We start from the raw sequence: 56,278 nt of genomic DNA, 5'->3' as shown, positions 1-56,278 counted from the left end.
CCGCGTTGAACATGGTCGCGTTCAGCGCGACCGCGTTGGTGACGTCCTCCGTCGGGACGATGTCGGCGGCGAAGGTGTGGCGCACCGGCTTGTCGAAGGCCTCGACGATGCCGATCAGCACAGCGAGCAGCATGATCGCGGGGACGGCGGCCCGGTCGAGCAGCACCAGGACACCCATGGCCGCCGCCGGCACCGCGGCCGCCCAATTGGTACAGAGCAGCATCAGTCGCCGATCGATCCGGTCGGCGATGATCCCGGCCCACGGCGTCAGGAAGAGGGTCGGGGCCTGCTGCAGGCCGACGGTGACCCCGAGCAGGGTGCCCGACCCGGTGAGTTCGAGGACCAGCCAGGCCTGGGCGACCTTCTGCGCCCAGGTCCCGACCGTCGAGACGATCTGACCGGTGAAGTACAGCCGGTAGGCCCGGTGCCGCATGGACCTGAACGTCGCCGACAGGTATCCGCTCACCGCGCAGCACCGAGCTTGGCCAGCGCACCGACGGCGTCGAAGAGCCGGTCGGCCTCGGCCGGGTCTAGCTCGGCCACCCGGTTGCGCAGGTAGTCGTTCGACCGCTCGGCGAGGCGGACCAGCAGACGGCGGCCGGCGTCGGTGATCGCGACGATGCTGCTGCGCGCGTCGAGGTCGTCGACGGTGCGGCTGACCAGGCCCTTGCTCTCCAGCGTCACTACCAGGCGGGTGACGGTCGACTTGCCGATCTGCTCGCGTCGGCCGAGCTCGCCGAGCCGGAAGGGCCCGTGCCGATCCAGCGCGAAGAGCGCCGAGAACTGCGACGGGGTGACCTCGCCAGTCCCGGCGCTCTTGCGCAGCTTGCGCTCGAGCCGGACGACCGCGAGACGGAGAGCGTCGACCTCCTCGGGTCCGTGCGATGCCATGGCGCGATAGTACGCACTGCGTACTAACTACGTTCATCGGTCTCAGGGTTTAATGGTCTGACCATCACGAGGAGCGCACATGACGGATCCCGGAGTCCTGATCGTCGGAGCCAGCCAGGCTGGCGCCCAGCTCGCCGCGTCGCTGCGCGAGTTAGGAGCGACGTGTCCCATCACGCTGGTGGGCGCGGAGGAGCACCTCCCCTACCAGCGCCCGCCACTGTCGAAGTCCTACCTGTCGGGCAAGGCCGAGGCGGAGTCGCTCCTGCTCCGTTCGGCGGACTACTACGCCGACCACGGCATCGGCGTCGTCACAGGCGAGTGGATCGACCGCGTCGATCTCGGCGCGTCCGGGGGTCGTGCGGTCAGTGCGACGGGCCGGACCTTCGACTTCGACCAGCTCGCCCTCACGGTCGGAGGCACGCCGCGCCGGCTCGACGTTCCGGGCGCCGACCTCGGCAACGTGTTCTACCTGCGCGACCTCTCCGACGCCGCGGCGCTGCGCGCCAGCCTCGACGACGCGCGACGAGTCGTCGTCGTCGGCGGCGGCTTCGTCGGACTGGAGGTCGCGGCCGTCGCCAACAGCCTCGGCAAGGAGGTGGTCGTCGTCGAGGCCCTCGAGCGGCTGATGGCGCGCGCGGTCGCCCCGGTGGTCTCGCAGTTCTACCTCGACGCGCACGAGCAGCGCGGCGTACGGGTCCTCCTCGACACCGGCGTCGTCGGGTTCCCCGGCTCCGGCACCGTCTCCTCCGTCGAGCTCTCCGACGGGACCAGCCTCCCCGCCGACGTCGTGCTGGTCGGTATCGGCCTCGTCGCGCACACCGCGCTGGCCGAGCAGCTGGGCCTCGAGGTGTCATCGGGCGGCATCGTCATCGACGCCCATGCCCGCACGAGCCTGCCCGGGGTCGTGGCCGCCGGTGACTGCACCGCGCTGCGAGCAGAGAACGGGCTGCTGCGCATCGAGTCCGTCGCCAACGCGATCGCCCAGGGCCGTGCCGCCGCGGCGACCCTCGTCGGCGTCCATGACCCGCTGTCCGTCGTCCCGTGGTTCTGGTCGGACCAGGGCGACATCAAGCTCCAAATCGCCGGCCTGAGCTCCGGTTACGACGACGTGGTGCTGCGCGGCGAGCCGGAAAGCCAGCAGTTCTCCGCCCTGTACTACCGCGGCGACCGGCTCATCGCCATCGACTCGATAAACGCGCCCCGCGACTACATGGCCGTCCGCAAGATCCTCGAGGGCGGCGCCTCCGTGCCGCGCACGGTCGCCGCAGACCTCGACGTTCAGCTCAAGACGCTGATTCCCGCCCGGCGCTGAACCTCCTGAGACATCCGCCGTGACCAGCCACTCGGGTCGACCGCTCTGATGGGAGATGAGCTGCGCGCCGCTGCGACCACGAAAGAAGGAAGAGGATGAGTGTCGGAATATCGGGCTCGGCGCCATGGGGCTGCCGATGTCGAGGAACATGGTCCTGCGCGGGCAGGACGTCGTCGGCTTCGACCTGGCGCCGGAACGAGTGCTCACCGCCGCCGAGGTCGGCGTCACGTCCGCCGGATCGCTCGAGGCGCTGATGGCCGCGTGCGACGTCGTGCTGGCGTGCCTTCCCACCGATGAGTCGGTGGTCGCGTTGGTGCACGACCTGTGCCCGTACGCTCGGGCCGGTCAGCTCTTGGTGGTCACCGGCACTCACAGCCTGGCGGTGATGTCGACCGTGGATCGGCTGTTCCACGCCGCCGGGGCGAGTGTGGTCGACGCCCCGGTCGTCTTCGGCGGAACCAACGCCGACAACGGGACGGCTTGTGTCGTTGCTCGGCGGCACTGAGGCCGACGTCGAGCGGGCCCGGCCGGTCGTCATGGGCTACAGCAAGGACGCCGAGCACGTCGGAGCGCTGGGCGCTGGTCAGATCGCGAAGGCGTGCAACAACTACCTCCACCGGGTTCACTCGGCCTCCAACGTCGAGGCCCTGGCGCTGGCCAAGCGCTACGGGGTGGACGCCGAGAAGACCGCGCGAGGTGCTGCTGAAGTCACCCGGCGACAACGGCACCCTGCGCAACTTCGACCGCTACCGGTTCACCTGGCACGAGAACGACATGGACCTCGTCCTGGATCTCGCCCAGGACGGCGACCTGATTCTGCCGATGGCCGCCCTGACCGACCAACTGGTCAAGTCGATCACCCAGGGCGAGGTCGTTCGATTGCTCGGCGAGGAGTCGTGCGTCTACCTCGGCCAGACGGTCGCGGCACGCGAGGCGGGACTGGATGACTGAACCAGACCCGACGGAGGCCTCGCTGCGCCGCGGCATCGCCGCCTGCAGCCGGCTGCTCGCTCGACCCCGCCCGCCTGCTCGTTCTGGACTACGACGGCAACGTGCTGGAGAGCGACGGCAAGCCGCCCTCGGAGCTCTTCATCCACGCCGAGATCTACCGTGCGCGCCCGGAGGCGCAGTCGGTCGCCCACTTCCATCACGACCCGACCACGATCTTCGCGGCGGTGCCGACCTGTCCGCTGGTCCCGGTCAAGAACCACTTCGCCCGCTGGGTCGGCGGCATCCCGGTGCACCACGACTCCTCGCACATCGACGACCCCGCCAAGGGCGAGCAGGTCGTGGCGACCCTCGACGGCCGGGACGCCCTGCTGCTGCGCGGCCGTGGACAGGTGCTGGTCGCCGAGAGCGTCCGCGCGGTCTTCACCGACGCGGTGCACCTGGCCGAGAACGCCGGAGCGCTCACCCTTGTCACCCAGCTCGGCGCGGTCGAGCCGCTGACCCAGGCCGAGCTGGACCACTTCCTGGAGACGTTCGACCGGCCGAAGCACGTCGAGAAGCTGTGGAAGTACTACGCCCAGGTCGCTGCCGCGCGGGGCGTGATCCCCGCCGAGTGGATCTGAGCGGATCCGCCGCCTTCGAAGGCGGGCGAGGAGTGGGCTCCTCGCTCAGGCGAGGCTCTCTCCTCACCCGCGTCCGGTTGGCTCGTGCACCGCAAGCGAGTGCGACCCGCCGCCGAGCAGGAGCACGGGCGGCGGGTCGCCGTCGCGACAACGCCTGATCAGCCGATCGGGACGAGCGCGAGCTTGTCGGCGGGCAGCTTGACGAACACCTTGGTGCCGGCCTCGATGGAGAGGTTGGGCAGCGACCGCACCCGGATCTCGAGCTTGCCGACGTTGACCAGGTGGTCGACCGCGTCACCGAGGAACGCACGGGTGCCGACCGTGCCCTCGAGGACGTTCTGCAGGTCGGCCGGCCGCTGCGTGGTGAGGTCGACCGTCTCCGGACGGATGGAGACGGAGACCTTCGTGCCCGTGGGAACCTCCGCGCTGGAGGCGAGGTGGAGCTGTCCTTCGGCGGTGTCGACGACGTAGTTGTCACCGGTCCGGTTGACGACGTCACCGTGGATGAAGTTCGAGCTGCCGATGAACTCGGCCACGAACTTGCTGGTCGGGTTCTCGTAGATGTCGCGCGGCCTGCCCAGCTGCACGACCTCGCCGGCACGCATCACGGCGATGTTCGAGGAGAGCGAGAGCGCCTCGATCTGGTCGTGGGTCACGTAGATGGAGGTGATGCCGAGCTCGCGCTGGAGGCGCTTGAGCTCGTAGCGCAGCGACTCGCGCAGCTTGGCGTCGAGGTTGGACAGCGGCTCGTCGAGCAGGAGCAGCTCCGGCTCGATGACGAGGGCGCGGGCCAGCGCGAGACGCTGCTGCTGACCACCGGAGAGCTTGGTGGCCTGGCGGTCGGCGTACTGGCGCAGCTCCATGACCTCGAGCACCCGGTGGACGCGCTGCTCGATGTCGGCCTTGCCCGGACGCTCGCTCCGGGGCTTGACCTGCAGCGGGAAGGCGACGTTGTCGAAGACGCTCATGTGCGGCCAGATCGCGTAGGACTGGAACACCATCCCGAGGCCGCGGCGGTTGGCGGCGACATTCACCGTCCTGGCGCCCTTGCCGGCCTGGAACAGGGTCCGCCCCTTGACCGAGATGTGGCCGGAGTCGGGGTGCTCCAGCCCTGCGATCGAGCGCAGTGTGGTGGTCTTGCCACAACCCGACGGGCCGAGCAGGGTGAACATCTCACCCTGCTGCACCTGCAGGTTGACGTTGTTGATGGCGAAGACCCGGGCACCCTGCGAGCCGCTCTTCTTGGCCTTATCACCAGGGTAGGACTTGATGAGGTTGCTGATCTCCAGCATGGCGATGGTCCTTATCTCTTTCTTCGAAGTCTCGCGGGGTCAGTCCTGCTGGAGGCCGACCTTGGCCCCGAGCTTGTAGGCGATGGAGACGAGCACCATGAGCACGGCGATCATCACCACGCCGAGCGCGGCCAGGACGGTGAAACTGCCGTTCTCGAACTGCTCCCAGATCAGGATCGAGAGGACCTCGTTGCCCGAGCTGTAGAGCAGGATGGAGCTCGACAGCTCGCGGAACGACACCACGAAGATGTAGATCCAGCCGGCGAGCAGGCCCGGCATCAGCAAGGGCAGCAGCACACGACGGAAGACCTGCCACCAGGTCGCCCCGCTCACGGCGGCCGACTCCTCCAGCTCGGCGGAGATCTGCTGCATCGAGGTGACGGCATACCGCATGCCGTAGGGCAGGTAGCGGGTGCAGTAGGCGACCAGCAGGATCCAGATGGTGCCGTAGATGGCGATCGGGCTCCGCAGGTAGACGAACTGGAGGGAGAGACCGAGGACCAGGCCCGGGATGACCAGTGGCGCAAAGGAGAGCAGGTCGAGGAGCTTGCGCCCACGGATGCCGGAGCGGACCACGATCCAGGCGGCGACGGCCATGAGGATCATGACCAGGGTCGCCGCGGCGACCCCGAGGAACAGCGAGTTCTTCAGCGCGGTCGTGGCCTTGGACATGTCCAGCAGCGCGTTGTAGTTGTCCAGGCTCATCGACTTGAACGCCTTGCCCGACGGCTTCTGGTAGTAGGGCAGCAGCGAGGTGTAGACGAGCAGCAGCAGCGGCAGGATGACCGTGAGGACGAAGTAGCCGATGATGGCGGCGCCGGCCAGGGGGCGCCACTTGCCCAGCTCGATCGGGCGCGGGCGGAAGCCCTTGCCGGTCACCGTCTGATAGGCCTTGGCGCCCTTGCTCATCAGATGCTCCACGAGCATGCCCAGCGCGGCGATCGCGAGGAGGCCCAGCGCCAACGCTCCGGCGCCGTTGAAGTCCTGCGGGTAGGTCCGCAGCATGAAGTAGATCTTGCTGGTGAAGACGTAGATGCCGTTCTGCAGGCCGAGCAGCGCCGGGACCTCGAAGCTCTCGAGGGCGCGGACCGTCATGATCAGGACGCTCGCCGCGATGGCCGGGCGCAGCAGCGGCACGGTGATGCGGCGGATCACCGTCCAGCGGGAGGCGCCCGACATCAGCGCCGACTCCTCGAGCGAGGGGTCCTGGGCGCGGAACGCGGCCACCATGAAAAGGAAGGTGATCGGCGAGAGGTGGAGACCTTCGACCCAGATCATGCCCCAGACGCTGTAGATGTCGAGGACGCCCTTGCCGAAGATCGGCTCCAGCACGTAGTTGATCAGGCCGATGTCGGGACTGGCCAGGAAGATCCACGCGACGGTGTAGAGGATGCCGGGGATGATGAGCGGCACGATCGAGCCGGCGAAGAAGAGGCTCTTGAACGGCACGTCGGTGCGGACGTTCAGGAACGCCAACGCGGTGCCGACGACCAACGAGAGCACAGCGGACCCGACGGCGAACCAGATCGAGTTCCGCATCATCTCGATGGCCTTGTCATCGGTGTACGCCCGCGTGAAGCCGTCCAACGTGAACGCGCTCGTGTTCTGGTCGAGGAAGGTGCCCTGGATCAGGAACCACAGCGGCACGATCGCCAGGTAGGCGACCACCAGCGCGACGACACCGAGGATCAGCACCTTAGGGGTGGGGACGAGACGTCGCCAGCCGGCGGGCGCCGCGTCAGTGGTGGCGCGCTGGGCCTGCTCCGGCGTGGTGGTGGCGACGCTCACATCGCCTCACACAGCAGCATGTCCCGGAGGACGAGGGCGGGTGACATTCGAAGCTCCTCAAAGCGGCGGCCCGACTCTCACTGGAATAACGGTCAGACCATTAGCCACAATGTGTAGCACATCACATCAGTCGAGGGGAAGCCCCTCACGCTGGGTTTTCTTCTCGGCCCCGCCGCGTTGCGGACGGTACGACAGCCGTCCCTCCGCGATTCGGGGTGTTGGAAGGGCGTGTCACCGGGAGCACAATGGCCCTGCTTGCTATACGTTTGACCGTTAGTCCAACAGTCAGCCCATCCTACGTCTCGAGGTCTCTCCATGTCCGACGCCACCGACACGGGTGCCGACCTGTTCAAGCGGGTCAGCGTCGAGCGGGTCTCGCAGGTCATCGTCGACCAGATCAAGCTCCTGGTCCGCGAGGGCAAGCTCTCCACCGGGGATCGCCTGCCCAGCGAGCGCGACCTCTGCCAGCGCTTCGGCGTCAGCCGGGTCACCGTGCGCGAGGCGCTGCGAGTCCTGGAGGCCAGCGGCCTCATCGAGATCCGGGTCGGCGCGCGCGGTGGCGCTTTCGTCTCCTCCCCCACCCGCGAGCGCCTCGGCGAGGGGCTGGCCGACCTGATGAGCCTGTCCTCGCTGACACCGGCGCACATCACCGAGGCTCGCACCATCATCGAGGTGGGCATCCTGCCGTTCGTCGTCGAGCGCGCCACCGAGGCAGACATCGCCAGCCTGCGTCGGATGGTCGAGGAGGGCCGGGAGGCGCTCGACCGCAACGCCTACACCATGAACCTGTCGGCGGCGTTCCACGTCGGCGTCTCCGTGTGCACCCACAACCCGGCCATCGAGACGCTCGTGCAGAGCTTCCACGGGCCGATGCTGCTCTCGCTGCGCCAGGCGCAGCTGGTCGCGCCGGCCATGGGACGGCGCGGGACCGACGAGCACGCGGCTCTCGTCGACGCCATCGGGGCGCGCGACACCGAGGCCGCCATCAAGGTCATGACGACGCATCTGGACCGGACGGCGGGCCTGGTCCGCGACATGCCGCCTGCGGGCGCCTGACCGTCCTCGCAGCTCAGCTCGAAGCGGCGCGCGGTCGCACCCACTGCCCGATCGGCGCCGCGATCAGCGCCCCGGTGACGACCATCGCGGCGCCGATCGGCGTCACGGCGACCAGACCGGCGGTGACCAGGGGCGAGACGAAGAGCGATGCCGCCCGCCAGACGCCGGTCGCCGCGATGGCCTCGCCACGTTCCTCCGGATGCACCGAGTCGCTGGCGAGTGCCGGACCGAGCGTCTGGAGCGCTCCGGCGGCGATCCCGGAGGCCGCCAGAGCCAACCCGGCGAGCACGCTCGACCCGGCGGCGAGACCCATCACGGCCATCGCCGCACCGGTGACCGGCGTACCCGCGCGCATGATCCGCCGGGCACGTGCATCGCCGTCGACGTGCCGCACCAGCCACGATCCGAGGATCGCGGTCGCGTTGGCGACCGCGACGAGGATGCCCACGGTCGCCGAGAGATGCCCCGCGCGGACGAGCGCGATGGGGACGTAGGAGCCCAGCAGACCGCGCCAGGCACCGGCGGTGACGCCTGCGTAGCACCCCTCCCAGACGCCGGCCCTGGCCCACAGACGTCCGGGCGGCCGGTTCTGGACCTTCCGGAACGGCGGGAGCCGGTCCAGGCGCGCGGTGGGGATGAGCGAGACGACCGCAGCCGCCGCCGCGACAGGAGCGCCGTATGGGCGTCCTCACCGATGAGGAGACCGGCGATCACGGGACCGGCGAGAAGGCCCAGGTTGCCGATCAGGTTGACCGACGCGAGGGCCTTGACCGACGAGCCCTCGCCGTGCACCACATGGGTCTGCGAACCGGTCCAGAAGTACGCCCGAGCCACGCCCTGCAGAAGCTGGGCGATGACGAAGGGCGCCAGCGCGCTGCTGCTCACCACCATCGTGCTCGAGATCGCGAGCACCACGCACGCGATCGCGATGATGACCCAGTCGGGCATCACGCGCATCAGGCGGCCCAGTGACATGCGGCCGGTCATCTGGGAGATCGCCGAGATGGCGGTGAGCACACCGACCTCGACCGGCCCGTAGCCGGCGGCGACCGCCTGCAGCGGCAACGCGACAGAGGCGGCACCGAGCGCGAACGAGAAGCCGGCGTTGGCCGCGCCGACCCATGCGCCGTCGGCCTGGAACCGGAGTCGGACCTGAGGCCGTGTCACGCGAGGGGCTCCTTCGGGCGGGCACCCGACGGGGGCGCGCATGGGTGCGCCCCGGCTCGTCGGGGACCGAGCCGGGGCGCAGGGGTCATGCTGAGCGGGTCACGCTGAGAGGCCCAGCGGGATCACTTGCCGGAGACCTTGCCGCCCTCGAGGACCTTCGCGTAGAGGTCGTCCCACTTCTTCGCGTTGTGGAGCATCTCGTCCTCGTCGACCTCGATGGTCTTCAGGCCGGCCAGCGGGTCGTCGGCAGTCGGCACGGAGCCGATGCGGTAGGCGTCGGCGATGGCCTTCTGCCCGTCGGTGAGCAGGTAGTCCATGAACAGCAGCGCGGCGGCCGGGTGCTTGGCGGTGCCGAGCAGGCCGGCACCGTTGGGGCGGATGACGATCGGCTGTGCCGGCGGGTTGGCGGCGGTGCGCCATGCGATCGGGCGACCCTTCTCGGTGCCCTTCTGGACGGAGTGCGTGTACATGGAGGCGCCGACCGCGAACTCACCAGCGGAGAGCAGCTCGGCCTGGACCGTGTGGCCCTTGACGATCTTCGCGTTCGAGGCGATCGCCTTGAACAGGTCGGTCACCTCCTGCTCGCTCTTGCCCTGCTGGAGGTAGTAGCCGTACATCGCCGAGAACCAGTCCATGTCGCCGACCTCCATCGAGACCTTGCCCTTCCACTTCGGGTCGGCGAGCTGGTCGAGAGACGTCGGGGCGTCCTTGCCCTTCACCATGTCGGTGTTGTAGGCGATGGTGAAGGCGTTGAAGCGGTCGGCGGTCCAGTCGTCCTTCTGGCCCTCGGGGCGGACCGCGTCGCGGAACTCGCCTTTGTAGGGGTAGAAGAGATCCTCGTCGCCGATGACGTTGAGCTCGCCGGAGTTGGTCTCGATGAGGTCCGCGCCCGCGAAGCCCGCCTTCGACTCCTGCAGGATGCGCTGGAGGACGGACTCCGAGTTGCCGCGGTAGACGGCGACGTCGATGTCGTACTTGTCGGTGAAGCCCTTGACGATGTCGTCCATGTCGGTGTTCGAGGTGTAGAGCGAGAGCTTGCCCTCGTCCTTGGCGGCCTTGACGAGCGCGTCGGTGCGCTCGGCGCCGGTCATTCCGTTGAACTTGTCGAAGACCTGCTTCGCGTGGTTGTCGACCTTCGGCTTGCTGTCGCCGGCCGAGCTCGCGGTCGGGCTGCCGCAGGCGCTGAGGACGGCCGTCAGGAGCGCGACCGGAATGATCAGGGCCTTCTTCTTCATGGTTTCTCCCAGAGCTGATCCGCAAGGCCGGGACGACCTCGTAGGACTGATGGTTAGTCCAGTACGAGATGGATATCACAGATACGGACGAATGGTTAGACCTTAACAGTCTTCTTTTCACCTTGGATCGTGCCAATCAGCGGCTGACCTTCCCAGCACCGGCTAACTCCGCCGCCAGACCGACGGCCACCGCGGTCGGAAGGGAGGGGTCCGCGAGAGCGGCGAGGGCATGCTCGACGCGTCCCTGGCCCGCCGGTGCCGACCGGAAGGCCCGCCTGGAAAGCACCACGGCGGTGGCGGGATCCACCTGCCGCAGGCCGCGCAGTTCCCGCGTCCACGTCTCGCCCCCCGTGCCGGCGGCCGCCGGCAGGCGCACCTGCACGGGCTCCCGGGGTTCGGTTCCGAGGGCGGCCCAGACCTGGGCGGCACTGGTGGCGAGTCCTGCCCTGGTCCGCACGAGCTCGTTGAGCCTGCCTCGGAAGACGTCGGCGGCCAGGCCGTGTCGCGCCGCCCGGAACAGCTCCGCGTGCTGGGTCGGGCCCGCGACCTCGGCCAGCCCGGCCGTCTCGGCCAGACCCCGCGGGTCGACCCCGGGCACTCTCGCCAGCCGCGCGGGCCGGCGCCGGTGGTCCAGGTAGGCGTCGGCGGCGCTGCCGAGAAGGTCCCGGCAGGCGAGCTGCCCGAGCAGCTCGGCGAGCCCTTCGAAGACGCCGAGGTCGGCCCAGGATGCCGGCGCGACCAGGTTGCCGAGCCATTGGTGGGCGGCCTCGTGCGCCAGGGCGGCGACCCGTCGCGCCCGGTCGGCCGTCAGCAGTCGCTCGGAGAGCAGCACACATCCCGGGTGCTCCATGGCAAGCCACGGCGCGTCCGGCACCAACACCTGGACGTACTCGCTCCCCCACGGCGCGTCACCCCCGAAGAAGTCGAGCATCCAGTCCAGCGCAGCCCGGGTCTCGGCCAGCGGCGTGCGCAACGCCGCGTCGCAGGACCGGCGGGCGTGGATGGCCACGCCGTCGGCCGCCTCGTGGCGCCACGGCCCCACGGCGAAGCCGAGGTGGTGTCCGGCCAGCACACTCCCCGGAGCAGGGACGACGCTGACCGGAGTCGGCCCCGGGACGTCGCCGGAGACCCGCACAGTCAGCGTCGTCCGGGTCAGGTCGTCGGGACGGCCCGCCTCGCCGAGAAGGTCGGCCGCCCCTCCGAGCGCACCGCTGAACAGGACGTACGCCGCGCCGTCGGAGGGGTCCACCCAGCGCGTGAGCCCCCAGGGACCGCCCGCGCGATAGTCCACTCGCCGCCGACGGCGCTCAGTGCCGAGGTCGAGGTGGACGTGCGCCGACTCGGCGCCCAGGTTCACGTCGATCGTGCGCACGCGTCCCATGGTCTCTGACGCTGCGGGGGCGCTCTGCCGGGGGTCGGGCCGAGCGGTCAGCCGACCTCTGCCAGCGAGCGGTCCGGGCCGGTGTAGCGGCGTACCGGATTGTCGCGGACCAGCATGGTGGTGACGTAGCTCAGCGTGATCCCGGCACCGATCGTGAGAGCGAGCGCCGGCCCGAGGGCCCCGGCGAGGGCGCCGACGAGTGCGTCGCCCATGGCCGGACCTCCGCGGGAGGACACCTGATAGATCGACGAGACCCGGCCGCGGAGCTCGTCGGGGGTCTCGATCTGCACGGCGGCATGTCGGATCGAGGTCGCCAGGGCGTCCGCGACGCCGAGGCCGAGTGCGGCGAGGATCGTCAGCGCGAACCAGTGCGAATGCGCGAGAACCAGGCCCGCGACCGCGAAGCCGCCCGTGGCGAACAGCAGGATGCGGCCGAGCGTGCGCGAGCGGCCGAGCACCCTGACGATGCTGTAGGTCGCGAGCAGGGCACCGGCCGAGGGCGCGGCCGCCAGCACGCCGTACCCCTTCGGGCCGACCTCGAGGACGTCGAGGGCGAGGGCCGGCAGCAGCACCCGGTAGGCCCCGAAGACCATCGCGGAGAGGTCGAGCGACATCAGCAGCAGGATGATCGGCCAGTGCACGACGTAGCGCGCGCCTTCGACGATCGCGCCGAAGATCGGCTTGTGCTGCCGGTCGAGATGCGCGGTCGGCGCCTTGACGAGGACGAGCAGCCCGATCATCGCGGCGTAGGTCATCGAGTCGAAGGCGTGGACGAGGCCCGGGCCGCCGAGGGCGATCATCAGGCCGGCGAGCCCCGGGCCGACCAGGACCGCGATCTCGCGACACGGGTTGACCAGCGCGAAGGCCTGCGGGAGCTGGTGCGCCGGCACCATCGACCCGATCAGCGCCGTCCGGGTCGGGTTGTCGAAGGTGGTCGCCCCCATCGACAGCAGGGAGGCCAGGACGACGTGCCACGCCTGCACGTGGTCGGTCAGGGTGAGGACCGCCAGGGCCGACGCGACCAGACCGCCGGCGCCCTGCGACAGCTGCAGCAGGCGGCGACGGTCCATCCGGTCGGCGAGCGCCCCGCCGACCGGGCTGAGCACCATCACCGCGATCCCCCCGGCGGCGCCGACGAGGCCGGTGGTCGCCAACGACCCGGTCAGGTCGTAGACCTGGTAGAGGCTCGCCGCCATCGCGCCGCGGGTCCCGATCTGGGAGAGGACGACTCCGAGGAGGTAGGTGACGAAGGAGCGGTTGCGCAGCACCTCCGCGAGGTTCATGCGGTCCTTCCGGTCACGAGAAGAGGAGCGACTTGATGACCACCGGCACGACGCCCGGCGGAGTCAACACCTCTCCGATGTCGATGAAGTCGAGGTCGTTGAGCTCGACGCCGTCCACCGAGACGACCCGGCGGTCCAGTCCCACGTCGATGCCGAGGATGCGGCCGACCAGCTGGCCGACGTCGCCGTCGATCACGAGGGTCAGGGGCTCCTCGGAGGCGCCGGCGCCGGCGGCGATCCCGACCGCCAGCTCCTCGAGTGCGGCGTACGCCGGAAGGCCGGTCCAGCCGAAGCCGAGAGCGACCGGCAGGGCCAGGTCCGCGCCGCGGATCTCGGCGCCGCGCCGGATCGCGGCTGCGACGTGCTCACGGTCGACGGTCGCTGCGTCGATGAGGCCGAGATGGACCACCGGCAGGTTGTGCACCGGCAGCACCGACTGGTCGCTGATGTGGATCGTCTTGCCGCTGACCTGCACCGTGTACTGCGACGCACCGATGACGGTGGCACGGATCCGCTGGCCGGCGTCGATCGCGGGGATGTCGGCCCGCTCGCCCAGCTGCTTGACGATCTCTCCGGCGAGGTCGCGGGCGATGTCGCCGTAGTCGCCCGGCTCTGAGCCGAAGATGTACTCGGAGACACCTCCGGAGAAGGTCAGGTAGGCCGGTGCGAGGCTGCGCTCCAGCGGACGGGTCAGCCGCAGCGCCTTGCCGAGCGCTGTCGGCTCCTCCCCGAGGATCTCGTCGACGGAGACCTCGGCGAGCCGCTCGCAGATCCGCCGGCGGACCGCCGGGTCGGCCGCCGTGGCCGGGGTCAGCTCGATGCCCAGGTCCTCGGCGACCAGCAGCGCCGAGTCGTCGATCCTGGTCCAGCCTCCGTCGGCGTCCTGGGCGAGCAGGCGGCCGCCCACCGCGTACGCGGCGACGTCGAGCACCTCCCCGCCGTCGAGCAGCGCCAGCTTGGTGGTGCCGCCGCCGACGTCGACGTGGAGGCTGGCCCCTCCGCGCTGGCCCGAGAGCCGGGTGGCTCCCGAGCCGTGCGCGGCGAGCAGGCTCTCCAGCTCGTGGCCGGCACTGGCGCAGACGAACTTGCCGGACTGGCTGGCGAAGAGCTCGTCGATCGCGCGGGCGTTGGGCCGCTTGATCGCCTCACCGGTGAGGATGACCGCGCCGCTGTCGATGTCCTTCGCGGTGAACCCGGCCGCCGCGTAGGCGTCGGCGATGAAGTGGGACAGCTCGTGCGCGTCGATCATCCCGTTCGCCCGGAACGGGGTGTGGATGATCGGCGAGGTCGACACGACCTGGCGGTCGACCACCTCGAACCTGCTCGACAGGTCGGTGCTGCGCCGTCGCAGCACCACCTTCGCGAAGAGCAGGTGGGATGTCGAGGAGCCGATGTCGATGCCGACGGTCACCAGCTCGAGGGTGTCCTGCTCCTCGATGAGCTGCTTGATGGCCGCGGCCTCGTCCTCGGTGATACCGAGCTCGTGGTAGTGGTCGAAGTCCAGGTCGTGCACCGATCAGACCGCCGGACCGTCGAACTGTGGGTTGCGGATGACGCCGGTCAGCTCCGACTCCGGGATCGCCAGGATCGCCGGCTCGTCGAAGACGTCGCCCATCTGCGAGGGCACACCGGTCTTGGCGCACTCCTCCAGGAACTTGCGGTGGATCCGGTTGTCCTGCTCTTCGTACTCGATCTGACGGCCGCCCTTGGAGACCGAGACCGCGCCCTGGCCCTCCGCGCTCTTGCGACGCAGCGAGATGAACGGGTAGCGCCGGCTGCCCAGGCTCATCGCGACGTAGCGGGCCGGCTGGTCGGCGGTGTTGAAGTGCTGGTGGAACATCCAGAACGGCGGGGTGTACATGATGCCGTGGCGCCACGGCAGCTCGACGAAGTCCGAGTCGCCGTCGTACCAGAGCAGTGAGTAGCCGGAGCCGTCGACCGCGTGCACGTGGGTTCCGGCGGCGTGGCGGTGGGCCTTCTTGTAGCGACCGACCGGCATCTGCGAGACGTGGGAGTGCATGGTCCCGTCCGCGAGCACGAAGTTGACGTTCATGGAGCCCTTGCCGCGGCCCTCGAACTCGTAGAGCTTGAAGCTGGTGAGGTCGTTGACGAAGTTCGTCTCCCAGATGTTCTGGACCTTCACCGAGTCCTTGTTGAAGGTGTCGAGCTTGCCCTCGCCGTCGAAGTACTTCGGGTCACCGACGCGGCCGACGAAGTCGTGCTGGTTGTCGAACACGAAGTCGAGGTCGTGGTAGAGGTTGATCGTCAGCGGGGCGTCGTTGGTGACCGAGAGGCGCACCGGCTCCGAGCCCGAGCCGTTGAAGATCTGGTACCGGCAGTTGAGCGGGATCGCGAAGAGCGCCTTCGGGCCGAACTCGAACGTCCGCTGGGCGCCGCCGGGCAGCCGGACGACGACCGATCCGTGGCCGGCGAGGACGAAGAAGAACGCTTCGTACAGGTGGCGCACGACCTCGGTGTTCTTGCGGGGCTCGACCTCCAGGACGTAGTTGGCCATGAAGTCGCCCATGCCCTTGGTGTGCGCGAAGCAGCCCTTGGCGCCGTAGCGCTCCCAGAGTCCGGTCTCCAGGGCCAGCAGGTCGTGACCGAAGTCGAGGTGGATCGGGATGCCCTCGCCCTCGGCCCAGTCCTTGTACGGGTCGACCAGGTAGCCCGGCTGGGACGGGGCCTGCTCGACCTCGTGCGGCCGGGGGGCGGATGCAGTCGTCATGTGAGCCATGACCTCCTTGGGCGGTGAAGTGGATTCGGGTGTGTACGTGACGCGGGCTGGCGTCAGTGCGTGCCTGCGAGCGACGGGCGGTCCTCGCTCGAGGCTCCGTCACGACCCAGCGCCGCGGTGGTCGGGAACACCAGCGACTTGATCACCACCGGGACGGCACCGGTGGCGGCCAGCAGCGCGCCGATGTCGACGAAGTCGAACGCCTGCAGCCTGAGCCCGTCGATGGAGACCACCGGGACGGGCAGGTCGAGCTCCTCGTCGACGTGGATGCCGATCAGTCCGCCGACGTCGCCGTCGCCGACCAGCACCAGCGGCTGGCCGTCGGCCGTCCACTCGGCCATGCCGGCGACGACACCGCGGCAGAAGGCGTCGAGCCGCCCGAAGGTGGCCGACCCCTCCCAGCGGTAGCACAGGGCGACCGGCTGGTCCTTCGGCATCGCGTCGAAGTGCTTGAGCTCGTCGCGGACCGTCGCCGCGATGAGGTCGGCGTCCAGCTCGTCCGCGCTCAGCGGCAACTGCGGCATGAGCACCGGGACGTTGCGCAGCGGCAGCAGCGAGGTGGGCTCCACGAAGATCGTGGTGCCGCTCACCTGCACGGTGTACTGCGAGGCGCCGACGACGGTGGCACGGATGCCCTGCTCGGCGGCCTGCAGCTCCGGGCCCCAGCCGTCCACACGCCGGCGGATCGCCTCGGCCAGGCGGGGGCCGAGGTCGCCGTGGTCGCTGGTGTCGCGCCCGTAGACGTACTCCGCGACACCGCCCGAGAACGAGATCGCGTCCGGGTCCGGACCGGCCGGAAGCGGGTCCAGGCGCAGCAGGTCGGCCGTCGCCGCGGCCGGCGTACCGCTCTGCATGGCGGCGTACAGGTGGTCGGCCATCACATCGACGAGCCGCGACAGACCGTCGCGGTCGGGGACCTCGCCGATCGCCAGGGCGAGGTCGGCCTCGGCTGCGAGACGGCGGCCCGCCTCCTCGATCCGGGTGACCCTGCCTTCCGCGTCGAACGCGACGATGCGCGCCCCGACGTCGATCGCGGTGAGTGCCTCGACCTCGCCGTCGTGGCACACGGCGATCTTCGACGTGCCACCACCGATGTCGATGTTCATCGTGCGGTTGCCGTTGCGCTCGGAGCTCTTCACGGCACCGGACCCGAAGGCCGAGAGCTGCGTCTCCAGCGCGTCGCCTGCGCTCACCGAGACGAACTTGCCGGCGAGCTGCGAGAACACGTCGGCGATGACGCGCGAGTTGGTACGCCGCACCGCGACGCCGGTCATGATCAGCGCGCCGGTGTCGATCTGCTCCGGCTGCACGCCCGCCAGGGCGTACTGCTGGTCGAAGAACTCCCGGAGGGCGTCACCGTCGAGGGTGTCCCCTCCGGCGTCGCCCGTGCTGTAGGGCGTGAGCAGGACCGCCGACTCGTGGGTCACCTCGCGCGAGATGACCTGGTAGCGGTTGTCCAGTCGCTCCAGCACGATCTGCGACAGCACCATGTGCGTCGTGGACGAGCCGATGTCGACGCCGACGCTGACGAGGCGGACCTGGTCGTCCTCCAGGATCAGGCTGCGGCCGCTGCTGGTGAAGATCCGGCCGCCGGCGTGGTCGAGCGGCGTGGACTCGGCCGGGTTACTGAATCCCATCGGCCATCTGCCGGTTCTCGTAGTCCCACTCGATCCCGGCGGGCTTCTCGTACCAGGTCGGGTCCATCCGCAGCTCGACGCCGTTCTCCTTCAGGAGCGCCTCGTACTCCTCGCGGACGTGCGGGTCCTCCTGCCAGTACGCGATCGCGGTGCCGCCCTCGTGCAGCTCCCGGGCCGTGTAGTCGGTGTGCTTGCTGCCGGGCGCGCCCGGGTCGCGACCCGGGTTGTGCGGACCGAACCAGGCGCTGAGGCGGAACGGCTCCTTCGAGACCGAGAAGTGCTGGTGGTACCAGCGCTGACCGCCCGGAGCGGCGGTGATGAAGCCGAACTGTTCGTAGTCCAGGCGCTGGACCTGGTCGCCGTTGCCGTCGGCCCACGGGGTCGGGCCGAGGTGCTCGGGCCAGGTGTGCGTGTAGCCCTTCCCCTTGAGGCAGATCAGGATCGCCGCGGAGGTGTGCGCGTGGGCCTTCGAGTAGCGGCCGTTCTCGTGCTGGGCGATCCAGTAGTAGAACTGGTTGTCGGTCATCATCGGCTCGACCCGGCGGTAGCCGGGCGACCGACGGTTGTCGAGGGGCAGGTCGCAGTTGACGACGTCGGGGATGAAGTTGGTACGCCGCATGGCGAGGCCGCGGACAGGGTCCGGCTCGACCTCCTCGCGGTACTTGTAGAAGTCGTCGGCACCGCTGAAGCGGTCACGGAAGATGAAGTCGTTGTTGAAGACGGCCTCGACGTTGTTGAGCTGGTTCAGCACGTTGGGGGCGGTGTTGCCGGCCATCAGCACGGCGGGCTTCGAGGTCGCGTTGACGATCCGGAACCAGGCGTTCATCGGGATCGAGAACATCGAGCCCCTCTGCCACTCGAAGACGTGCTTGTTGACGTCTCCCTCCTGCCAGACCTCGCAGGTGCCCCGCCCCTCGACGGCGAGGTAGATCTCCTCGAACATGTGCTTCTCGGGGTTGAGCGCGCCGCCGGCGGGGACCTCGACGACGAAGTGGCCCCACTTGGTCTCGGTGCCGTAGGTCTGGATGTAGCTGCCGCGGCCGCCCTTGCGCTCCCAGTCCTGCAGCGGCAGGTCGAGGACGGTGCGAACACCGAGCCCACGCCACACCGGAACGCCTTCGGAGTCCATGAACGAGTCGTACGGCGTCGGCTGCTTCTTGAAGTCGCCGAACCCGGCCCGAGTGTGCCCCGTCGGCTCCTGCCAGACCTTCGCCGTCGTCTCGTCATCGGACATCAGTGAGCCTCCCGTGGGGTAGCGTGTCGGGTATGGTCCAAAGGTTAGACCAAATGGTAGGGAGTGGCAACCGTCACCCTCAGATGACGAAGCTCTCCAGGGTCTCCGGGGCGAACAGGTCCTCCGGCCGCAACGGCTTCGGCGAGAGGCCCTGGGCGTGGTGATGGCCGAGGAACGACTCGAGCGCGTGCCGGTTGGGCTCCAGCCCGTAGGACCACAGGTCGTCGCCGAGCAGCGCCCGGTCGGCCTCGGCGTGCTGGATGAGCCAGGGCGACATGAAACGCAGCGCGGAGGAGTCCAGGAACGCCTCGTAGGCCAGGCCCTTGGCCCGAGTGAACGCCTGGTGGAGCGACTGGGCGATCCAGCGGTCCGCCTCGTAGACATCCCGTCGGATGGCGACCACGTGCATGATCGGGAAGATCCCGGTGCGGGCGTAGTACGCCTTCTCGGCCGCGACGGGGTCGGCGAACAGGCGACGTACCCGACCGTCGTCGGCATAGAACGAGCTCGGGATCCGCGGACCGTAGAACGCGTCGATCTCGCCGGTGTGCAGCATCTCGGCGAGCGTGCGGTCCGCCGGGATAGCACGGACGTCGAAGGGCACGTCGATGGCGCCCTTCTCGACCCGACCGGGGGTCTCCTGACCACCGGTCAGGTAGCTGACCGAGTCGACCGGCACGCCGTGCTCGTCGGCGAGGATGCCGCGGATCCAGACGTTCGCGGTCAGCTGGAACTCGGCGTTGCCGACCCGCTTGCCGCGCAGGTCGCCGGGCTGCTCGATGCCGCTGTCGGCGTTGACGAAGATCCCGCCGTGCCGGAACATCCGCGAGGTGAAGACCGGGATCGCCACGAACGGCGACGGCTCACCGGCCGCGACAGCACGGCTCAGCGCGGCCGAGTACGAGGACAGCGACATCTCGGCCACGTCGAACTCGCGGTGCCGCACCATCCGGAAGAAGGTCTCCTCCACCGGCAGCCGCAGGTAGGTGAGGTCGATGCCGTCGGGACGCACCGAGCCCTCCCACAGCGCGCGCGTGCGGTCGTAGTCGCCGCAGGCGAGCGTCACCGGATGGCGTCGCATCGGCAGCTCCTCCTCGTCGGCAGCGGTCAGCGGCCCAGCCGCGCGGCCAGACCCGGGTAGACCCGCAGCGCATTCTCACTCATGACCTTCGCGCGGTCCGCATCACTCAGCGACGCCGCCTCGAGGTAGCGCAACGTGTCGTCCCACTCGATGCCGGTCGCCGGGTCGGCGCCTCGCACCGCACCCAGCATCTCCGAGGCGAAGAGCACGTTGTCGGCCGGGACGACGTCGAGCAGGAGGTCGATGCCCGGCTGGTGGTACACGGCGGTGTCGAGGAAGACGTTGCGCCACAGGTCCGCCGGGTCCTGCCAGCCGTTGCGCATCGCCAGACCGCGGAAGCGGCCCCAGTGATAGGGCACCGCGCCCCCACCGTGCGGGATGACCAGGCGTAGCGCCGGGAACCGCTCGAAGAGGTCGGACTGGAGCAGCTGCACGAAGACGCTGACGTCGGCGTTGAGGTAATGCGCACCCAGCGTGTGGAAGTTGGGGTTGCACGCCGTGGAGACGTGGACCATCGCCGGAGCGTCGAGCTCCTCGAGCGCCTCGTACACGGGGAACCACGACTCATCGGTGATCGGCCTGCCGGCCCAGGTGCCCGAGGGGTCGGGGTTGAGGTTGACCCCCACGAAGCCGAGCTCGTCGACGGTGCGGCGGATCTCGGTGACGACGCCGTCGATGTTGCCCGCCGGCGTCTGCGGCAGCTGGGCCACCGGCGCGAACGTCGTCGGGTAGAGCTCGGCGATGCGGTGCACCAGGTCGTTGGACGCGCGCGCCCATGCGGTGGCGGTGTCGGCATCGGCTACGTGGTGCTCCATGCCGGACGCCTTCGGCGAGAAGATCATGACGTCGCCGCCCCGCTCTCGCAGCACCCGGAGCTGGTTGGCCTCGACGCTCTCGCGCAGGTCGTCGTCGCTGATCGGCGACATCAGCGGAGAGAAGCCACCGGATGCGAGGGCTGCCAGCTGGGCGTCGCGGAACGCCTGGAGCTGGCCGGGCGCGGTCGTGTAGTGCCCGTGGATGTCGATGATCACGAGTCGGTCTCCTTGACCCAGTCGGCGTAGTCGACGTAGCGCGCACCGGCCCTCTCGAGCAGCGGGCGCATGTTGTTGACGTCGAGCGCGATCTCACCGGCCTCGTACCGTGACCGCGCGAGCGCCTCCTTCTCCTCGCGCGCGTGGGATGCGGCGAGGACCTCCGCAGCCCGGAGCCGGGCGACGACCACGACTCCGTCGTCGTCGGCGACGATCACGTCACCGGGCGAGACGATCCGTCCGGCGATGCTGATGGGGACGTTGACGTCACCGAGCGTCCCCTTGACGGTGCCCTCGGCGGAGACCGCCTTGGACCACACCGGGAAGCCCATCTCGTTGAGGTCCGCCACGTCGCGGACGCCGGCCTCGATGATCAGCCCACGTACTCCTCGCGCCTTGAGCGAGGTGGCGAGCAGGTCTCCGAAGTAGCCCATGTCGCAGGGAGCCGTCGGAGAGACGACGAGGACGTCGCCTTCGCCGCACTGCTCGACGGCGACCCCGATCATCGTGTTGTCACCAGGAGCGACCGTCGCGGTGACCGCGTTGCCGGAGATGCGGACCCCCCGCTGGACCGGATTGATGTGCGAGCCGAGCAGGCCGGAGCGACCCTGCGCCTCGTGCACCGTGGCGACACCGAAGCCGCCCAGCGCGTCCGCCACCGCGCGGTCGGCGCGGGGCGGGTTGGTGACGATGAGGCCGCTCAACGGACGGCTCCGCCGGGCTGGCCGATCAGGGCGGGCATCATCGAGACGTGGATGGCGTCCTCGTCGGTCTCGCCGGCGAGCACCCGGATGGCGTGGTCGACCTGGTCGATGCCGTAGCGGTGCGTGGCCAGCTTCTCCAGGGGGAAGCGGTGGGAGGCCAGCTGCGCGACGGCGAGCTCGCACGCGTTGAACGAGTGGCCGCGCGCGGACTTGATCGTGATCGCCTTCTCGGTGATCTTCTTGACCGGGAAGTCGGGGAACGCCGCGAGCTCACCCTGGATGAGCAAGGTGCCCCCACGTCGCTTGAGCACGTCGACGCCGAGCAGCACGGGAGCCGTGCCCGCGCGCGAAGTGCAGTCGAGCACATGGTCGAGACCGCGACCGCCGGTGAGGTCCATGACCTTCTCCCGCGGGTCCTCGGTCATCACGTCGATGACGGCGTCGGCGCCGAGCTCCATGGCCAGCTCGAAGCGAGCCTTGTCGCGCGTGGTGCCGGAGACGATGACCTGGGCGGCACCGGCCGTCTTGGCGGCGACGAGCTGGGCGAGGCCCTGCTGACCGGGGCCCTGGATCAAGACGGTGTCGTTGTAGCCGACGCCGGCGGTGAGCAGCGCCCACTCGATGCCGTTGGACAGCGGCATCACCAGACCGGCCTCTTCGGCGGTGATGCTGTCCGGGATCTTGTGGAGGACAGCGTTCCAGGGCAGGTACATGTACTCCGAGAAGCCGCCCCACAGGGTCCCCTCGAAGCCGGTCGAGGTGTAGCCGAAGCGGCGCGCGTCCGGGTTCGTGCGCCAGTCGGTGGCCTCGCAGTGGCGGTACTCGCCGATGCGGCACCATTCGCAGTTGAAGCACGCGACGTAATGCTCGACGAAGACGCGGTCGCCCTCCTGCAGGCCGTGGCGCTCCTTGAACCTCTCGCCGGCCTCGGCGATCACGCCGACGTTCTCGTGACCCATGATGACCTCCCCCTGAGTCGCGGGGCTGGTCGGCGGGGTGGAGTAGAGCTTGACGTCCGTGCCGCAGATGCCGGCGACCTCCACCTCGAGCAGAGCAGACTCGGCGTCGATCCGCGGCCTGTCGAACTCGCGCATCTCGGTCGTGCCGGGTGCGGTCCGGACCGCCGCGAGCACCTTGTCGGTCATCGATTCTCCCTCGCCGCAAACCGTCATTGGCAGAATGGTCTGACCAGCATATCATCGGGTCGTGAGGCGGGTCACTGCCTCACCTCCAACGGCCCATCTGCCCGAGATCCGCTGCGCCGCCCGCGAGGAGCCCCATGCCCGAGCTGCTGACCCTGACCCGCCCGCAGGGCGCCAACCGAGCCCTTGTCGATGGTGAGATCGGCCTTCCGGGCTACTCGTTGGCGTTCGCCGACGAGCCGGTGCTGGTCAAGGGCTTCCGCAAGATGGTCCGCGGTCTCGAGTACGACATCGCCGAGATGGCGCTCACGACGTACCTGACCGCCAAGGAGCACGGCGCCGCCTTCACCGCCCTCCCGGTCTTCCTCGTCCGCGGCTTCCACCACGGCAAGACCCAGGTGCTGCGCGACGGCTCGATCAGCACGCCGAAGGATCTGGCCGGGGCCCGGGTCGGCGTCAACCGGGGCTACACCGTGACCGCAGGCGTCTGGGCGCGTGCGGCGCTCGCCGAGCACGGGCTCGACCTCGACTCGGTCACCTGGATGCTCTCGGGCGACGAGCACGTGGCGACGTACGTCCCTCCGACGAACGTCGTTCCCGCGCCCGAGGGCCGCTCGCTCGAGGAGATGCTGCTCGCCGGTGAGCTGGACGCGGTCGTCAACGCCGGGATCGAGCACCCCGACGTCGTGCCGCTCATCCCGGAGCCGACCGAGGCGGGGATAAGGATGCTTCTCGAGCGCGGGATCTTCCCGATCAACCACCTCGTGGTCGTGAAGGACTCGCTGCTCGCGGAGGACCCCGACCTCTCGGTCGCGCTCTTCGAGGCGTTCGCGGAGGCGAAGCGTCGCTACGTGCAGAAGCTGGGTCGCGGCCTCGTGGAGAGCAAGGACGACCGGCTGCTCGGCCGGATCCTGGCCGAGACGGGGGCGGACCCGCTCCCCTACGGGCTCGAGGCGAACCGAAAGGTGCTCACCGAGCTGCTCGAGCATGCCCGCGCCCAGCACATCCTGACCGGCTCCCTCGCACTGGAGGACGTCTTCGTCGCCAACACGCTGCGCCTGCACGACTGACAGTCGTCAACCCGTCCGGGACAGGTCAGCAGACCCGGCGCAGGCCGCTGCCGGCCTCGTAGACGCGCGCGCTCCCGGTCGGCACCACGAGCGCCGAGGCGTCGTCGTCGCTGAGGCCTTCGAGCAGCTGGGCGAGCATGCGGAGCGTGTTGCCGTGCGAGACGACCAGGACGGTGTGGCCCGCGTCGAGGGCGGGGAACAGCTCGTCGTCGACGTACGGTCGCAACCGCTCGCGTACGTCGGACAGGCTCTCGGCCCTGCCGTCGGCGTCGACGGGCGGCCGGGCGTCGACGCCACGCCGCCAGCGGGCGACGCGAGCGGCGCCGTAGCGCTCGGCGGCCTCGGCGCGCGGCATCCCCTGCAGGGCGCCGTAGTGGCGTTCGTTGAGCCGCGCGGTGCGCAGGACCGGAGCATCGGGAACCCCGCACGCGTCCAGGATGAGGTCCGCGGAGTCGCGTGCGCGAGCGAGCAACGACGTGTGCGTGACGTTCGGCGAGATCCCGTTCGCGCGCAGCCGGACGCCGGTCGAGCGGGCCTCTTCTCGGCCGGCCTCGGTGAGCGCGACGTCGGCCCAGCCCGCGAACCGGTCGGCCGCGTTCCACGCGCTCTCACCGTGGCGGGCCAGGACGAGCATCAGTGCCGCGCGAGGAAGTCCAGCACCCGCCGCTGGGACGACTCCGGGGTCTGCTCGGCGACCGGCACGTCCCAGTACTCGTTGTCGGGCAGGCACTCCTGCAGATAGCGCGCAGCGGAGCGGGTGTGGGAGAGATCCTCACCCGGGACGATGAGCGCCGGGACGTCGAGGACCTGCAGGTCCTCGGGCTCGGGGCCGGGCACGGTGTCGCGGTCGAAGAGGAGCCGAGCCGTTCCGCTGACGATGGTGGCGTAGCGGCCGGCATCGCGCCCGGCATAGCTCGCCGCGAAGGCGTCATCGGTGCGCAGCGCCGCCGCCCACGGGCCGACCCGTGGATCCTTGCTGAAGCCGGCGCCCGTCGAGCGGGCCAGCTCGACGACGGCCTGCAACCCGTGTTCCGCGACGAAGCCGAGGTGCTGGGTGAAGCGGCGCTGTTGAGCGGCGCGGTAGGTCACCCCACCGGCCGGGGAGAACAGGACCATCGAGCGCACGCGCTGCGGGTGGGCGACCGCGAGCAGGGCGGCGGTCGAGCAGCCGACACAGCCGCCCATCGCGTGGGCGTCCTCGATGCCGAGGTGGTCGAGCAGGGCGACGGCCTGGGCGACGTACTTGTCCCAGGACAGCCGTTCGAGCCGGCCACCCGACCGCCCGGACTCGCGCCGGTCGAAGACGATGCAGGTGTAGCTCTGCGAGAGGGCGGGGATGAAGCCGAGATCCTTGTACCGGCCGAACGTCGTCCAGTTCTCGAGGCTCGAGTCGAACCCGCCGGGGCTGAACATGAGAACAGCCGGCCCGCTGCCGATGCTCTCGTAACGGGTGGGGATGTCGTCGAGGTCGACGATGGGCACGGCTGCTCCTCTGTGTCTGGTGCTCTACTTCTGTCCGCGGAGCTTCCGGGCGCCGCGGATGTCGGAGGCGCACTCGACGAGCGCGTCGTAGGCCACCTTCGCGACGTTGGCGTAGGTGTCGGGCTCCTTGTCGACGTTGCCCGCGTCGTAGCCGATCGCGGCCGTGACCATGCGGATCCGGCCGTCCAGCCAGGGGCCGCCGCCGAAGCCGCCGAGCACCGGGATGTCCACGGCATCGACCACCACCGGGCCGACGACCGGACCGGAGTTGGTGAAGTTGAGCGCAACGGCGCCGGCCGCCTCGAGCCGTTTGGCCTCGGTGACGAGCTCCTCCAGCATCTCGTCCGGGACCTGGGCGCTGCTGGCGGCGGAGTACTCGATGCCGTACTTCAGCGACGTCTGGGGCGTGATGCCGAACTGCGGGAAGACCGGGATGCCCGCACGCGTGATCGCCTCGACTGCCTCGGGGTGCTGCGAAGCGCCGTCGAGCTTCACCAGGTCGACACCGGCCTCCTTCACCAGTCGGACGGCGGCCCTGACTGCGGTCGCAGTGCCCTCCTGGAGCGGCCCGAACGGGAAGTCGGCACTGAGCAGGGCTCTCTGCACCCCGCGGCGCACCGCCTTGGCGACGACCAGCAGCTCGTCCAGCGTGATCTCGAGCGGGCGGGCCTGGCCCCACAGGTTCACCCCGACCGTGTCGCCGACCGAGACGATGTCAGCGCCGGCGCGGTCGGCCAGCTGCGCCATCTGGTAGTCCCAGGCGACGAAGCAGACACTCTTCTCACCCGCGGCCTTCATCGCCCGGAGCGACGGAACGGTGACCTTCGGCGTCGTCCCCATGCTCATGCCCGGGTCGCTCGGAGCAGCTCGACGAGGTCGTCCTCCTCGGCCGGGACCAGCAGGATCCGGGCGTGGGGACGGAGGTGGAAGAGCGCCTCGCTGGTGAGGGCACCGGGTGTGACGACCAGGCCGGCCGTCATGATGCCGCGGACCTTGCAGGCGGCACCGATCGTGCCGACGGCCTCAGCGTTGGAGCCGTCCACCGACACCAGGACGACGGTGTTGCTGTCGTCGAGCGCATCGGCCAGCTCGACCGACTCTCCGGCTGTGGTGACGAGAGTCAGCCCCGGGTCGGTGACGCTGTAGAACCGGGCCTGGCCCCACTCCATCGAGGCCGTGCGACGCACGATCTCCTCGGCTGCGGGGTCGAGCGCGATGACCCTCGTGTTGCGTGTCGCCGCGAGCGGGTAGTCGATGCGGAACGCCGCCTCCTTGGCGGTGGTGGCCTCGGCGCAGGCGCTGACGCCCGCCGGGATCGAGAGCTGTTCGGCCACGGTGACTCAGACCGTGGTCTGGGGGACGCCCGGCTTGGCGATCATGGCCTCGCCGATCCCCTCGACGAAGGACTGGTCGGCGGGCAGCACGATGGCGACCGAGCGCACCTTCTGGTCCTGGGGCCGGTTCCCGACCGGCTCGGTGCCTTCCTGCAGCGCCAGCGCGGCCTTACGGAGCTTCTGACGGGCCTTGATGATGCCGGCGTCGGTGGCAACGAGGCGCTCCTTGGTCCGGTCGACGATCGGACCCATGGACTCCTGGAGCGAGGAGTCCTGCAGCGCGATGCCCTCGATGCCCGAGTACGTCTCCCCGCGGCGCTGGGCCTCCCGGTCCATCAGGTAGTCGTTGTCCTTGTTGGCGATCGGGCGGTAGGCCGCGTCGTTGGCGCTGTGGACACCCTTGCCGGCCCGCATGGCGGCAACCTCGGTCCCGGTGAGCTCGCGGGTCGGGTGGTAGTCGAAGCTGTAGGCCCAGCAGTTCTCGTCGTCGATCGGCACCCAGAAGTGGCCGTGAACCGGGTGGTCGCCGCGCGGAGGCACCATGGTGAAGTTCGGAAGCACCCACGGCGTCACGCGCCAGTAGTAGTGCCCTTCCTCGGCGTTGCGGCGGGCGCCGATGAGCAGGCCACCCTCGGAGTCGACGACCTCGAAGAACGGCTTGAGGTCACCCTTGTTGTACTCGTTGCCCTTCGACCCCTGGAAGAGCGGGTCGCTCTCCAGGTTTCCGCCGTGCAGGAACGTGACGTGGCTGGAGTCGATGCCGCCCTCTAGCGCCTGGAGCCAGTTGCACTCCTGGAGACGCTTGGACGTGAACGCCTGTCCGTCCGGGACCGTGTAGGCCTCCCACTCCGGCAGCGGGGGCTGCTTCGCGGGGTCCCCGAGGTAGGCCCAGAGCACGTCACCGCGCTTCACCATCGGGTACGACTTCAGCTTCACGTTGGCGCAGAAGTTGCTGGTCTCCGGCTCGCTGGGGACCTCGATCGCCTGACCGGTGTAGTCGTACTTCCAGCCGTGGTAGGGGCAACGCAGCCCGCCCTGCTCGTTGCGTCCGAACCACAGGGAGACGCCGCGGTGTGCGCAGAACTCGTCCATCAGCCCGTAGTTGCCGTCGGAGTCGCGGATGGCGACGAGCCGCTCCGAGAGGATCTTCACCCGGACCGGCGGGCAGTCGTTGTCCGGCAGCTCCTCGGCCAGGAGCACGGGCTGCCAGTAGCGACGGAAGAGCTCACCCGTCGGCGTACCGGGGCCCGTCTGGGTGAGGAGTTCGTTGATCTCGGTGCGAAGCATCGTGGGTTCCTTCCGGTCTGACGTTTAACTATCAGACCATTAGACAGAAGACAATGGGCGCGAGCCCGCCGAACAAGGGGCGCTAAAAGACGGCGGGAGTCAGGGCTGCGTGGGCGGAACGTCGACCGTCAGGCCGTCCAGGTCCTCGGTGAGCTCGATCTGGCAGCCGAGCCGACTGCAGTCGCGTCGGTCCTCGACGCCCAGGTCGAGCAGGTCGTCCTCGAGGTCACCGGGCCCGCCGACGGTGGCCGTGAACTCGTCGCGGACCCAGACATGACACGTGGCGCAGGAGTTGTTGCCTCCGCACTCGCCGATGATGCCGGGCACTCCGTTGCGGAGGGCCGCGCTCATGACGTTCTCACCGACCGCCGCATCGACGATCCGCGTGTCGCCGCCACTGCCCACGTACACGACCTTCGGCACCCGAAAGCTCCTTCTCAATAGCCAATGGCCTAACCATTCTACCGAGGATGCGACCTGCGTCAACCGCCACGTGCTCATCGAGCCGAAACGGCCTGGCCAGCGCGCGCGGGTGGTTCGGTGTCGGCCTGTCGGGTCATCGCCGGGGGCGCCACGACGCCGTCATGCAGCGGCCTCGGCTCGGATCTGCCGACGTCGGCACGTCGCGCGGGACAGACCTCGGCAATTCAGAGTGATTCGCGCGCATCGAGGTCGATGAGGGAAAGGTGCAGCCGACCTGCAAGGATGTGGTTGCCTAGACCGTATCCACAGTAGAATCGGGTGCACCTTTCTGGTGAGCAAGCGTAGCGGATAGGACGAGCGGCTATCGGTAGCCGCCGGTGGGAAGGGCCTGGTCGGTCACGCTGGCACGGTTCTGCTGCGGCGGTGCGCGGACCGGACCGGGTTGACCAGGGCGTTGAGCGCGGTCGCGCCGAAGGGTAAGGGGCCGGGCTGGTGGGACCGGGGCGCGGTCCTGGTGTCCGTGGCGGTGTCGATCGTGCTCGGCGCGACCAGCATGTCCGATATCAACCTCCTCGCCCATCAGGTCGGCGTGTTCGGTGACCCGCCGTCGGACTCCACCGTCCGCCGCACCCTTGACGGGCTCGACGCGGCAACGCTGACCCGGATCGCCAAGGCCCGCGCGAAGGTCCGCCGCCGGGTGTGGGACCTTGTACCGTGCCAGAACTCGCTGCGCCGGCCTGACCTGCGGCTTCGTTGATCACGTCAGGACGCTCGGTGGTACTCGTTGATCACGCCGCCGAGGATCCGTCGTCGCCGTATTGGAGTGTCGATCGGGATGACGACGCTGGGCTCGTGGTTCGGTGGGTGTTGGGCGAGGCCCTGATGTGGACGATGCCCGTTGAAGTGGGCCACATAGTCTTCGAGGACCGCACGGGCGTGCCGCTCGTTGTAGATCAACATCCGGTCGGTGCACTCGGAACGGACGCTGCGGATGAACCGTTCCGCGTAGCAGTTCGCTCGGGGTGTCCGTGGCGGAGTCTTGACCACGTCGACACCTTCGCCGGCGAACACCGAGTCGAAGGACGCGGCGAACGTGGTGTCCCGGTCGCGGATCAAAAACTGGAACGAGCCGATCCGGTCGCCGAGGCCCATCACCAGGTTGCGGGCCTGCTGCGTCGTCCAGGCTGCGGTCGGGTGTTCGGTGACGCCGAGGATGTGCACCCGGCGGGTGGCGATCTCCATAACGACGAGGACGTACAGCCGGCGCAGGGTGATGGTGTCGAGGTGGAAGAAGTCGACCGCGAGCAGCCCAGTCGCCTGGGCGCGGAGGAAGGTCCGCCAGGAGGTGTCCACTCCACGGGGCGCCGGGCCGATCCTGGTGGCGGCGAGGATCCGGCGGATCGTGCCGGCACCGACCTGGTGACCGAGCCCCACCAGCTCACCCTGAATGCGCCGATGCCCCCATGAAGGGTTCTCCCGGGCAAGTCGTACGACAAGATCCCGAACCTCAGCGGTGATAGGCGGACGACCCAGCCTGTTCGGATACGTCCAGTGCCGGGCAACCAGGCGACGATGCCACGCCAGCAGCGTGGCCGGGGTGACGATCCGATGCTCCCGCAGCCGGCAGGGCAGCAGCCTGGTCAGCGCGGCCAGCACCGCCCGATCCGGCCACGAGGGCCGTGAGCGACCGACCTGTCGTCGCAACACGGCGACCTCGTGCCGCAACACCAACAGCTCCGCCGTCTTGGCGGCATCGCTCCGCGCGAGGAGCACGAGCCAGCCGAACACCCGAATCATGACCAGGTAGAGCAGTCGAACAGCCACGAACCCAATCATGTTTCAGCTCGGTCAAACTCCAGCTCACAACCTGTGCGTCGAGTTTCGGCACGGTACAGGCCCGCAAATCGAACACCGAAGACCCGCATTCCGAACACCGCAGCGCCGCAAATCGAAAGCGAACCTCCCCGCAGATCGAAACCACGCCAGTTATCATGAGGCGTGCCCACACCGCACCTGATCCCCCGCCGCGCCGCCACGCAGGTCGACGCCGCCCTGGCCGACACCCGCGTCGTACTGATCAGCGGAGCACGCCAAGCAGGCAAGAGCACCCTGGTCCGCATCGTCGCCGGCGATCGCCTCGCCGAGCGCCGCGACCTCGACCGAGCACCGGACCGGGCGGCGGCGATCGCCGACCCGGTCGGCTTCGTCGACTCCTCCGAACTCCTGGTCATCGACGAGATCCAGCGCGCTCCGGAACTGCTGCTGGCCATCAAGGCAGCCGTCGACGAGGATCCCCGTCCCGGCCGGTATCTGCTCACCGGATCATCCCGGCTGTTCGGCATGGTGGCTGCCCCGGACGCGTTGCCCGGCCGGATGGAAACCGTCGAACTCTGGCCGTTCTCCCAAGGCGAACTCGACGGAGCGCCGGACGGATTCGTCGACGCCGTCTTCGCGCTCGGTCCGGACCTGCGACACGAGTCGGAGGTGACCCGCGCCGATTACGCGGCCAGAATCGTGCGCGGCGGCCTACCCGAGGCCACAGTCCGCGCGGACCCGCGGCGCCGCCAACGGTTCTTCGACGCGTACGTCCAAGCGCTCATCGATCGCGATGTCCTGCAGCTGTCCGACATCCAGCACAAGGGCGAGCTACGTAAGCTGGTACGCCTCCTGGCAGCCAGATCCGCGACCATCATCGCCGCCAACTCCCTCGAATCCGCCCTCGGGCTGAGCCGGCCGACGATCGCACGCTACCTCCAGGCCCTGGAAGAGATCTTCCTGGTCAAGCGGATCCCCGGTTGGTCCCGCAACCTGGGCACCCGTGCCACCGCCGCCCCAAAACTGATCTTTGTCGACTCGGGCATCGCCGCCAACGAGATCGCGACCGACGCCCGGGCGTTGCTCCGGCCGGGCGCCCCGTTCGGCCCGCTGCTCGAATCATTCGTCCTGTCCGAACTGTCGCGCCAGCTCACCTGGTCCGACCAGTTCATCGATCTCTCCCACTACCGGGACCAGAGCAGGTACGAAGTCGACGCGGTGCTCGAGAACAGATCCGGGCATGTCGTCGGGATCGAAGTCAAAGCAGCCTCCACCATCGGACCCGACGACTTCCGCGGGCTACGCCGACTCGCCGACCGCCTCGGCGACGACTTCATCGCCGGCATCGTCCTCTACACCGGGACCTCCACGCTGCCGTTCGGCGACAGACTCCGCGCCCTGCCAGTCAGCGCCCTGTGGCAGACTCCCGCCCCGCCAGCAGACTGACCTCGCTCCCTCCGCAGGTCACTCCCAGCTGGTGAGGGCCCACCGATGACCGAACGACCTGGTCTGCTGATCTTCAGCAAGCGAGCACAGCAACGCCGCATCGCGACCTGCATCCCATCGAAGAAATGAAGAAGCCGCAGGTCATCAGCCTGCGGGCGCGGGCGGAGCAGCGGGTTAGCGAGTCTCAATGTGACTTCGGTTGATCTTGGTGGGCAGGGTGGAGTGGCCGGCGCGATGGGGTCGCGTCGGTAGATGGCGCTGCTGGTTCAGGCTGTGGCGCGGATCGCTGGTGCCGGTCGGGTGAAGGTCTTGCGGTCGCGTACGAGTGCCCAGAGGACGTCGACGCGTCGTCGGGCGAGGGCGAGTATGGCTTGGCGGTGGTTCTTTCCTTCGGCGCGCTTCTTCTCGTAGTAGGCGCGGGAGACAGGGCACTCTCGGGCGGCGGTGAAGGCGGCCATCCACAGAATGTGCCGCAGCCGCCGGTGAAAGCGGCGAGGCTGGCGATGATTCCCCGAAACCGTTCCGGAGTCGCGAGACACCGGCGCCAAACCTGCGTGCGCCGCCAACTTCGCCGGGCTGTCGTACTCGGTCATGCCAGCGGTGTGGACGAGCAGTTCGGCGGTCAGCAGGGGGCCCATGCCCGGCAGGCTCGCCACGATCGGCGCGAGGGGGTGCTGGTCGAGCTGCTCGGCGATGAGGTCGTCGACGGCGGCGATCCGCTGTTCCAGGGCAAGAATCTCGGTGGCCATCTGCCCGACCACCACGGCGGCGGCCCGTTGCCCTGGCAGGTTCACGGTCTGCTGCCGCGCGGCGGCGACCATCGCCTCGGCGACCTGGATGGCGTTCTTGACGTGGCCGCGCCGGAGCAGGGCGGTGATCCGGTCGACGCCGGCGTGCCGAATCGCCGCGGGGGTCTGCCAGCAGGCAAGGACCATCATCGGGGCCTTCCGGTTGAGGTCGACCGCGCGTTCCAGGGCGGGACTGATCCCGGTGAGCAGTTCCTGCAACCGGAACAGGGTGGCGACGCGCTGCCCGACGAGGTCAGCGCGGTAGCTGGTCAGCACGGTGAGTTCGGCGAGGAGCCGGTCGGAGGGTTCCAGGATCGGGATGTCGGGGCGCATGCGGATGGTCTGGGCGATGACCACCGCGTCGCGGGCGTCGGTCTTGTTCTCCCCGGCGAACGCGGCGGCCATGTGGAACGCGACGGTGCCGGAGACGTAGCGGACCTGGACCTGCCGCCGCCACAGCAGGGTCAGCAGCAGCGCGGACAGGCCGGTGGTGACATCCACCGCCCAGCAGACCGGACGGCCGTGCGTCGAGACCTCGGCCATGACGGTGAGCAGGGCGGTTTCGTCGTTGGCGACACGGCGGGAGTAGACGAGTCGACCGTCGCCATCAACGGCGGCGACGTGGTGGTGGGTCTTGCCGATGTCCACGCCGATCCACAGCTTCGCCACCCTCGCGCCTCTCCTTCATTCGATCGGATTTCTGTCGGGCCGTCGTCTGTGGGTTCGGATTTGCCGGCACCTTCTACCAATGCGAACGCAGGTCGCGGGTCTCCATCAGCGGTCTACCGAATCTCGCGGACGATGAAGCGGCGGGTGGCATCTCCTACCGTCAGCCAAGCAATCTCGGCGAAACACACGCAGCCATACCCACCGCTCCCGGGCATCGGGGTCTACGGCCAGGAGGGCCGTGCCCGTTCAACCAACGCGTCCGCGAGGCGGGAGCGGGTGGCACCTCGAAGCTCAGCCACGATCACGGCGGAACACACACAGCCATCCCCGCTCCCGGCCCCGCGGGCACGGCGACCCCAGCCTCCCGCCGTCGCCAGCCGGCGCCTCGGACACGCTGTGCGAGAGCCGGGATCGATCGAGCGCGGCGAAGGCGTACGGCGTGACTGCCCATAACGGGGGCGCGGGGCCGCCGTTCCTTGACTGGCCTGATTCTCACGCCAACCGTCGCTGCAGCGGCTTGAATGGCGGTGTGCAGGTCAGCAAGGACGGGCGGGACTGGCGCATCGGCGCCGCCGCCGACGTGGGCTGGATCGCTGGTCACACCACTGCCGGCGTCTCGATCACCACCGCCATCCCGCCGGTCTTCGACGCCTACGCCACCACGTACCAGGCCGACGACGTTACCGCCGCCGCCTACGAGCAGGCCTTGGTCGAAGACCTCATCACGCACACTCCGGACCAGCCGTGGTGGCTGGCCTACCTCGACACCGGCGCCCACGATGTCGTCTTCCCCCGCGCCCCGAGGGTGTCGCTCTACTGGGACTGGCCGTACGTGCTGGTCGAGGCCGGCCCTGAGCAGGCCCTCACCTGGCGCACCGGTGGTCATATGCGCCACGGCCGCGGAGCGCTACCCGACTTGTTCTTTCCCGCCGACCGGTCATGGCTTGTCTCCGCGCTCTGGGACGACGCCTGGGCCTGTATCGGTGGCCCGGCACCCGTGATCCACACCCTCGAACGCGACCCCGTGGCCAACGCCCGCCAGATCCGACCTGACGAAGACGCGCTGCCACCGGGGCTGACCCGCGAGTGACGACCAACGCCGACGCCGCGGTCAGCCCCCGACGGTGGCTACCGTCGCCACTTCTCGGCGGCCCGGCAGTCGCTGGTCGGTTTGCCGTAGATCCGCTTCCCGTCCGGGCCCGCATAGCAGTGCTCCAGTTGGTCCTCTGCCTGGAACAGCGGACGCCTGTCGATCTCCGTCCCCTTGGCGTCGTAGCTGACCAGTTCAGGATCGTTGCCGGCCTTAAGTCTTGCGTCGCTGGTCATCAGGCCGAACACACCTCCGGAGAGCCGGGCTGCTGTGGTGTGGCCGTCGCCGTGGTCGAGTACGAGCCGGTGGACACGCCCGCTGACCCGGCCGCTGACGCTGACGTCCCCACCGTCGGACTCGGTGGAGGTCAGCAGCAGCCGCTGCACCGGCCCGGGCAGCCACTCACCGTGCGGCCAGGGATCGGTGGCGCCCCCGCCGGACTCACGGTCCGTTCCCGGCGACTCGACGTCGCAGGTGGCGTAGCCGACGTCGTTCATGAACAACACCAGCGCGCGGTCACCCCGCTCGATGGCCACCGCCAGGTCGGCCAGGGACACCGGGACGGGTCGCTCGCTCGGGTTCTGCCGCGTCTGCCGTTGCGGGGAGTTCCACCGAAGGCACCGCTCGGCCGCATCCTGCAGCGTCGGCGACAACTCACCCGGTCCCATGGCCAGCACCTGCACGGGCGATCGGTCCGGCCGCTGCCACATCACCGCCGCGACACCGGACGCCACGGCCAGCAGCACTACCCCCGCCAGGGCGGCTCGCAGTCGTGGCGTACGAGCTGGGCGCAGGCGCACAGAACTCAGGATCCGGGCCCGCATCGCGTGCGCCGCCTTCGGCGGCAGGTCCCGCTCCGCGGGCAGGTCGAGAATGTTGTTCACCGCTTCCCCTCCTGAATCTCCTCGGGCAGCAGCCGCGCCAGGCGGCTGCGCGCGCGACTCACCCTCGACCGCACCGCCACCTCACTGATTCCCAACACGGATGCCGCGTCCGGGTACGACACGCCGGACCACAGGCACAACGCCACCGCCTCCCGCTCGGCCGGCGGCAACCCGCGGACCACCGAGAGGACCTCGGTCATCCGCCGCTCGTCGTCGAGCCGCGCGGAAACCTCGTCTGCGAGGTCACCATCGGCGTACCGCTCCGCCGGTAGGCGCCGTATCAGCGCCAGCCACCGCCGCGCCGACCGCCACTCGGAGCGGACCGCGTTGGTGGCGACGACCAGCAGCCACGGCAGCGCTGAGCCGTCCACCAGGCGGGCGTCGTGGCGGCGGCGCCACGCGACGAGGAACGTCGCCTGGGTGACGTCCTCGGCCGTCGACCACGAGCCGGTCAGCCGGAACGCGTGGTTGTAGACCGGGCGGGAGTACCGGTCGAAGAGCCGACCGAACGCCGACTCGTCACCGGCGGCGATCGAGGACCACAGTTCCTCGTCCGACGGCCGTATTTGATGCCTCACACCACACTATGGCCGCTCACGCCGACTCTGTTGCAGGTCACGGCGCACCTCTCGAACGAAAGCGGCGGACAGACAGCGCGCGGGCTCCGCCGTGCACGTATCCCGCCGCGCCGACGGCGAAGATCGTGACGGCGGTGAGCCAGGGTGCTGTCGTGGTGGAGGGCTGGATCGGCCAGGCCCCGGCGAACCGTGCGTCAGGTGTCGAGGCCTGCGAGGTTGAGGCGTTCGAGCAGGCTGGGCTTGCGGGCGTGCGCCGCCCGTAGCTCGGCCAGCCGGTGTCGGAACGATGAGGTGTTTCCGTCGCGTTCGTCGAGGTCGCGTAGGTCGACGAGGAGTTGTACGGCGGTGTCGTACTCGCGGGGTTTCTTCGTGGCGATGAGTTCGTCGACCCGCTGCCAGGCGGTGGGTTGGTCGACTGCGAGGGTGTCGAGGTGCCGTTGCCGGGCGGCTGCGGCGGAGCGTTCCCGGCTGACCCGGTCGCGTTCGCGCTGCTCGGCGTCCCGTCGTTCCCTTTCGGCGCGCAGGTCCGCGGCGGTGGCGAGTAGTTGCCCGGCAGTACGGACGGCCGTCGGGGCTGACGCGTCGGCGGGATGCGCGTCGCGGTAGCGGCGCAGCAGTCGGCTGCGTAGGTGGCTGTCGCCGCCGGTGATCAGGTCGGTCAGGATGGCGTCCTTGTCCCGAGCGGGCAGCCCGACGACCCAGGTGCGTAGTTGGGCAGTGGTCGGTTCACCGGAGGCGGCCGGCGTCGACCCGACTGCCGCAGCCGCGATCAGGTCAGGGTCGATGCGCAGGAACTCGGCGACGGCGGTGAGGGGCGCGTCGAGGGCGCCCAGGCCGGCGGGGACGGGCGGTTCGGGCTCGTCGTCGGCGATCTCCTCGGACTGTACGCAGCGCAGCCAGGCCAGGTAGAGCAGGCGCAGGTCACCGGCGGCGAGGCCGGCCCGGACCGGGATGATCGAGGCGAGCAGACCGTGGCCGTCGAGATCCCACTCATCGGTGCCGTCCTCGTCCTCGTCGTGGACGTCGATGATGACGTGCTCGCCAGCGGTCCAAGCGGACGCGCTGTCACCCTGGCAGTTCCGGGCGACGGTGGCGGGGTCGAGCACGTGTTTCGGTAGTCGCAGCATGAGCCGGCGGGTGCCCCAGTTCGCCAGGTACAGGTGCGCGTCGAAGTACCGTTCCATCAGCGTGCGCGGGTCGCCCTTGAAGTCGCCCCACTCGTAGGTGTTCACGAAGCTGGTGGCGGTGATGTCGGCCCGGGTCGACATCGACCGCAACTCGGCCCGCTCCCGGCCGGTGAGGGGCCGGTCGACGGCGGTGAACTCGTAGTACTGGTACTCGCTCACCGCCGGCCTACCTCCCGGCCCAGTGCCGGTAGGCGTCGATCCACGCGGCGCCGTCCGGCGCGGGGGTTGGTAACGGCAGGTCGAGCAGGTCGATCCTCTGCCGGTGGCGGCCCCGGACACAGACCGCGACAATGGTGTCCGCGGTCAGGTCGACCTTCCGCACCGTGACCTCGACACCGAGGACGGTGGTGGGGAACGGCACCGCCAGATGCTCATCGATCATGGTGAACAGGCCGGTGAGCTGCTCGTCGTCGCCGTACGCGTCGACCGTGGCTTCCTCGATCATCGCCTCCAGCGCGGCGGTCCCCTTCGATGCCATCGGCGGAGGATATCGGACCGGTATCGAGGTGTTCGGAGCCCGATGCGCGAGGATGGTCGGCATGGGTTCGGTGGCCGAGTTCGTCGATCTTCGGCGGGAGGTGGAGCGGCTACGGGCCGAGAACGCCCGGCTGGCACGTCTGCTGGAGCTGCGCGGTCAGGACACGACTGCGGCGCCGGAGCAGTTGTCCGCGCCGGTTGAGCCGCCAGGGCTGGTCACCATGGCTTCGCCGGCTCAGGACAAGCTGGCGCTGTTCGCCGACCGGTTCCGGGCCCGGGCCGACGTGTACGCCGTGCGCTGGGAGAACGCCCGAACCGGCGCCGCCGGGTGGATGCCCGCGGTCTCCGGCGGTTGGCGCAAGGGTATGGACCGGCGGGGTGCCACCTACCTGCCCCGTACGGCGGAGGTCGTCGCGGCGCATCTCGTCGGCGACGTGTTCATGGGCCTGTACCCGCTGATGGCCGGCAACACCTGCCACTTCGTCGTGGCCGACTTCGACGGCCCGACGGCGATGCTCGACGCCCTCGCCTACGTGAAGGCGGCACGGGCCAGTGCGGTGCCGGCCGCGTTGGAGATCTCCCAGTCAGGCCGCGGGGCCCACGTGTGGGTCTTCTTCACCGGCGCTGTTCCCGCGGCCACCGGGCGGGCTGTCGGCACCGTTCTTCTCCGTGAGGCGATGGTGCTGCGCGGGTCGATGGATCTGCGGTCGTACGACCGACTGTTCCCCCACCAGGACGTCCTGCCCGAGGGCGGCTTCGGCAACCTGATCGCCGCACCGCTACAGGGCCGCCGCGCAAGGACGGACTGACCACCTTCCTCGACCTCGGCACGCTCGAGCCGTACGCGGACCAGTGGGCGTTCCTGTCGACGCTGGACCGGCTCAGCCCCGGCGACGCCGAACGGATCGCCCGGCAGGCCAAGCAAGCCGTCACCGGTGCCGACGTCGCCACGATGAGCCGGTCCGCCGCGACCCAGGTCCATCCTCCGCTACCTCCGGTGGTCCACGCGGAGGCCGGTGCCGGGCTGAGCATCGACGCCAGACAGCTCACCCCCGCCGCGCTGGCAACGTTCAAGCACACCGCCGCCATGGTCAACCCGAAGTTCTACGAGCTGCAGCGACTCCGCAAGTCCACCTGGGACACCCCACGCTTCATCCAGGGCTACAACCTCACCCTCGATGACCGCCTGGTACTCCCGCGGGGCCTGCGGCACACCATCGCCACCATCGTCGAGCGCGCCGGGTCGCGGCTGGTCGTCACGGACGTACGAAACTCCGGGACCGAGATCGACACCGCGTTCACCGCCGAACTCACCAGCAAGCAGGCCAACGCGGTCGGCGCACTTCTCGCCCACGACGACGGAATTCTGGTCGCCCCACCGGGCTCCGGCAAGACCGTCATGGCCTGCGCCGTGATCGCCGAACGCAACACCTCCACCCTCGTCCTCGTCGACCGCAAAGCCCTAGCCGACCAGTGGCGCACCCGCATCGAGCAGTTCCTCGACATCAAGCCCGGTCAACTCGGCGGCGGCCGACGCAAGCTCACCGGCACGGTGGACATCGCGCTGCTGCCCTCCCTGGCGCGGCACGACGACGTCGCCACCCTGACCCAGAGGTACGGCCACGTCGTCGTCGACGAATGCCACCACCTCGGCGCCGCAGCCTACGAGCACTCGGTCAAACGGATCGCCGCGCAGTTCTGGCTCGGCCTCACCGCCACCCCCACCCGACGCGACGGCCTCGGCCAACTCGTCACCTGGCAACTCGGACCCGTCCGCCACACCCTGACCGACGAGGAACAAGGCACCCTCGCGGCCGCGATGCACACCGACGCCGGACCCCGTCGAGCACTGTTCATCCACGAGACCACATTCCAGCCCGGCGACATAGACCTGGACGCGCCCGGCGCGCTCGCCGAGGTCCACCGAAGGCTGGCCCTCGACGAGCCCCGCAACACCCAGATCGCCGATGATGTCGCAGCAGCCCTGACCCGCGGCCGCAACTGTCTCGTCCTGACCCGACGGGTCGCCCAGGTCGAGGCACTCACCGCTCTGCTCGCCGCACGCGGACATCAGGCGCTCGTGCTCCAAGGCGCGATGAGCACCAGCGAACGGCGGACCATCGTCGACCGGCTCGACGGCGCCAAAGCCGGTGAGGGCCTGCTCGTCATCGGCACCACACCGTTCATCGGCGAAGGCTTCGACGCCCCCGCCCTCGACACCCTCTTCCTCGCCGGCCCGATCTCCTACGACGGCCTACTCGTCCAATGCGCCGGCCGCGTCATCCGCGCCGCACCCGGCAAGGACCTCGCCGAGGTCCACGACTACCACGACCCGGCCACCCCCATCCTCGCCGCCTCACTCCCACGCCGCATGCCCGGATACCGGGCCCTCGGCTTCACCAGAACATGAGTGCATGCCATCGCGATCACCATGACTGGTCCCGCCGGTTACAGGGATATGATAAAAAGCCAAGCGTGCTGGGCCTAGCATGGTAGGCTGACGGCCATGGGCCGGTTCTCCGAGGATGAGCTGCATGCGGTTGTCTCCAGGTACGAGGCGACGCGCGCGGCCGCGTTGACCGAGCGGGACGAGCAGCTGCGGGCGTTTCACGCGGCCGGCTGGCGGCCGGTGGATCTGCAGCGCGTCACCGGGTACAGCCGGGAGACGATCCGTCAGGCGCTACGACCGGAAGTCCGGCGGGCGACCAACATCAGCCGGCGCAGGACATCACCCCAGCCGCCGACGGACTACCGGCCCTACGGTGACCGGAAGCCCTACGTCGTGGCCGAAATCCTTACCGCGCTGCACGGCCCGACCGAGGGCACGGTGACGCTTCCGCGTCATCTCGACTGGTCGGGGCACGCCGAGTACGACCTGAACCGGACCGCACGCCTGGCCAGCATGTACAAGGTGGTGCTCACCGAAGCCGGTACGGTCGAGGATCTGAACACCTGGCTCGAAGCCGACCTCCTCCGGCGGCTCTGGCCCACCCTCTGGCTGCCGCCCCAGCTCCGCCAACGCTGGGAAGAAGCCTTTCCCGAACTCGCCGCGACCCGCAGCAACGCGGCATAGCGGTGGACCCCTTCCACGAACGCCTCGCCCGTACCGGGCTCGGCGCGGCCGATCGATACGGCTTCGCTCTGGCCGGCGGTTACGCGGTCCAGGCCGCCGGACTCCTGGAGCGGCCCAGCGAGGACGTCGACCTGTTCACCGCCTGGGACCGCCGCGACGAGTTCACCGCCGCGGTCACCGCCGTCGTGCACGCCTACCGAGACGACGGCCTGACCGTCGAGACCGAGCGGCAGTACGACACCTTCGCCCGGCTGGCCGTCACCGACGGTGTGCGGGTTTCCAAGGTCGAGCTCGGCGTGGACTGGCGTGCCAACGAACCGATCCTCATGGCGATCGGACCAGTGCTCCACCCTGACGACGCGGTCGCCAACAAGATGAGCGCACTCTACGGGCGAGCGTTCGCTCGTGACTTCATCGACATCGATGCCACGCTCCGATCCGGTCGCTACACCCGCGAAGCCCTCCTCGCCCTCGCGCAGCGCGCCGACCGTGGTTTCGACTGCCGCGTCTTCGCCGACGCTCTCGGACAAGCCACCCTGCTCGATCCTCACGACTTCGCTCAGTACGGCGTCGCCGGCCGAGCGCTGGACGATCTCCGTAGCCGATTCGCCGAATGGCGCCGTGAACTGCTCGACGAGGAGGAACCTGCCGAGGATGACTCGGCTCCCGACTCGCGGCAGCGTTAAGCCTGCACACTCAGGACCCACAACGTTCCAGCTGATCTTCGGCAAGCGATCGCAGCAAGGCCTCGAAGCGATCGGCACGCACAGGCAGAAAGCAGAAAGCCGCAGGTCATCGGCCTGCGGACACCGACGGAGCGTCGGGTTAGGAGTCTCCATGTGACTCTGGATGATCTTGGTGGGCAGGGTGGAGCGGCCGGCGGAACCGGGGTCACGTCGGCGGGGAGCGTGCTGGTTCAGGCTGCGGCGCGGATCGCCGGTGCCGGTCGGGTGAAGGTCTTGCGGTCGCGGACGAGGGCCCAGAGAACGTCGACGCGTCGCCGGGCGAGGGCGAGGATGGCTTGCCGGTGGTTTTTGCCTTCGGCGCGTTTTTTCTCGTAGTACGCGCGGGAGGCAGGGCATTCCCTGGCGGCGGTGAACGCGGCCATCCACAGAATGTGTCGCAGCCTCCGGTGGTAGCGGCGGGGCTGGCGATGGTTCCCGGAAACAGTTCCGGAGTCGCGGGAAACCGGTGCCAAGCCGGCGTGGGCGGCCAGTTTGGCGGGGCTGTCGTATTCGGTCATGCCGGCGGTGTGGACGAGCAGTTCGGCGGTGAGCAAGCTGCCCATGCCGGGCAGACTCCCGATGATCGGCGCGAGGGGGTGCTGGTCGAGCTGGTCGGCGATGAGGTCGACGGCGGCGATGCGCTGCTCCAGGGCGAGGATCTCGGTGGCCATCTGCCCGACGACCACGGCGGCGGCGCGTTGGCCGGGCAGGGTGACGGTTTGCTGCCGGGCGGCGGCGACCATCGCCTCGGCAACCTGGACGGCGTTCTTGACGTGCCCGCGGCGGAGCAGGGCGGTGATGCGGTCGACGCCGGCGTGCCGGATCGCGGCCGGGGTCTGCCAGCAGGCGAGGACCATCATCGGGCCCTTCCGGTTCAGGTCAACGGCCCGCTCGAGGGCGGGGCTGATGCCGGTGAGCAGTTCCTGCAACCGGAAGAGGGTGGCGACGCGCTGGCCGACGAGGTCGGCGCGGTAGCCGGTGAGCACGGTGAGTTCGGCGAGGAGCCGGTCGGAGGGTTCCAGGATCGGGATGTCGGGGCGCATGCGGATGGTCTGGGCGATGACCACCGCGTCGCGGGCGTCGGTCTTGTTCTCCCCGGCGAACGCGGCGGCCATGTGGAACGCGACGGTGCCGGAGACGTAGCGGACCTGGACCTGCCGCCGCCACAGCAGGGTCAGCAGCAGCGCGGACAGGCCGGTGGTGACATCCACCGCCCAGCAGACCGGCCGGCCGTGCGTCGACACCTCGGCCATGACGGTGAGCAGGGCGGTCTCGTCGTTGGCGACGCGGCGGGAGTAGACCAGCCGGCCGTCACCGTCGACGGCGGCGACATGGTGGTGGGTTTTGCCGATGTCCACGCCGATCCACAGCTTCGCCACGGTCGCGCTTCCCTTCGTTGATCGGTTCTCTTGGATGGCCCTCGTCTGTGGGTTCGGGTTTGCCGGCACCTTCTAGCGATGCGAACGCGGGTCGCGGGTCTCCATCAGCGGTCTACCGAATCTCGCAGACGACGAAGCGGTGGGTGGCATCTCCTACCGTCAGCCAAGCGATCTCGGCGAAACACACGCAGCCATACCCACCGCCTCCGGGCATCAGGGTCTACGGCCACCAGGGCCGCGCCCGTTCAACCCGGCCCGCCCGCGTGGCGAGAGTGGGTGGCACCTCGAAGCTCAGCCGCAGGCACGGCGGAACACACGTCAGCCATCCCCACTCCCGGCCCCGCGCGGGCACGGATAACCCCAGCCTGCCGCCGTCGCCGGCCGGCACCTCGGACACGATGTGCGAGACAGGCGCCACCCGGAGCCGGCGGTGCAGGGGCCGCAGTGTGAAGGCTCCAGCTTGCCCTGGGGGCAGACGACGGAGCGGCGGCCGGGATTGAAGGGAAGCAGTGGTACGACCGGGTGTCCGACGTCGGGCCGGCCGGCAACCACGTCGGCGCACCAGTTTCCGCCGACCGAGCATTTTGCTGCCCCGCCGGACGGATCGCCCGACTGCGAACGCGCCACCGACTCGGAGCGACCCGTCCCGCGTCGGTCCGCTGGGGGGAAACCACCAGGCGGAGCCGGGTGGTTTCCGGCTTCTGACCGCGGGTGGCGTTGCCTAACGTCGATCTTGTGATCGAACTACGGGAGTTGACCAAAAGCTACGGGGGCCGGGCCGCCGTGGACGGGCTGAGCGTCCGGGTCCAGCCGGGTGTGGTGACCGGTTTCCTCGGCCCGAACGGGTCCGGCAAGTCGACGACGATGCGGATGATCCTGGGTCTGGATGCCCCGGACCACGGCCAGGCCCTGGTCGGCGGCGTCCGGTACGCGGACCTGGACTGGCCGTTGAAGACGGTCGGCGCGCTCCTCGACGCCGGCGCGTTCCATCCCGGCCGCAGCGGCCAGGCTCACCTGACGGCGCTGGCCGCGAGCAATGACATCCCCCGCTGCCGGGTCGAGCAGGTGTTGCGCGTCGTGGGCCTGTCCGACGCGGCGAAGCGGCGCGCCGGTACGTACTCGCTCGGCATGCGTCAGCGGCTCGGCGTCGCGGTGGCGCTGCTCGGCGACCCGGGCGTCCTGCTGCTCGACGAGCCGGTCAACGGGCTGGACCCGGAGGGCATCCGTTGGATCCGGGACCTGCTGCGCGGACTGGCCGCCGAGGGCCGGACGGTGTTCGTGTCCAGCCATCTGATCGCCGAGATGGCGCTGACCGCGGACCGGCTGGTGGTCATCGGCCGGGGCCGGCTGTTGGCCGAGACCACCGTCGCCGAACTGGCGGACCGCCACGACAACCTGGAGGACGCGTTCTTCCGGCTCACCTCGCAGGTCACCGACTACCGCGGAACGGAAGTGTCATGAACGGTTACGGATTCCAGCTGGTGGCCCGGATGGAATGGATCAAGTTGCGCAGTGTCCGGTCGACGTGGTGGCTGGCGGCCGTGACGGTGGTTGCGATGGGCGCGACCGGGGTCGGGGTGGGGGTTGGCTACCGGTCGCACACCCCGGTCGCCACCGCCGCCCAGATCCTGAACAACAGCCTCAGCGGGGCCATCCTGGCCCAACTCCTGCTCGGCGCGCTCGGCGTCCTGATGGTGACCGGCGAGTACGGCACCGGCATGATCCGCTCGACGTTCGCCGCCGTACCGCGACGTCGGACCGTTCTGGCGGCGAAGGCCGCGGTATGCGGTGGCGCGGCTCTCGCCGTCGGCCTGGCCGGGAGCCTCGCCGGCTATCTGGGCGGGCAGCTCGCGATCCGCGGCACCGCCATCCCGGCCGCTTCCCTCGGGGACCCGGCGATCTTGCGCGCGGTCCTGCTGACCGGCGGATATCTGGCCACCACGGCGCTGATCGGGGTAGGTATCGGGGCGGTGGTGCGGCACTCAGGCGCCGCGATCGGCACGCTGTTCGGTCTGATGTTCGTCCCAATGATCGTGGTCGGACTGTTCGGTGAGAACGGCATCGTGGTCGGACGCTTCGTGCCGCTGCTGATGCTGCTCAACTCGGTCGCGGTGGCCTCGCCGATACCCGGGCTGTTCGCCGGGTGGATCAGCGTGCTGCTGATGTGCGGGTACGCGGCAGTGGCGATCGTGTGCGGTGGCATTCTGCTCCGCCTCCGCGACGCGTGACCGACGACAATGGGCCGATGACCGCGCTGCGCGCTCCGTTCACCACACCGGCCCTGCGCCAAGCCGTGTTCTGCGTGGTCGGCGTGGTCAGCGCAGCCGCGGTCCTGGCCGTACCGGCCCTCGTGCCGGCTCTGGGCGTCCTCATCCTCTGGGTGACCGGTGCCATGTCCCGTGAGCCCGTCCCGGCCGTCGCGCCGCTGTTCCTGGTGCTGTTCCCGCTTACCGTCGCGCTCCTGGTCGTGCTGGCCGCCCCGACCGGGCGCGCGATGGGGACCGTGCACCGCCGGCTCGCGAAGCGGCTGCTCGACGCACACGTGGACGCCCCGCCACCCCGGCCCTCGAAGCAGGTCGGCGCGCTGGTCGCCGACGGGCCGGGCTGGCGGGCCGTCGGGTACGGCCTGCTCAAGGTGCCACTGGCTATCCCCCAGGGGTACGGCGTGTTCTGTTACGTGTTCGGTCCGGTCAATCTCAGCTACCCGCTGTGGTGGCCGCTGTTCCGCAACCATCCGCCCGGCACTCAGTTGGGGCCGGTGTGGGCGCTGACGCCGTTCGGCCCCCTCGGTGCGCGGACGTTCGCTGGCACGTTCCTCATCGCCGGGGCCGGGCTCGCCATGCTGCTGGTCGCGCCGTGGTTGATGCGTGCCGGCACGGCGGCGGACGTGGCCGCGATGCGGTGGCTGCTCGGCCCGCGCCGGCTCGCCGAGCGGGTACGCGAACTCCAGGTCAGCCGGGCGCGCGCGATCGACGACGCGGCCACGATGATGCGCCGGCTGGAACGGGACCTGCATGACGGCGCGCAGATCCGGCTGGCCACGCTGGCCATGAACCTCGGCATGGCGACCGAGAAGCTCGGCACCGACGGCCCACCGCCCGACCTCGCGCAGGCCCGCGAACTGGTCACGCTCGCCCACCGCGGTGCGAAGGACGCCCTCGCCGACCTGCGCGACCTCGTGCGCGGGATCCACCCGCCGGTGCTCGACAACGGTCTCGGCGACGCGTTGGCAACGCTTGCCACGAGCAGCGCTGTCCCGGTCGCCGTGACCGTCGAGCTGCCCGAGCGTCCGGCGCCCGCGATCGAGACCATCGCCTACTTCTGCGCCGCCGAGCTGCTCGCGAACGCGGCCAAGCACAGCCGCGCGACCCGCATCAGGCTCGGCGTCATGCCATCCGGCGAGCGCCTGACGCTGACCGTCACCGACGACGGCGCCGGCGGGGCGAACCCGGACGGCCCCGGCCTGACCGGCCTGGCCCGCCGCATCGCGGTCGTGGACGGCCGGATGCGCGTGCACAGCCCGGCCGGGGGCCCGACCCGGGTCGAGATCGAGCTGCCCACACAGGCGTGAACGGAGGCGACGACATGCGGGTGGTGATCGCGGAGGATGCCGCGATGATGCGCGAAGGGCTGGTCCGGCTGCTCACCGACCGCGGTTTCCAGGTGTGCGCTGCGGTGGCCGACGCGGACGCGTTGCGGTCCGCGGTCGCCGCCTTCGTGCCGGACGTGGCCGTGGTCGACATCCGGATGCCGCCGACACACACCGACGAGGGGCTGCGCGCCGCAATCGACATCCGACGCGACCATCCCGAGGTCGGTGTGCTGGTGTTCTCGCAGTACGTGGAGACCCGCTACGCGACCCGCCTGCTCGCTGACCGGCCCACCGGGGTCGGGTACCTGCTCAAGGACCGCGTCGCCGACGTCGCCGACTTCGTGGACGCGCTGACCCGGGTGGCGTCCGGCGGCACCGCGCTGGATCCGGAGGTGGTCGGCCACCTGATGCGGGCCGGGCGGGACACGGCCGGGCTGACGTCTCTGACGCCACGGGAGCGTGAGGTGCTCTCGTTGATGGCCGAGGGCCGGTCCAATGCCGGGATCGCGGCGGCGCTCGTCATCACCCCCGGAGTGGTGGAGAAGCATGTGGCGAACATCTTCGCGAAACTTGGTCTGCCGTCCTCGGACGGCGACAACCGCCGGGTCCTGGCCGTCCTCCGCCACATCGGCGGCTGACCTCACGCGGTGCCGTTTCCGTGCGCGGACGACGGGGCGATCCGCCGTCCGGCCTGTGGGTCGACCCGTGGGTACGGCCGCCGGAGATGCCGCCCCGGATTCCACCGCGCGTACCCGCCGGTCGGCCACCGAGGTGGCTGCCGACCGGCGGAGACTGCTCATACGTCAGGGAATGAAGGTGACGTCGGGCAGACGTGGGGACGGGCCGTCCAGCACGGAACTCTCCCGACCTCGTAGCCACCTGTCGAAGAAGGCGGCGACCAGGGTCTCCTCCGTGCGGACGGCTCGGGTCGGCTCGATGCTGCCGATGGCCTCGGTGACGAAGCTGTCGGGAAGCCCGAGCTGCCGGGCGATCTGCGGGAGCAACGGCACGATGTCCTTGTAGGAGTCCTCGCTCTTCGCGCCGTCGAGACGAAGGTCGACGTGCCAGCCGCTGCTGTTGTCCCACAGCAACCGCCAGGACGGCGTCTGGCGGTGGTCGGTGCCGGGGTCGCCCACGAACATGAACGGTCTGTCCAGGCCGCGCCGCGCCACCGGCCACAGCTGGATGGGATCCGGGATGATCGGCGACTCGATGCTGCCGCCCATGTCGATCGCGGCCCTGATTCGGGAGTCCTCGCTCATGGCCTGGAGGGCGCTCAACCCGCCTGCGGAGACGCCGAACATGCCCGTCCGGTGGAGATCCAGAGCACCGGCGACGCCCCTGGGAAGCGGCCTGCCCTCCGCGTCCGGATTCGTGCCCCGGTCGAGAGCCGCCAGCTGGTCGAGCACGAAGCGGGTGTCCGCGACCCGCGTGTCGAACACCCTGGCCCCCAGTCTCTGGAAGTCGTCGGGCTGCTGCGCCTGCCCGAACAGCTCCGGCAACAGGGTGCCGACGACCCGGCCGCCTGGGAACTCCACCTCGGACGAGTCGTAGGTGTGATCGATGGTCACCACCACGTACCCGCGGCAGGCCAGGTCCTGTACCAGAGTGGTGCCCCAGGTCCGCGGGTCGCCGGCACCGGGTGAGTACAACACCACCGGGAACGGCCGCTCGCGCCGCGCCACCGGCGCACCCCGGTGACCGCTGGTCCGGGTCGCGGCGAAGTCCACCGCGCCCGCCGGTACGCCGTACAGGCTGGCACCGACGCCGTCGGCGCTGCCGAAATGGGCCGCCGCGCCGGCCAGCATGTGGGGCGCCCGCGGGAACCGGCCCACGCCGGTGGCCGGGTACCAGAGGCTGACCATCAGCTCGCGGTGGGCCGGGGTGGCCGTCCACGGGTCGGTACGGGAGCGGTCGACCAGGTGCAGGTCGACCGTACCCACCGGATACGGCCCGGTCGGTGCCGGCAGTGTCAGCCGAGCCGGCCCGTCAGCTCGCGGCTGGGCCTGCGGTGCGACGTTGCGGGAGGCGGACGAGGGTGCCGCGGACGCGACCGTGACACAGCCGACAATCAACGAAGCGAACAGGGCTGTGCGGAATCTCCGTACCATGAGCGACTCCTAAGGAAACCAGGGCCGCGCCTGCAGCTGCCCTTCATCGGCCTCACGCTATGAGCGCCACGTAGTTCGGCAGAAGGCAGCTTTCACCCACATTCGTGCCGGGGATAACCCCCGTAGCCCAGCGACGGGCGAGTTGTTGGGCCCGTGGAGGCGGCGGCGAGGTGGCGGACAAGCAATTCGTGCTGCCTGTTACCCATCGCGGTGGCGCTCCGTTGGTGGCTCGAATGTCCTGCGCTCGACCAGCACAATCGGATCAGAATCAGCAAGATTCGTCACACACATGCAATCGCTTCACGAGTGGACCTGGCACCACATGCGCTGGGTCGCCCTGACCAGCAGATACTCAGCCGCCAATTTCGGCACGAACCAGCGCCAAGCGAAACGCGCAAAGCTGCTGTTACGCAGCATAAAGAACATCTGATGGGTTCGGACAAGGCCGCCTGACTGATCTTTAGCAAGCGACCACAGCAACACCCCGCTGCGACCGGCATACGCAGGCAGAAAACGAAAATCCGCAGGTCATCAGCCTGCGGACATGGGCGGAGCCTCGGGTTAGGAGACCGATGCTCTATCCCCTGAGCTACGAGGGCGCGATGGCCCAGCTTACCTGCCAGCGGATAGCCACGAGTGCCCAGGAGTGCCCACCCGTGCTCACCGCTGGCAGCCGCCGTTGCTCCGACCAGTGGAGCACACACCGAGCATCTGATCATCGCCTGGCAACGCCTGGTACCCACCGCTGCCCGACAATGACCAGAGCTACCCGGGCCTGCCCATGACTCACCGAGCACGTTCCGAGCGCTACCACCGGTTCCGCTCGGTCAGGCGGCGGGGGGCGCGACAGGCTGCCGGCTCGTGCGGCGAGGCGCGTCAACAGCCAGTCACGCCGGCGTCTTAGCCATCGAGCGCGTGTTGGCGCCACTCCTGACTGGGTGGGTCGAACTCCAGACCGTTCTCGTCCAGGGCGTTGTAGACCGTCAGCTGTCCCTCGGTGAAGGTGAAGCCGACAGCGACACTGCCGTCTGCCATCGTGCCGCCGATCCACTCCAGTAGTTCGGCGTGGTCGAGCTGCTGCCCGTGAAGCGCAGCCAGCTCTGGTAGGGGATCGGCACGCCAGGCAAGCGAGAAGCCATCGGAGGTTGGCCAGACAACCGGCTGAGCAAGGTCGATGCTGCTGAAGGTGACAGAGAGGTCGTCGGTCTTCTGGTGGTTGATCTCGACCTGATCGTCGTCGAAGGCGAGGACCACTGGACAGTCGGGGAACCACTCGTCAGCATCGAGGTCCCAGACCAGCCAGACGTGATGCAGGGTCTGACCGGCTAGGGCAGCCAAGCGGCGACCGTGTGCCGCGGCGATGGCACTACGGGCTTGCAAGACGAGGACGGCCCCCTGCACTGGAAGACCCGTGGCCTGGTCGAGTGGGCGCAGGGGCGCCGCTTCGTCTGGGTCGACGACGAGATCTGCCCTGCCGATCGCGTCTGGGTGTCCGCCCATCACCACGGCCCGGCCCTGCTGCATCGGGTCGACCCCCGTCACGGCCTGACCGAACGCGACTTCAATGTCATCCGGGGCTGGCTCGAGCAGGTGTAACGACACAAACCTCACCTGTCGCCGCTGCCTTGATGATCGCGAGTGGGTCAGGGGATGAACCGCACCTCCGGAAAGGCCGGGTTCGGGCCGTTGAGCAGGTGTCCGCGGTGGCGTAGATGCAAGTCGAAGAAGGCGAGCGGATACGCCTGCTGAATCCGTACCGCCCGGGCCGGGTCGAGGGTGCCGATCCAGCCGGCGAGGTCCTCGTCGCTCATTCCGGTGATCGTCGCCAGTTGCGGGATGAGCCACTGGTGGTCGCAGTACGCCGCGTGGGAAGCGCCGTCGGCGTGCACGTTGAGGCGCCATCCGTGCAGGTGCGACCAGAGCGCCTCGACGCTCGGCTCGGCGGCCCGGGTGAACTCCCCGGTCATCAGCATGAAGGGCCGGTCGAGGTCGGTGACCGGCGGTTGCGACTGCATCGGGCCGTCGAAGCTGACGCCGGCCCTGACGCGCTGGTCCTGGTTCATGACGAGGGCGGTCGCGGTCGCGCCCTTCGAATAGCCGAACATGCCGATGCGGCGCAGGTCGAGCGCGGCGCCCAGGCCGGCCGGCAGCGGACGGCGATCGGCGTCGGGGTTGCGGCCGGCGGCGAGGTCCTCGATGCGGTCGAGAATGAACCGGATGTCGTGGGCGTGGTCCCATGGCGTGAACGACAAATCGTCGTCGGGGACGCTGAGTCGGCCGTCGGGGAATTCGCTGTACGCGTCGTACGTGTGATCCACCGTGACCACGACGTAGCCGTGGCTGGCGAGTTCCTGGACCACGATGGTGGCCTCGGAACGGTGACCGCTGGCGCCGTGGGAGAACACGATCACGGGCAGCCAGCGCGGTGTCCGGAGCGCCGGAGCTCCCTCGTGGCCGGCCGTGAGGGGCGCCGCCGCGGTGTCGGCGTCGAACCCGGCAGACTCGAGCAGCGCGCGCATCGGCGCGGCGGGCATCCACAGGGCCAACGGATGACGCCGGGCGGCGGCGTCCCGTGCGGTGGGATACCAGACGCTGGCCATCAGTTCGCGGTGGTGCCCGGGGCCGGCGACCGGATCCGGGCGGGAGCTGTCGACGAGGTGCAGCGACACGGTGCCGACACGGTGCGGCCCGGTGGGTGGGGGCAGCGTAAGCCGGGCCTGGCCGGGCGCGGCCTGCGCCGGGACCGCCCACCCGCGGCCGGCGCCGCCGAGCGGCACGGCGACCCCGGTTGCGAGCGCGGCCGCGAGCAGGTTTCGGCGGGTCAGTGCGGTGTTCATCGGTCCTCCAGGGTGTCGGTGGTCTCGACCCGATTGATGAGCAGCTTCAGCCGCCCGATCTCTTCCGCGAGCGCGGTGCTCCCGGCAGCGGTGAGCGTGATCCAGGTACGGCCGCGCTTGCCGGCGTAGCCCTTCTCCACCTCGACCAGGCCGGCCGCCTCCAGCACGCTCAGGTGCTTGGAGAGGTTGCCGGCGGTCAGTTCCAGTTGGGTGCGCAGGTAGCCGAACTCGACCCGGCGGGCCTCGTGCGCGATGGTGAGGATGCCGAGGCGGACCCGCTGGTGCACCACGTCGTCCAGGCCGGTGACCGGGTGGGCGGACTGCGCGTGCGGGTCCGGGGCCTCGTTCTCGGCGGTCACCGGCGCCGCCGGTCGGCCAGCGCGAAGCCGATCGCGCCCAGCAGCAGCACGGTGCCGTTGATGATCTGCTGCGGTAGGAACGCCGTGCGGAATGCGCCCCAGTGCCAGCCGAAGTCGATCGGCACCAGCGCCACCGTCAGGTAGCCGAGGGTGAACACCAGCAGCCCGAGGTTGCGCTCCAGCCGGGCCAGCACCAGCAGCGCCACCCCGATCGTGCCCCACGGTGCGATCAGTCGGTCCAACACGAGCACCCAGTACGGGAACGGCAACGTGCGCGGGTGGCTCGGGAGGTACAGGCGCACCGCCACCCAGGCGGCGGTGAACAGGACGGTCAGCGTGACGCCGGTGAGCGCGTACGGCAGCACCCGGGCGCCGAGCCCCCGCGCCCGGGCGGCCCGCACGTAGCAGACGGCGATCGCCGCGTACGCCAGCAGCAGCGCCGGCGGCCAGTAGTACAGCACGCCTTGACGCGAGAACTGGCACACGGTGCCGTCGCCCACGCAGTGGAGGACGAGGAAATACCAGTCGAACGGGATCCCCACGAACGTCACCGCGGCCAGCACCAGCAGCGCGAACCAGGTCACCCGCTGGTCGACCCGCACCCGGCGGGCGAGGCCGCGCACCTCCGACAACAGCCGGCGGGGATCGCCGCCGGCGGGTACCGAATCAGTAGTCATGCCGATAGGTTTCCATAGCCAACCTATTTGCGCTAGTCCAACTGCGATGCGTGGAACCTTCCAGGTGCCGTTTCATAACTGGGGTCGAGCCGAGCCGAGGCCCAGGCGTCGGCCGGCGCCGCCAGGCGGCGTCTGGCCCCGGCGATCTCGTTCACTAGACGGGTATGGCCCGTGAAGACTTGAGCAACGCCGGGCGGGCTGTGCTGGAGCGGTTGCTTCCAGGCGCAGTGGCGGGTCCCGCGCCTGGCAATGCCGGTGGCGCGCGAGGAGCGGCGGGCGAGGTCACGCACGTCGGCTGCCCGCCGGTCACCGGTCGGCGGGCGGCGCCGTCTCCGCTTGTTCGACCTGCTGGATGAGTTGCTTGAGGTGGGCGATCTCGTCGCGGAGGGCGGCCTGACCGGCAGTGGTGAGGGTGACCCAGGTGCGCGGGCGCCTGCCCTCGTAGCCCTTCTCGATCTGGATCAGCTCGGCCTTCTCCAGGACGGTCAGGTGCTGGCCGAGGTTGCCGGCGGTCAGCTGCAGGGTGGTCCGTAGGAAGCCGAACTCGACCTGGCGGGCCTGGTGGGCGATGGCCAGGATGCCGAGCCGGACGCGCTGATGGACGACGTCGTCGAGGCCGTTGGTGGGGTGATCGGTCATCACGCCTGAGCCTCGGTGGTCGGCCGGAACAGGGCGAAGACGGCGGCGCCCAGGAGCAGCACCACCGCCGGGACAAGCAGGTACGGCAGAAAGAACCACGGCGACGACGAGTGAATGACCTGGTTGCCCTGCACCATCCCGATCGCCAGGTAGACGAGGGTGTACGCCAGCAGTGCCCAGTGGCGTTCGACCCAGGCGAGCACCAGCAGCGCCAGCCCGATCACCGCCAGGGGACTGGCCAGCCCGTGAATGAGCCACACGGCCGGCCCGGCCTCGATCTGCACCGGGTCGGTGGAGAAGGGGTCAGCGGGCTGGGGAAGGAGCGGGTGGAACGTCAACCAGATCGACACGGCCGTCATCAGGACGGCCAACGCGACGCCGACGACGACGTAGGGGCGGGTGGGGGTGCCCACGCCGCGCCGTCGGGACCGCCTGGTGTAGAAGGCTGCGATCGCCGCGTAGGCGAGCACCAGCGCGACCGTCCAGTACCCGAGTTCCGTCGGGTTTTCCCCCGAGCAGACCGTGTGGTCCGCGCGGGATCGGCAGGTGTCGAACAGGTCGAGGTAGGGGCCGTACCGGTAGACGGGTATCGCGACCAGGGTGATCGCCGCGAAGACCAGCAGCGGGAACCAAGTGCCGCGCTGGGCGACGCGGACCTGGCGCGTCAGGTCACGCACGGCCGCCAGCAGTTCGTGCGGGGCGTCCCCCTGGGGTGCAGATTCGTGTGTCATGAACTTAGCTTTGCATTACAGACCTCTCTGTGCAAGAGATTGACCAGCCGTATGTCGCGGGCCGGGCCGCCGATGCTCCAGCTGGCCGACACCGCCGAACCAAGCCGCGGACAACGCTCGCTCGTTGGACGTGAGTCGAGGGGCGGCTACTCATAGTGACGTCCGGCGCGGTGGAGTCCGATGCGGGTGAGTACGGCCCGGAACTGCGGGTCGAGGTCCGGCAGCAGGATTTTCACGTCGCCGACTGTCGTGGTGCGCATGTGTCCTCAACCTGTGTGGGCGCGGGGTGGGCACGCCACCCCGTGCATCCGATCGTGCTCTCGTGCAGCGGGTTACTTCTTCTTGTTCCAGTTGTCGGCGTGCAGATGAACGGGGCCAAGTAGGTACGGATGAACGTGTCCAGGTCGGCGGTTGGCTTGGCCCCGCCAACTCCGGGGAGCCGCCCGGGTGCCTGGAATCCGGTCGCTGGGTCTGCATTCCGCCCGCTATGGTCCGCCGCATGCGGCTGGAGAGAATCACCCCGGAGAACTACGAGGCGGCGCTTGCACTGTCCGTGCGCACCGATCAGGAGGACCTGGTCGCGCCAGTGGTCAAGTCGCTCGCCGAGGCGTACGTCTTCCCCGACCACGCCTGGCCGAGACTGATCTATGACGGTGACCGGCTGGTCGGCTTTCTGATGGCCTTCATGGGCATCCCGTGGGAGCCCGATCGCAATGCCGGCGACCTACGAGCAGGTTCTCGCCAAGCTCGTGGCCCTGCTGCCCGCCCTGGAACCAACTCGTGCGGACGCCGAGGGTGGGCAGCGGGCGCAGGTCGACGCCCTGGCCAGCGACCTCTACCACGTCGTCGGCAGCGTGCTGCTCAATGTCGGTGACAAAGGCATGGCCTTGGTCGCCGCCGAACGCAGCACCCGTGCCGCTGGGATCAGTCAGGACCCGGTGGCGATGGCTGCAAGCGCCCGGATCATGACCCACGCCCTGATGAGCAACGGCCACAGCACTCAGGCACGGCACCTTGCCCGAAGACGCGGCCAAGACCCTCCGACGCGGCACCGGACTCGCCTCGACCGACGCGGTGGCCGTCTACGGGGCCCTGCTGCTGCGCGGTGCTATCGCCGCCGCCCGCGACGAGAACCGAGACAGCGCACAAGCCATGCTCGATGAGGCCTCCCATGCCGCCGGACGGCCCGGCTACGACGGCAACGACCGGTGGACCGGCTTCGGTGCCACCAACGTCCTGCTGCACCGCGTCAACATCGCGCTGACCCTGGGCGACGCCGGCACTGCCATCGCACTCGCCCGCCAGGTGCCCCTGGACAAGATCGGCCTCGCCGAACGCAAGGCCTCCCTGTTCGTCGATGTGGCCCGCGCCTACACGCAGTGGGGTCGCTACGAGCACGGCCTGAACGCCCTACGCGGCGCCTATCAGGTGGCACCAGAGGAGATCCGGTGCCGGCAAGCGGTTCAACGCATCGCCAGCGATCTTGCGGTCCTCACCCGCGGGCACGTCCGCACCGCCGTCTTCGACTTCGCCCAGCACGCCGGGATCCGCGTGTGACCAGCGGCCACCTGCAAATCGTCATCTGCGCTGCCGGGCCCGCCGCTGACGTGACACAACTGGTCACCACCGCGACGCAGCAATCGTGGACAACGGTCGTCACCGCCACCCCCCGCGCCCTCGACTTCATCGACGCCCAAGCAATCGAGCGGCTAACCGGGCACCCGGTCCAGTCCACCTACCGGTCGTCCCTTGGCACCCGCCGCTCCCTCCCCGCCACGGACGCGCTCATCATCGCCCCCGCCACCTACAACTCCGTCAACAAGATCGCCCTCGGCATCGCCGACAACTACGCGATGACGACGGTCGCCGAGCTGATCGGCCGGCAGGTGCCGACCGTGGTCGTCCCGTTCGTCAACGCCGCGCTGGCCACCCGCGCACCCTTCCAGCGCGCCGTGGCGAATCTCCGCGACGAGCGCGTACGGGTCTTCCTCGGGACCGACGACGGATGGGAGCCGCACCCGCCCGGCAGCGGCAACAGCCGCCAGCGGGCTTTCCCGTGGGCGGCAGCGTTCGAAGCAGCGACCCGGATGGCCGGCGACGTGCCTGCCAGAAGCACCGATCGGGGCTGACCCCACCTAACGTTCGGCGCGGAGGCAGGAGGCAAGATCAGACCCCGAGGTCGGCCAGTCGGCGGTTGTTGGTGTCCCCGGGCAGCCTCCACACCTGATCATTGGGCGAGTGCCGATATGTCATCTGGACCTACCCACCGCCACTCTCCGTCACACATCGTGATCATTGCCGACAGGGAACACTGACTCGATGATGGTCGCGATCCCGGCCACCGGCCTCTGTTCATACATCGTGATTACGTCGCCGGGCACCAGACGTCGCCACCGCTGCGGGCTCAGCGGAGCCAGGCCAGGGCCCCGGAGTAGTCCGCGAATGTCCGGTCGGACCTTGTGGTGGGTGCTCGGATGAGGAGCGAGCACGACACCTATGGATCATGGAGTTGTCTACGCTTCAAGATCCGCAAAGGGTGTCGTGCTCGCTGTGTCATCATCGCTCATGTCCCCGGCGGGTCACGCCGCGGCTGTCTCTACTGGGGTAGGTGCGCTGCCGAGCGGGCCGGAGGGCTTGCTCGATCGGTTGGCCCGGGTTACCGACCCTCGGTGATCACCGCGGATGCCATGCACGCGCAACGCGCCCACGCCGTCTACCTCGTCGAGCAGCGCCACGCCCACTACCTACTCACCGTCAAAGACAACCAGTGCGCCACGAGGCGCTCTGACACATCCCCGCTTCAAGCGGGACAGACTCGAAGGGAGGTCTGCTGGGTCTGATGGCTTACCTGGAGCCGAAAGGCGAAGGGGACAAGAGCATGCCAGGAAACCGGCGGCTGGGTCCAGGTGCCTGGGACAGCGCGTCGGGAGACCCGCGCGGTATGGCGAAGGCTTGATTGCTTGAACCCCAATCTCCAGCGGCAGCACTTGGCAGGTTCAGCCGGTCGTAGCATTTGATCTTGCTGGTTCGGTGGGACAGGATGTTCCGCCGTGCGTGCGTTGTTGACCTTGGCTGATCGTGAA

At 69.5% G+C, this 56,278-nt stretch carries 54 protein-coding genes and 5 pseudogenes (1 of these 59 cut by a window edge); 23 read left to right on the top strand and 36 right to left on the bottom strand.

What is annotated here, in order from left to right; genetic code table 11:
• A protein-coding gene (locus tag AB0I41_RS25435; protein ID WP_357112329.1) for an MFS transporter crosses the window boundary here: on the bottom strand, positions 1–466 show its beginning. The gene continues 782 nt to the left of window position 1, outside the view; 466 of the gene's 1,248 nt are visible here — the first part of the coding sequence; it begins with the start codon at positions 464–466; the stop codon falls past the left edge of the window.
• Entirely contained in the window at positions 463–891 is a 429-nt protein-coding gene (locus AB0I41_RS25430) for a MarR family transcriptional regulator (protein WP_357112327.1), read from the bottom strand. Before AB0I41_RS25430 ends, AB0I41_RS25435 begins: the two co-directional genes overlap by 4 nt.
• Positions 892–970: 79 nt before the next feature.
• Between AB0I41_RS25430 and AB0I41_RS25425 the strand changes: the two genes are divergently transcribed.
• From AB0I41_RS25425 to AB0I41_RS25405, 5 genes and pseudogenes are all read left to right on the top strand, one after another.
• The gene (locus tag AB0I41_RS25425) at positions 971–2,203 is read left to right on the top strand and encodes an FAD-dependent oxidoreductase (RefSeq protein ID WP_357112325.1); all 1,233 of its coding nucleotides are present in this window, start codon (positions 971–973) and stop codon (positions 2,201–2,203) included.
• A gap of 55 nt (positions 2,204–2,258) precedes the next feature.
• A complete protein-coding gene (locus AB0I41_RS25420) occupies positions 2,259–2,708 on the top strand; it encodes an NAD(P)-binding domain-containing protein (protein WP_357112322.1) in 450 nt (149 codons plus the stop codon).
• A gap of 31 nt (positions 2,709–2,739) precedes the next feature.
• Positions 2,740–2,880, top strand: a pseudogene (locus AB0I41_RS25415) (NAD-binding protein); the annotation flags it as partial.
• Positions 2,881–2,899: 19 nt separating this feature from the next.
• Positions 2,900–3,154 carry a hypothetical protein gene (locus AB0I41_RS25410; RefSeq protein ID WP_357112340.1) on the top strand — a complete coding sequence of 85 codons (255 nt, stop codon included), beginning with the start codon at positions 2,900–2,902 and terminating at the stop codon, positions 3,152–3,154.
• Positions 3,151–3,774 (top strand): class II aldolase/adducin family protein, encoded by a 624-nt coding sequence (locus AB0I41_RS25405; protein WP_357112334.1) that lies wholly within the window; start codon positions 3,151–3,153, stop codon positions 3,772–3,774. Before AB0I41_RS25410 ends, AB0I41_RS25405 begins: the two co-directional genes overlap by 4 nt.
• A 158-nt stretch (positions 3,775–3,932) precedes the next feature.
• On the opposite strand, the gene AB0I41_RS25400 is transcribed toward AB0I41_RS25405, so the two are convergent.
• Entirely contained in the window at positions 3,933–5,066 is a 1,134-nt protein-coding gene (locus AB0I41_RS25400; protein ID WP_357112319.1) for an ABC transporter ATP-binding protein, read from the bottom strand.
• Positions 5,067–5,105: 39 nt separating this feature from the next.
• Positions 5,106–6,854 (bottom strand): iron ABC transporter permease, encoded by a 1,749-nt coding sequence (locus AB0I41_RS25395; protein ID WP_357112317.1) that lies wholly within the window; start codon positions 6,852–6,854, stop codon positions 5,106–5,108.
• 315 nt (positions 6,855–7,169) lie between these two features.
• Here AB0I41_RS25395 and AB0I41_RS25390 point away from each other — a divergent pair, with 315 nt between their 5' ends.
• Positions 7,170–7,910 (top strand): FadR/GntR family transcriptional regulator, encoded by a 741-nt coding sequence (locus AB0I41_RS25390; protein WP_357112314.1) that lies wholly within the window; start codon positions 7,170–7,172, stop codon positions 7,908–7,910.
• A gap of 13 nt (positions 7,911–7,923) precedes the next feature.
• Here the strand turns inward: AB0I41_RS25390 and AB0I41_RS25385 are convergent.
• Positions 7,924–8,565, bottom strand: a pseudogene (locus AB0I41_RS25385) (hypothetical protein); the annotation flags it as partial.
• Between the two features lie 198 nt (positions 8,566–8,763).
• On the opposite strand from AB0I41_RS25385, the gene AB0I41_RS25380 reads away from it, so the two are divergent.
• On the top strand, positions 8,764–8,949 hold the full coding sequence (locus AB0I41_RS25380) for a hypothetical protein (protein ID WP_357112311.1): 186 nt from the start codon (positions 8,764–8,766) through the stop codon (positions 8,947–8,949).
• Positions 8,950–9,199: 250 nt separating this feature from the next.
• Here AB0I41_RS25380 and AB0I41_RS25375 read toward each other — a convergent pair whose 3' ends face one another.
• The 11 genes from AB0I41_RS25375 to AB0I41_RS25325 all read right to left on the bottom strand — a co-directional run bounded on the left by AB0I41_RS25375 (position 9,200) and on the right by AB0I41_RS25325 (position 22,545).
• Complete coding sequence (locus tag AB0I41_RS25375) at positions 9,200–10,312, bottom strand: extracellular solute-binding protein (RefSeq protein WP_357112307.1); 1,113 nt, start codon at positions 10,310–10,312, stop codon at positions 9,200–9,202.
• A gap of 136 nt (positions 10,313–10,448) precedes the next feature.
• Entirely contained in the window at positions 10,449–11,684 is a 1,236-nt protein-coding gene (locus AB0I41_RS25370) for a M1 family aminopeptidase (protein ID WP_357112304.1), read from the bottom strand.
• Between the two features lie 56 nt (positions 11,685–11,740).
• On the bottom strand, positions 11,741–12,976 hold the full coding sequence (locus AB0I41_RS25365) for an MFS transporter (RefSeq protein ID WP_357112301.1): 1,236 nt from the start codon (positions 12,974–12,976) through the stop codon (positions 11,741–11,743).
• Between the two features lie 13 nt (positions 12,977–12,989).
• Positions 12,990–14,489 carry an ethanolamine ammonia-lyase reactivating factor EutA gene (locus AB0I41_RS25360; RefSeq protein WP_357112298.1) on the bottom strand — a complete coding sequence of 500 codons (1,500 nt, stop codon included), beginning with the start codon at positions 14,487–14,489 and terminating at the stop codon, positions 12,990–12,992.
• 3 nt (positions 14,490–14,492) lie between these two features.
• Positions 14,493–15,704: a hypothetical protein gene (locus AB0I41_RS25355; protein ID WP_357112295.1), complete on the bottom strand. Its 1,212-nt coding sequence runs from the start codon at positions 15,702–15,704 to the stop codon at positions 14,493–14,495.
• A 62-nt stretch (positions 15,705–15,766) separates the two neighbouring features.
• Positions 15,767–17,350: an ethanolamine ammonia-lyase reactivating factor EutA gene (locus AB0I41_RS25350; RefSeq protein ID WP_357112292.1), complete on the bottom strand. Its 1,584-nt coding sequence runs from the start codon at positions 17,348–17,350 to the stop codon at positions 15,767–15,769.
• A complete protein-coding gene (locus AB0I41_RS25345) occupies positions 17,337–18,584 on the bottom strand; it encodes a hypothetical protein (protein WP_357112289.1) in 1,248 nt (415 codons plus the stop codon). The genes AB0I41_RS25350 and AB0I41_RS25345 overlap by 14 nt, the downstream gene beginning before the upstream one ends.
• A gap of 79 nt (positions 18,585–18,663) precedes the next feature.
• Positions 18,664–19,665, bottom strand: coding sequence for an ABC transporter substrate-binding protein (locus AB0I41_RS25340; protein ID WP_357112286.1), 1,002 nt, complete (start codon positions 19,663–19,665; stop codon positions 18,664–18,666).
• 26 nt (positions 19,666–19,691) lie between these two features.
• Positions 19,692–20,696, bottom strand: coding sequence for an amidohydrolase family protein (locus tag AB0I41_RS25335; RefSeq protein ID WP_357112283.1), 1,005 nt, complete (start codon positions 20,694–20,696; stop codon positions 19,692–19,694).
• Positions 20,693–21,400: a 4-carboxy-4-hydroxy-2-oxoadipate aldolase/oxaloacetate decarboxylase gene (locus AB0I41_RS25330; RefSeq protein ID WP_357112281.1), complete on the bottom strand. Its 708-nt coding sequence runs from the start codon at positions 21,398–21,400 to the stop codon at positions 20,693–20,695. The genes AB0I41_RS25335 and AB0I41_RS25330 overlap by 4 nt, the downstream gene beginning before the upstream one ends.
• Entirely contained in the window at positions 21,397–22,545 is a 1,149-nt protein-coding gene (locus tag AB0I41_RS25325) for an alcohol dehydrogenase catalytic domain-containing protein (protein ID WP_357112278.1), read from the bottom strand. The genes AB0I41_RS25330 and AB0I41_RS25325 overlap by 4 nt, the downstream gene beginning before the upstream one ends.
• A 134-nt stretch (positions 22,546–22,679) precedes the next feature.
• On the opposite strand from AB0I41_RS25325, the gene AB0I41_RS25320 reads away from it, so the two are divergent.
• On the top strand, positions 22,680–23,612 hold the full coding sequence (locus tag AB0I41_RS25320) for an ABC transporter substrate-binding protein (protein ID WP_357112275.1): 933 nt from the start codon (positions 22,680–22,682) through the stop codon (positions 23,610–23,612).
• 25 nt (positions 23,613–23,637) lie between these two features.
• Here AB0I41_RS25320 and AB0I41_RS25315 read toward each other — a convergent pair whose 3' ends face one another.
• The 6 genes from AB0I41_RS25315 to AB0I41_RS25290 form a co-directional block, all read right to left on the bottom strand.
• Positions 23,638–24,246, bottom strand: a complete 609-nt coding sequence (locus AB0I41_RS25315) for a 2,3-diphosphoglycerate-dependent phosphoglycerate mutase (protein WP_357112273.1) — start codon at positions 24,244–24,246, stop codon at positions 23,638–23,640.
• On the bottom strand, positions 24,246–25,094 hold the full coding sequence (locus AB0I41_RS25310) for an alpha/beta hydrolase (RefSeq protein ID WP_357112270.1): 849 nt from the start codon (positions 25,092–25,094) through the stop codon (positions 24,246–24,248). Before AB0I41_RS25310 ends, AB0I41_RS25315 begins: the two co-directional genes overlap by 1 nt.
• 24 nt (positions 25,095–25,118) lie before the next feature.
• Positions 25,119–25,940 (bottom strand): 3-methyl-2-oxobutanoate hydroxymethyltransferase, encoded by an 822-nt coding sequence (locus AB0I41_RS25305; protein WP_357112267.1) that lies wholly within the window; start codon positions 25,938–25,940, stop codon positions 25,119–25,121.
• Complete coding sequence (locus AB0I41_RS25300) at positions 25,937–26,428, bottom strand: hypothetical protein (protein ID WP_357112265.1); 492 nt, start codon at positions 26,426–26,428, stop codon at positions 25,937–25,939. The genes AB0I41_RS25305 and AB0I41_RS25300 overlap by 4 nt, the downstream gene beginning before the upstream one ends.
• Before the next feature lie 6 nt (positions 26,429–26,434).
• Positions 26,435–27,715: a Rieske 2Fe-2S domain-containing protein gene (locus AB0I41_RS25295; protein WP_357112263.1), complete on the bottom strand. Its 1,281-nt coding sequence runs from the start codon at positions 27,713–27,715 to the stop codon at positions 26,435–26,437.
• 99 nt (positions 27,716–27,814) lie between these two features.
• On the bottom strand, positions 27,815–28,138 hold the full coding sequence (locus AB0I41_RS25290; protein ID WP_357112260.1) for a 2Fe-2S iron-sulfur cluster-binding protein: 324 nt from the start codon (positions 28,136–28,138) through the stop codon (positions 27,815–27,817).
• Between the two features lie 442 nt (positions 28,139–28,580).
• Here AB0I41_RS25290 and AB0I41_RS25285 point away from each other — a divergent pair, with 442 nt between their 5' ends.
• Positions 28,581–28,895, top strand: a complete 315-nt coding sequence (locus AB0I41_RS25285) for a hypothetical protein (protein WP_357112256.1) — start codon at positions 28,581–28,583, stop codon at positions 28,893–28,895.
• Between the two features lie 5 nt (positions 28,896–28,900).
• On the opposite strand, the gene AB0I41_RS25280 is transcribed toward AB0I41_RS25285, so the two are convergent.
• A complete protein-coding gene (locus tag AB0I41_RS25280; RefSeq protein ID WP_357112253.1) occupies positions 28,901–29,962 on the bottom strand; it encodes an integrase core domain-containing protein in 1,062 nt (353 codons plus the stop codon).
• Between the two features lie 174 nt (positions 29,963–30,136).
• Here AB0I41_RS25280 and AB0I41_RS25275 point away from each other — a divergent pair, with 174 nt between their 5' ends.
• The gene (locus tag AB0I41_RS25275) at positions 30,137–31,399 is read left to right on the top strand and encodes an ATP-binding protein (RefSeq protein WP_357112250.1); all 1,263 of its coding nucleotides are present in this window, start codon (positions 30,137–30,139) and stop codon (positions 31,397–31,399) included.
• A gap of 266 nt (positions 31,400–31,665) precedes the next feature.
• Here the strand turns inward: AB0I41_RS25275 and AB0I41_RS25270 are convergent, their stop codons facing one another.
• Positions 31,666–32,856, bottom strand: a complete 1,191-nt coding sequence (locus AB0I41_RS25270) for an IS110 family transposase (protein WP_357112247.1) — start codon at positions 32,854–32,856, stop codon at positions 31,666–31,668.
• Between the two features lie 529 nt (positions 32,857–33,385).
• Here AB0I41_RS25270 and AB0I41_RS25265 point away from each other — a divergent pair.
• Positions 33,386–33,946, top strand: a complete 561-nt coding sequence (locus tag AB0I41_RS25265) for a hypothetical protein (protein WP_357112244.1) — start codon at positions 33,386–33,388, stop codon at positions 33,944–33,946.
• 38 nt (positions 33,947–33,984) lie between these two features.
• Here the strand turns inward: AB0I41_RS25265 and AB0I41_RS25260 are convergent, their stop codons facing one another.
• The 4 genes from AB0I41_RS25260 to AB0I41_RS25245 all read right to left on the bottom strand — a co-directional run bounded on the left by AB0I41_RS25260 (position 33,985) and on the right by AB0I41_RS25245 (position 37,073).
• Entirely contained in the window at positions 33,985–34,830 is an 846-nt protein-coding gene (locus tag AB0I41_RS25260) for a hypothetical protein (protein WP_357112241.1), read from the bottom strand.
• Entirely contained in the window at positions 34,827–35,408 is a 582-nt protein-coding gene (locus tag AB0I41_RS25255) for an RNA polymerase sigma factor (protein ID WP_357112239.1), read from the bottom strand. The genes AB0I41_RS25260 and AB0I41_RS25255 overlap by 4 nt, the downstream gene beginning before the upstream one ends.
• Before the next feature lie 194 nt (positions 35,409–35,602).
• Complete coding sequence (locus AB0I41_RS25250) at positions 35,603–36,754, bottom strand: hypothetical protein (protein WP_357112236.1); 1,152 nt, start codon at positions 36,752–36,754, stop codon at positions 35,603–35,605.
• Positions 36,755–36,761: 7 nt separating this feature from the next.
• Entirely contained in the window at positions 36,762–37,073 is a 312-nt protein-coding gene (locus AB0I41_RS25245) for a hypothetical protein (protein ID WP_357112234.1), read from the bottom strand.
• A gap of 61 nt (positions 37,074–37,134) precedes the next feature.
• Between AB0I41_RS25245 and AB0I41_RS25240 the strand changes: the two genes are divergently transcribed.
• The 4 genes from AB0I41_RS25240 (at position 37,135) to AB0I41_RS25225 (ending at position 40,831) form a co-directional block, all read left to right on the top strand.
• Complete coding sequence (locus AB0I41_RS25240; RefSeq protein ID WP_357112231.1) at positions 37,135–37,881, top strand: hypothetical protein; 747 nt, start codon at positions 37,135–37,137, stop codon at positions 37,879–37,881.
• Positions 37,882–38,069: 188 nt separating this feature from the next.
• Positions 38,070–39,482: a DEAD/DEAH box helicase family protein gene (locus AB0I41_RS25235; RefSeq protein WP_357112228.1), complete on the top strand. Its 1,413-nt coding sequence runs from the start codon at positions 38,070–38,072 to the stop codon at positions 39,480–39,482.
• Between the two features lie 96 nt (positions 39,483–39,578).
• Positions 39,579–40,145, top strand: coding sequence for a hypothetical protein (locus AB0I41_RS25230; RefSeq protein WP_357112225.1), 567 nt, complete (start codon positions 39,579–39,581; stop codon positions 40,143–40,145).
• Positions 40,146–40,147: 2 nt separating this feature from the next.
• Positions 40,148–40,831 (top strand): nucleotidyl transferase AbiEii/AbiGii toxin family protein, encoded by a 684-nt coding sequence (locus AB0I41_RS25225; RefSeq protein ID WP_357112222.1) that lies wholly within the window; start codon positions 40,148–40,150, stop codon positions 40,829–40,831.
• A 230-nt stretch (positions 40,832–41,061) separates the two neighbouring features.
• Here AB0I41_RS25225 and AB0I41_RS25220 read toward each other — a convergent pair whose 3' ends face one another.
• Positions 41,062–42,249 (bottom strand): IS110 family transposase, encoded by a 1,188-nt coding sequence (locus tag AB0I41_RS25220; RefSeq protein ID WP_357112218.1) that lies wholly within the window; start codon positions 42,247–42,249, stop codon positions 41,062–41,064.
• Between the two features lie 735 nt (positions 42,250–42,984).
• Here AB0I41_RS25220 and AB0I41_RS25215 point away from each other — a divergent pair.
• Genes AB0I41_RS25215 through AB0I41_RS25200 form a run of 4 tightly spaced genes read left to right on the top strand, consistent with a single transcriptional unit; the run spans position 42,985 to position 46,479 of the window.
• Positions 42,985–43,710, top strand: coding sequence for an ATP-binding cassette domain-containing protein (locus AB0I41_RS25215; RefSeq protein ID WP_357112215.1), 726 nt, complete (start codon positions 42,985–42,987; stop codon positions 43,708–43,710).
• Positions 43,707–44,477, top strand: coding sequence for an ABC transporter permease (locus AB0I41_RS25210; RefSeq protein ID WP_357112212.1), 771 nt, complete (start codon positions 43,707–43,709; stop codon positions 44,475–44,477). The genes AB0I41_RS25215 and AB0I41_RS25210 overlap by 4 nt, the downstream gene beginning before the upstream one ends.
• 17 nt (positions 44,478–44,494) lie before the next feature.
• Positions 44,495–45,820 carry a sensor domain-containing protein gene (locus AB0I41_RS25205; protein ID WP_357112208.1) on the top strand — a complete coding sequence of 442 codons (1,326 nt, stop codon included), beginning with the start codon at positions 44,495–44,497 and terminating at the stop codon, positions 45,818–45,820.
• Positions 45,821–45,834: 14 nt separating this feature from the next.
• The gene (locus AB0I41_RS25200) at positions 45,835–46,479 is read left to right on the top strand and encodes a response regulator transcription factor (RefSeq protein WP_357112331.1); all 645 of its coding nucleotides are present in this window, start codon (positions 45,835–45,837) and stop codon (positions 46,477–46,479) included.
• Positions 46,480–46,644: 165 nt separating this feature from the next.
• Here AB0I41_RS25200 and AB0I41_RS25195 read toward each other — a convergent pair whose 3' ends face one another.
• Both AB0I41_RS25195 and AB0I41_RS25190 read right to left on the bottom strand, forming a co-directional pair.
• Positions 46,645–47,952, bottom strand: a complete 1,308-nt coding sequence (locus AB0I41_RS25195) for a hypothetical protein (RefSeq protein ID WP_357112205.1) — start codon at positions 47,950–47,952, stop codon at positions 46,645–46,647.
• A 900-nt stretch (positions 47,953–48,852) separates the two neighbouring features.
• Positions 48,853–49,353 carry a hypothetical protein gene (locus AB0I41_RS25190; RefSeq protein ID WP_357112202.1) on the bottom strand — a complete coding sequence of 167 codons (501 nt, stop codon included), beginning with the start codon at positions 49,351–49,353 and terminating at the stop codon, positions 48,853–48,855.
• On the opposite strand from AB0I41_RS25190, the pseudogene AB0I41_RS25185 reads away from it, so the two are divergent.
• Positions 49,348–49,548, top strand: a pseudogene (locus tag AB0I41_RS25185) (hypothetical protein); the annotation flags it as partial. The gene AB0I41_RS25190 and the pseudogene AB0I41_RS25185 sit on opposite strands and share 6 nt — an antisense overlap.
• Before the next feature lie 47 nt (positions 49,549–49,595).
• Here the strand turns inward: AB0I41_RS25185 and AB0I41_RS25180 are convergent.
• From AB0I41_RS25180 to AB0I41_RS25160, 5 genes are all read right to left on the bottom strand, one after another.
• Entirely contained in the window at positions 49,596–50,789 is a 1,194-nt protein-coding gene (locus AB0I41_RS25180; RefSeq protein WP_357112199.1) for a dienelactone hydrolase family protein, read from the bottom strand.
• Complete coding sequence (locus tag AB0I41_RS25175) at positions 50,786–51,148, bottom strand: transcriptional regulator (RefSeq protein ID WP_357112195.1); 363 nt, start codon at positions 51,146–51,148, stop codon at positions 50,786–50,788. The genes AB0I41_RS25180 and AB0I41_RS25175 overlap by 4 nt, the downstream gene beginning before the upstream one ends.
• On the bottom strand, positions 51,145–51,825 hold the full coding sequence (locus tag AB0I41_RS25170) for a hypothetical protein (RefSeq protein ID WP_357112193.1): 681 nt from the start codon (positions 51,823–51,825) through the stop codon (positions 51,145–51,147). Before AB0I41_RS25170 ends, AB0I41_RS25175 begins: the two co-directional genes overlap by 4 nt.
• A gap of 306 nt (positions 51,826–52,131) precedes the next feature.
• Positions 52,132–52,464: a transcriptional regulator gene (locus AB0I41_RS25165; protein WP_357112190.1), complete on the bottom strand. Its 333-nt coding sequence runs from the start codon at positions 52,462–52,464 to the stop codon at positions 52,132–52,134.
• Positions 52,464–53,195 carry a hypothetical protein gene (locus AB0I41_RS25160; protein ID WP_357112188.1) on the bottom strand — a complete coding sequence of 244 codons (732 nt, stop codon included), beginning with the start codon at positions 53,193–53,195 and terminating at the stop codon, positions 52,464–52,466. The genes AB0I41_RS25165 and AB0I41_RS25160 overlap by 1 nt, the downstream gene beginning before the upstream one ends.
• 499 nt (positions 53,196–53,694) lie before the next feature.
• Between AB0I41_RS25160 and AB0I41_RS25155 the strand changes: the two are divergent.
• From AB0I41_RS25155 to AB0I41_RS25145, 3 genes and pseudogenes are all read left to right on the top strand, one after another.
• A pseudogene (locus tag AB0I41_RS25155) lies at positions 53,695–53,931 on the top strand (GNAT family N-acetyltransferase); the annotation flags it as partial.
• Positions 53,921–54,752, top strand: a pseudogene (locus AB0I41_RS25150) (hypothetical protein); the annotation flags it as partial. The pseudogenes AB0I41_RS25155 and AB0I41_RS25150, both read left to right, overlap by 11 nt.
• Entirely contained in the window at positions 54,749–55,324 is a 576-nt protein-coding gene (locus AB0I41_RS25145) for a flavoprotein (protein ID WP_357112185.1), read from the top strand. The pseudogene AB0I41_RS25150 and the gene AB0I41_RS25145, both read left to right, overlap by 4 nt.
• The last annotated feature ends 954 nt before the right edge of the window (positions 55,325–56,278 follow it).

The organism is Micromonospora sp. NPDC050200, from assembly GCF_040656135.1.
GTDB lineage: Bacteria > Actinomycetota > Actinomycetes > Mycobacteriales > Micromonosporaceae > Micromonospora.
Note: the sequence above shows the minus strand (reverse complement) of the source record. Positions and strands in the feature narration are given on the sequence as shown.

What these genes read in the sequence shown, in the direction of transcription:
- AB0I41_RS25430 (WP_357112327.1), bottom strand. Translation starts at nt 891, where the DNA reads ATGGCATCGCACGGACCCGAGGAGGTCGACGCTCTCCGTCTCGCGGTC.
- AB0I41_RS25425 (WP_357112325.1), top strand. Translation starts at nt 971, where the DNA reads ATGACGGATCCCGGAGTCCTGATCGTCGGAGCCAGCCAGGCTGGCGCC.
- AB0I41_RS25420 (WP_357112322.1), top strand. Translation starts at nt 2,259, where the DNA reads ATGAGCTGCGCGCCGCTGCGACCACGAAAGAAGGAAGAGGATGAGTGT.
- AB0I41_RS25400 (WP_357112319.1), bottom strand. Translation starts at nt 5,066, where the DNA reads ATGCTGGAGATCAGCAACCTCATCAAGTCCTACCCTGGTGATAAGGCC.
- AB0I41_RS25390 (WP_357112314.1), top strand. Translation starts at nt 7,170, where the DNA reads ATGTCCGACGCCACCGACACGGGTGCCGACCTGTTCAAGCGGGTCAGC.
- AB0I41_RS25380 (WP_357112311.1), top strand. Translation starts at nt 8,764, where the DNA reads ATGACGAAGGGCGCCAGCGCGCTGCTGCTCACCACCATCGTGCTCGAG.
- AB0I41_RS25375 (WP_357112307.1), bottom strand. Translation starts at nt 10,312, where the DNA reads ATGAAGAAGAAGGCCCTGATCATTCCGGTCGCGCTCCTGACGGCCGTC.
- AB0I41_RS25365 (WP_357112301.1), bottom strand. Translation starts at nt 12,976, where the DNA reads ATGAACCTCGCGGAGGTGCTGCGCAACCGCTCCTTCGTCACCTACCTC.
- AB0I41_RS25355 (WP_357112295.1), bottom strand. Translation starts at nt 15,704, where the DNA reads ATGACGACTGCATCCGCCCCCCGGCCGCACGAGGTCGAGCAGGCCCCG.
- AB0I41_RS25350 (WP_357112292.1), bottom strand. Translation starts at nt 17,350, where the DNA reads ATGGGATTCAGTAACCCGGCCGAGTCCACGCCGCTCGACCACGCCGGC.
- AB0I41_RS25345 (WP_357112289.1), bottom strand. Translation starts at nt 18,584, where the DNA reads ATGTCCGATGACGAGACGACGGCGAAGGTCTGGCAGGAGCCGACGGGG.
- AB0I41_RS25340 (WP_357112286.1), bottom strand. Translation starts at nt 19,665, where the DNA reads ATGCGACGCCATCCGGTGACGCTCGCCTGCGGCGACTACGACCGCACG.
- AB0I41_RS25325 (WP_357112278.1), bottom strand. Translation starts at nt 22,545, where the DNA reads ATGACCGACAAGGTGCTCGCGGCGGTCCGGACCGCACCCGGCACGACC.
- AB0I41_RS25320 (WP_357112275.1), top strand. Translation starts at nt 22,680, where the DNA reads ATGCCCGAGCTGCTGACCCTGACCCGCCCGCAGGGCGCCAACCGAGCC.
- AB0I41_RS25315 (WP_357112273.1), bottom strand. Translation starts at nt 24,246, where the DNA reads ATGCTCGTCCTGGCCCGCCACGGTGAGAGCGCGTGGAACGCGGCCGAC.
- AB0I41_RS25305 (WP_357112267.1), bottom strand. Translation starts at nt 25,940, where the DNA reads ATGAGCATGGGGACGACGCCGAAGGTCACCGTTCCGTCGCTCCGGGCG.
- AB0I41_RS25295 (WP_357112263.1), bottom strand. Translation starts at nt 27,715, where the DNA reads ATGCTTCGCACCGAGATCAACGAACTCCTCACCCAGACGGGCCCCGGT.
- AB0I41_RS25245 (WP_357112234.1), bottom strand. Translation starts at nt 37,073, where the DNA reads ATGGCATCGAAGGGGACCGCCGCGCTGGAGGCGATGATCGAGGAAGCC.
- AB0I41_RS25240 (WP_357112231.1), top strand. Translation starts at nt 37,135, where the DNA reads ATGGGTTCGGTGGCCGAGTTCGTCGATCTTCGGCGGGAGGTGGAGCGG.
- AB0I41_RS25230 (WP_357112225.1), top strand. Translation starts at nt 39,579, where the DNA reads ATGGGCCGGTTCTCCGAGGATGAGCTGCATGCGGTTGTCTCCAGGTAC.
- AB0I41_RS25210 (WP_357112212.1), top strand. Translation starts at nt 43,707, where the DNA reads ATGAACGGTTACGGATTCCAGCTGGTGGCCCGGATGGAATGGATCAAG.
- AB0I41_RS25205 (WP_357112208.1), top strand. Translation starts at nt 44,495, where the DNA reads ATGACCGCGCTGCGCGCTCCGTTCACCACACCGGCCCTGCGCCAAGCC.
- AB0I41_RS25200 (WP_357112331.1), top strand. Translation starts at nt 45,835, where the DNA reads ATGCGGGTGGTGATCGCGGAGGATGCCGCGATGATGCGCGAAGGGCTG.
- AB0I41_RS25195 (WP_357112205.1), bottom strand. Translation starts at nt 47,952, where the DNA reads ATGGTACGGAGATTCCGCACAGCCCTGTTCGCTTCGTTGATTGTCGGC.
- AB0I41_RS25180 (WP_357112199.1), bottom strand. Translation starts at nt 50,789, where the DNA reads ATGAACACCGCACTGACCCGCCGAAACCTGCTCGCGGCCGCGCTCGCA.
- AB0I41_RS25170 (WP_357112193.1), bottom strand. Translation starts at nt 51,825, where the DNA reads ATGACTACTGATTCGGTACCCGCCGGCGGCGATCCCCGCCGGCTGTTG.
- AB0I41_RS25165 (WP_357112190.1), bottom strand. Translation starts at nt 52,464, where the DNA reads ATGACCGATCACCCCACCAACGGCCTCGACGACGTCGTCCATCAGCGC.
- AB0I41_RS25160 (WP_357112188.1), bottom strand. Translation starts at nt 53,195, where the DNA reads ATGACACACGAATCTGCACCCCAGGGGGACGCCCCGCACGAACTGCTG.